The sequence below is a fragment of the Deltaproteobacteria bacterium genome (genome assembly GCA_016874775.1).
Lineage (GTDB): Bacteria > Desulfobacterota > Binatia > Bin18 > Bin18 > VGTJ01.
On record VGTJ01000021.1, the window covers coordinates 1 to 43,881 of the forward strand.

Below are 43,881 nucleotides of genomic sequence, written 5' to 3' on the forward strand. Positions count from 1 at the left end.
TTACCCGCTGTCATCGCTGTCAGAGTATAGAGGAATTAGTCAATTTAGTCTTTGCTTGGCTGCAAAAACGCCGGTCCTTCCCGGTGGAACGTCAGGTGTATGCGCTTCCCCTCGCCGCCTAGCACTTTCCATCGAGTGAGTTTCTATTTAGGGAATGGCCTGGAGCTAGAGAAGCTTGTCCCTTCTTCTGATGCGTCACTGAATCACTCAATCGCATACCGGTCGACACAACAAGCCTGCCCTTGTATGCTTGGCACAGTAGAAACAAAGCGCTGAGTGAGTTGATCTCAACCGCGCATGAAACCTCTTATCACGGAAACGGGACGCCTATGTCGCAACCGATGCAGGACACCACACCGGAGGTTTACTCTCTGAATTTTCAACATCTGATTACCGAGGACGACACCCCTGTGGATAACCTGCCATCCGAAAAGCACCAGCGGTTACTGACCGAACCGTTGTATAGCTCATGGGCTGGCCCTGGTAAGGACCGCCCGGTTCTCGCCGCAGCCAACGTGGGCATTTTTGCCCAGACCCGGAACCCCGCCATTGTCCCAGATATGTTTCTCAGTCTTGACGTACAAGTCGCGGACGATTGGTGGCGTAAGGAACATCGCTCGTATTTTCTCGGCGAGTTTGGCAAACCACCAGATTTGGTGCTAGAAATCGTCTCCAACACTGAAGGCGGCGGGAATACAGCCAAGCTACAAAAGTATGCCTGGATGCGGATTAGTTTCTACGTGATCTTCGACCCACTACGACAGGTTATGGACGATGTCTTAACGATCTATCGGTTGCGAGACCTGGGATACGAACGGCAGGATACGCCACAGTTCCCGCCGTTGAAATTAGGACTGACGCTATGGGAAGGAACATTTGAAGGGAAACACGACACCTGGTTACGTTGGACTGACGAACATGGAGTGATTATCCCTACTGTCAAAGAACGGGCAGACCAAGAACATCAACGTGCGGAACAAGAACGCCAACGTGCTGAGCAAGAACGTCAACGCGGCGACGAGGAGCGCCGCCGCGCAGACCAGGAACACCAACGTGCGGAACAAGAACGCCTGCGCGCCGAACAAGAATATCAACGCGCTGAACGTCTTGCCGCCTTGCTCCGTCAAGCAGGGATAGATCCAAACCAATAGGCTTTTACTCTGCACCTAAATCAGACCCGAGAACATTCGTACACTTTACGCTGCGGCCTTTCGGGCCTGTCATTCTGAGTCCTTCGACTACGCTCAGGATAAACTCCGCGAAGAATCTCTCTGAGAGACCCTTCGTTGCACTCAGGGTGACAGGCTGAGTGTACCAATCTTTCGTGGACTGATTGAGGCAGAAGCTGTGGAGCGGTTTAGAAGCTGTTGATAAACCGTGCTTCGACAAGCTCAGCACGAACGGAAACATCGTGCATTACCAGGCTTTCCTCCGTTCGCCCTGAGCCGGTCGAAGGGTGAACGGAAGATTTTTCAACAGCTTCTTACTTGTCCAATTCCTGCAACAAATCCGCCAGCACTTGCACGCCTTGGCGTAAGCTTGCGAGAGGAATGCGCTCGTTAGTGCCATGTACCCGTCGGGTGTCGTCTTCGGCAAGGGGTAGGCCAGTGAACCCATAACTAACAATCCCTTTGCGGCGGAAGTAATGAGCGTCGGTAAACCCACCCAGCACCGCAGGAACAACGGGCGCTTGTGGATCGTATTTCTCCGCCACCGTGCGAATGGCACGATATAGATCAGTCTCAACTCCTGAGGCGAGTGGTGGGAAATTCAACAGAATAGAAAAGCGCACTTCTGGATCGCCCACAACTTTCTCTAGTATCGTCACAAACTGTTGTGGGTCTTCACCGGGGAGCAAGCGACAATCAAGCTGCGCTCGTGCGTGTGACGGAATGACGTTGGTCTTGTTGCTGCCTTCGAGCACAGTCGGTGAGATCGTATTGCGGACTAGCGCGTTGTGCGCTGGATTCTTGGTAAACTCCTCACGAAAGGTCGGGTCAGCCAGGGATTGCTCAAGATTCCGATACTGTTCTGCTTTAATCGGATCTTCACGCTCAGCCAGGGCAGAGAAGTAGGCCTGGACCGCTGGGGTTACCTTGAGCGGCGTTTCGTGAAGTCGAATTCGTTCGAGTGCACGGATCAAACGAGTCACCGCGGTTTCAGGCAGTGGCATAGAGCCGTGCCCTGCTGCCCCTTGCGCTTCTAGCTGTATCCAACATGGCGCCTTCTCGGCGATATCAATGTTGTATGATCGTTGTCCATTATGGACGCGGATGCCGCCGCCTTCGGTCAGGAGAAATTCCGCATCGGCTATAAGATCAGCATGATTTTCAACAAACCACCCTGCACCGTTCCGTCCACCTGCTTCCTCATCGGCTGTGCCGAGAAAAATGATGTCACGTTTCAACGGCACGCCAAGACGTTTCAGTAATGCCAGCGCCATAAACTGGGTCACGGCAACACCTTTGCAGTCGATCGCACCGCGCCCGTGCACATAACCATCTTTAATCTCCCCAGCGAATGGATCGATCTCCCAGTCAGACTTCACGGCAGGCACAACATCGAGATGGTGCAACAGAATGAGAGCCTTTTTCTCGCCACCGCCTTTGAGACGGGCATACACAATCCCACGGCCAGGTTGGGATTCAAAAACTTGCGCATCTAGCCCCTCTTTGGCCAATACCTCTTTCCAAAAGAGTGCTGCCGCAGTTTCATTTCCCGGCGGATTGGTCGTATCAATACGAACGTAGCGACTGAGCAGCTCACCTGCCTCTTGTTCGACCACCGGCCAGTCGACCTGGAAGGCAAAACTCTGTGGAACAAGAGCAAAGATGACCGAGAAGAAGAGAAGATACTGAAGGACGCGCTTCACGCGACCACAATCCACACCCCACACAAAATCATTCCTCTATTGAATATTCATCACGGCCGAAAGGCCATGCGGTTACTCCGGAGAAGCAAACAACGCTTCGGCTGCGTGTCGGTCAATGACATAGAGTTCACTACAAAACTCACACGTCACAGACACGTTGTCTTCTTTCTCCAGCAGTGTCTGAATCTCTTCCTGTCCTAGAGCTACTAGCGTTCCAAGAACACGTTCTCGGGAGCAGCGGCAGCCAAAGCGGACAGAGGTTTCACCGATAGTGACAGGCGCAAAGCCATCGAGCACGTGGGCAAGAATCTGCTCCGGCGTCGCACCTTCGCGGACCAGTTGGCTGATGGGCGTTGCGCGCGCAACATTGGCCTCAAGCTGAGCAATCGTCTCTTCGCTTGCGCCTGGCATAATTTGCACGACGAATCCACCGGCAGCAGTAACTGTTTCGTCAGGCGTCACAAACACACCCAAGCTGACGGCTGAGGGAATTTGCTCTGAGTTCAAGAGATAATGCGCAATATCAGCACCAATCTCACCAGAGACGATTGGAAGAATACTGCGATACGGATCTTTTCGCCACGGTTGGTCACGGATCACCGTGAGTGTTCCGCTTCCGACCGCACCGCCCACATCCAGTTTGCCTTTTCGCAACGGCAAGTGCGTGCGGGGATAATAGACAAAGCCACGAACTTCACCTTGGGCATTGGCTTCGGCAAAAATCCCTTTCAATGGACCATTGCCAAGGAATTGCAGGGAAAGCCGCTCCTCTTCTTTCATCGTACTACTCAAGAGCAGGCTTGCTGTCAGTGCTCGTCCTAATGCGGCACTCGCTGTCGGTGCGGTTTGATGACGCAGGCGTGCTTCATTAGCCAAATTGGTGGTGATTGCGACGGCGGCACGAATGGTCTTCTCGGCTGCCGTCGCTTTGACAAGCACATCAGATGACATAACTCACTGTTATGCAGAGGCGCGTGACGCCCGTGAGCCTTTCTTCGTTGCTGCTGGTGTATGCTCAGGTTCAATACTATTGAGCGGCACGCATTCGACGATTTCCAAACCATATCCTGGCAAGCTCACGAGACGTCGGGGGTAATTAGTCAACAGACGGATTTTGCGAACACCGATGTCACGCAGAATTTGTGCGCCAATACCGTAATCACGGAAGTCCCGCACTTGAGAACCAGGGTTCGTGCTTGGTCGACGCGGTTCATGGTGCGGACGTTTATGAGAACGATGGTGATCTGGAAATAGGTACGCCCCTTGCCCCTCTTGGCGCAGATACAAGATGACCCCTTTTCCCTCAGCGGCAATGAGTTCCATCGACTGACGCAGCAGTGCACTGGTATTACTCTGGGTGTAACTAAAGACATCCCCAGGAACATATTCGGCATGTGCCCGCACTAACACCGGCTCATCAGGAGAGATGTCTCCTTTCACGAGTACGACATGCTCTTCTTCATCAACGCCACTCGAATACACATGAGCAACAAAATCTCCTCCCCACCGGGTCGGAAGCCGTGCTTCAGCCATACGTTGAATGAGTGAGTCATGCTCCAGGCGGTACTGAATAAGGTCAGCGATCGTGGCGATTTTAATCCCGTGCTTGGCAGAAAATTCTTCGAGATCAGGTAAGCGTGCCATCGTTCCATCGTCACGCATAATCTCACAGATCACTCCAGCAGGTTTCAGATCGGCAAGTCGCGAGAGGTCCACTGCGCCTTCGGTTTGCCCGGTTCGAACCAGCACGCCTCCACGACGTGCGCGAAGTGGGAAGATATGTCCCGGGGTCACAAGATCTTCGGGGCGCACATCCTCGCGTACACACGTCAGGATTGTGGTTGCTCGGTCTTCGGCTGCCACACCATGAGTGACCCCATGCCTCGCATCAATCGACACCGTAAACGCAGTACCAAGCGGCGCTGTGTTCTTGGCGACCATCATCGGCAATCCTAAGCCGTCAATCATCTCTTCAGCCATAGGCAAACAGATAAGGCCGCGCCCGTACGAGGCCATAAAATTAATCGCCTCCGGTGTGACCTTCTCTGCGGCCATGTAGAGATCCCCTTCATTCTCACGGTCCTCGTCATCCATGAGGATGATCATACGACCAGCACGGATCTCTTCGATTGCCTCTTCCGTAGACACTACGTAAGGGCTCTTATGTACAGCAGCGGGGGGGGGTGTAGAAAACATTGCGCGATTCCTCTCAAGCACTACTTGAATTGCGGTTTGCATCGCTTATAGCCGGTCTACAGAGACGATGTAAAGTAGAGTATCAGCAAAGAAAGTCTACTCAGTTTTTCGTGGCTGTCTAGCTTTTGCAGGAAAAAAGGCACGGCCCGCTTCTTCCATCGAGCGCTTCGCCCACAATTCTGCATTTTGTTACTGCTTTAGAAAAATCGCTGCTTGACCACTCGCATAAGGACAGGTAAATGGAAAGGGCATCTTTCTCTGAGAGAAAAACAGAAAAAATGCCTCTGAGAGGAAAGATTCCTAGCAGAGTCGTCGTGTGCGGGAACGACAGAGGATGACACTTTACCTCCCGCTTATGCAAGGAGAGCGTTGATGCCAAACGTCACTATTGAGGGACCTGTTGACCTGCGCCAGATTGTTATCCGTCGACCGGAGATGTTTCTCCGTGATCAAGATGGGATCAAGCGAGTCAGCGAGTACTACATTAACACCGACTGTAGCAAACTCCTTCTCGAAGCTCTCGTGATTGAACCGGGGAAAAAACAGCAGTTTTTCTTTCAGGTCTGCAAAAAAACCGATGGTGCGATCATCCGTCTTGAGCCGATTAGTGAAGCTGAAAAGACCCCAGGAGTGAAGCGCCTCATGGGTCAAGTCGCTTTCGCGATTCGATCCCTGTTTCCAGGCTCTCGTTACGGCAAAACCAATATTTCAGACTTCTTGCCTGATAACGATGGCGCAACAGGTAGTTCGCGTGGTGGGAAAAAACTCCGCGCAGTGGCGTAGCGTATATATCTAGTCTAGCGCTTCTTGGGGAGGCTACTTCTCGTGTAGCCTCTTACTATAGCTATCCAGAATCGCCTTTCAATCTTGCCGTGTTTTTTGTTTTGTGGTGACGTTCGCTCCCTGGTAACGAGAGAACATCTGTACAGCAATAGGCGTCTTACCAAGCTGCCTATTTGTGACCACCCTTCCCATTTCCCCATCCAGAGTCGGCCTTTGGCGTCGGATTCTCGGCTTGGTACCTATCGGATTCTCGTTGCATCCAGTTCAGCCCGAGGTTCAGGTACTGCTCACCGTAGAACGTGTAGAAATACAACCCGCCTGCACCAAAAAGAAACCCAAAGAGAAAATGTCGCCATTTGTGGTTCTTCATACATTTTCTGATCGGAGTTTCCCCAGATTTTTTAAGAGTGCTCTTTACAAAAAACCAAACCATCCTTGGGCCCAAGCTTGAAAGGCAAGTTGCGCTTTGCGCGACGAGGGCAGTGTCACACGTAACCTGAAGACGTTGAATTGCCGCTGAACAAGCGTATCAAGTAACCGACTATAGATCAGACGCATGGCTTCAGCCGCAACTAAAGACCGATGGTCCTCTGGAGCACGATTTCGTAGTGCACGATTGTAATACTCACGCGCACGGTTGCTCTCACAGGTCATAAGACGCACGAAGGCGTCATTGTAAATCTCCTTCTGTAAATCCTGCTCGGTGTAGCCAAACTTCACCAGATCTTCTTCTGGAAGGTAGACACGTCCTCGTTGCGCATCTTCTCCGACATCACGCAGAATATTGGTAAGCTGAAAAGCTATGCCAAGATCAACGGCATAATCTCTCGCGCTCGGGTTGCGGTAGCCAAAAATTTCGATACACGCGAGCCCGACCAACGACGCAACATGATAACAATAGTCGTATAGTTCTTCGAAGGTGCGATAATGAGTACGGCTGAGATCCATTTCGACACCGTCAATAATCCCAGCAAGATGGGCTTGCTGAATCGGAAACCGTTGCACGGTATCAGATAAGGCAAAGGAAATAGGATGTCGCGGATTTCCTGCATAGCAGTAGCGTAACTCTTCACGCCAGGCATTGAGCAAAATCTCTAGTCGCTCTTTCTTCCCCTTCCCCTGCAAAGAGGAATCACCAAGGGTCGGCTGGTCGGCAATATCATCCATAAAGCGACAAAAGGCATACAGCGCGCAGAGCGCATTATGACGCTCTGCAGACAGTAAACGGAAGGCAAAATAAAAGTTTGAAGAACTCTTGCGGGTAATCTGCCGACAGTACGCGTACGCATCGCTCAACGAGCCTAGCGATAGACGTGAAGCATGGGGTGACAATTCGATAGTCTGTTCCACGCCTCCCCCTCCTTCTCCCTTGATTGCTACGCTAACACGACGGTCCGCGATCCTCGTTGCCCCAAGAGGGTTCGTGCTTGTGCCCGTGCCCATTCATCTGCGGCAAGGAGTGCGTCAAGATTACTCACTGGCTGTGCGTTATGTACATCAAGCACGCGATTATTCAAGGCAGAAATGTCGGTAAACCGGACCTGACCGGCGAGAAAGCTTTCAACAGCAATCTCATTACTCGCGTTGAGTACTGCGGGGTACGTATCACCACGGGAGAGGACATCGTAGGCAAGCTGTAAACACGGGAATTTACCAAAATCTGGCGGAAAGAACGTCAATTGCCGCGCCGCCGTCAAATCGAGCGAAGGTAAATGAGCAAGCGGTAATCGCTCTGGGTATGCGAGGATGTACGAAATCGGGATCGTCATGTCAGGAATACCTAACTGGGCAAGCACGGAGCCATCAATGTATTCAACCATTGAATGCACGATACTCTGCGGATGAATGATGACGGAGACCTGTTCCGGCGGCAAATCGAATAACCAGCGTGCTTCAATGACTTCGAGCCCTTTATTCATCAGAGTTGCCGAGTCAATCGTGATTTTATTGCCCATCTTCCAGGTCGGATGTTTGAGCGCTTCCTCAATCCGCACCGTCGCTAGCTCTTCAGCAGGACGGTGTAAGAAGGGTCCTCCAGATGCCGTCAAAATGATACGTTTAACTTGGTCACGACGGTGTCCATGTAGGGCTTGGAAGATCGCATTATGCTCGCTATCGACAGGCAAAATCTGCACGCCGTACTTTTTCGCTTCGCGAGTCATCAACTCGCCAGAGATAACCAACGCTTCTTTATTGGCCAAGGCTATCGTTTTCTTCGCCCGAATCGCTGCAAGCGTTGGAGCAAGACCAGCCGCACCAACCAACGCAGCCATCACCATTTCAGCGTCAGGATGAGTCGCAACGGCGAGCAACCCCTCTGTTCCATAGAGAATCTCTCCACGAAAATCTGGCAGCTGCATTCGCAAATCTTGCGCATCGGCAGCACTACCAACAGAAACGAGTGTCGGTGTAAACTGCAGGATTTGCTCCTTGAGCTTGACAAGATTCTTTCCCGCCGCAAGCGCAACAGCCTGAAACTGCTCAGGAAACTGTTCTACAATCGATAGCGTAGAAACACCGATCGATCCCGTCGAACCCAAGATCGCAAGTTTTTTCATCCCACGTCCCCATTCTGGGGGAGCGCACGACTATTCCCAGTTCCAGGGTCCCACACGTGAAGAACCCGCGAACGTGTAGCCACTCCCTCACCCATGAATTGCATACGTAACGAACGAGGGCGGGGCCCGTCAAGCTCGGCAAAGATAATCCGTTGGAACTGCCCAAGAACTAACCGACCGTCCTCGACTTGGAGCGCCAGGGATCCACCGAGCAGCATGGCGCGCAAGTGTGCAGCAGCATTTTTTCGCTCGCAGTCAGAAAAACGCGCGTCGTTGTGTTTATAGTCGCCATTCTCTCTCGCCAGCTTCTGGAGAAACGTTTCGACATCCTCCCAGAGGGCATCTTGCGTCTCGGTAAAGAACACCGCCGTTGTCGTATGAAGCGTAGAAACAATGCCCATCCCGTTCCACACTTCAGACTCAGCGAGAAATCCCTTGACCTCTTGGGTGATATCGAAAATCTGCACCCTTTGTTTGGTTTCGATCGTGATTGTTTTTGCTTGAATTCTCACAGCGGCATTCCTCCTAATCTCAGTTCGTCAAACCTCTCGTCCAGCCGTTGTGCGCGAGCGCTCGCACGCGGGTACGAAATTGTCCAAGGGCCATCAACGGAAAATAGTGACAGTAGCCGTAGTACCGCAGATAAAAATGCTGCGGAAAACCAGTGCCAGTAAACAACGCTTCAGACCATGATCCAGTCGCCTCTTGATGCGATAGCAGATACGCTATGCCACGCATCACCGCTGGGCTCACTTCTTGTTCTGCAGCTAACAACCCCATCACTGCCCATGCCGTTTGGGAGGGAGTGCTCTCACCCTTTCCTGCCTTGTTGTGATCCCAGTACGAAAGACAGTCTTCTCCCCATCCACCATCGTCGTTCTGTTGCGCCTTGAGCCATTGTGCTGCTCGTCGAACGTACGGCAGGGTCATATTTTCACCGATCGCGCGTAGTCCCATGAGTACAGACCAGGTGCCGTAAATGTAGTTCACCCCCCAACGTCCCCACCAGGAACCATCAGCCTCTTGCTCGTCATGCAAGAACTTGACCGCACGCTGAGCACGGCCAAAGTCTTTGTCGTAGCCAAATGTTCCCATCATTTCCAATAAACGACCGGCAAGATCTGCCGTGGGCGGGTCAATCATTGCCTTCATGTCACCAAACGGCATCTGATTCCACAAATCCAGCACGTTATCCGTATCAAAAGCGCCCCATCCACCGTTACGACTTTGCATACCCAGTGTCCAATTAAGGCCGCGAGCGAGTGCACGATCTTTTTTCTGTTCGTCGAGGCCAGTCACTCGTTTGAGGGTATACAGAATGACCGCTGAATCATCGACATCAGGATACCAATCGTTCGCAAACTCAAAGGCCCAGCCACCTGGCTCTAATTCTGGGTTTTTTACTTGCCAATCACCAGGCTTGAAAATTTGCTGATCGATAATCCAGTCTGCTGCTTTTACCACCGCAGGATGATCAGTGGGAAAAGCGGTGTCCAACAGCGCCTTCGCTGCCCAAACCGTATCCCACACCGGAGAGGCACACGGCTGGAACAAGAGTTGCCCCCCAGTTTCCATAAGAAAGTCCTCAATAGCTTGAATCCCCTTCGCTACGGCCGGGTGATCATCCGGATAACCAAGGCTATGTAACGCCATGACCGAGTTCAACATTGCTGGTTGGATGCCGCCCCATCCACCATTGGTATCTTGATGGTCAAGGACCCAGCGTTCAGCCTTTTTCAACGCTCGATACCGTAACGGTTTTATCGGACTCTTACCGAGAAACTTAAGGATCTGATCAGCAGCAACAAAGAAGCTTTCCCATGACCAGAATTGAGATGGGCGTGGAAAACTCAAATCAGCATGTGCTGGGGGCTCATTCCACAACTCGGCGACCCCTCGTTCTTGAGGAATGGAAATATGCGGTTGGTGAGCGAGAATAATGCTTAGGGGAACAACCGTGCCGCGTGCCCAACTGGACATTTCATAGATATTGATGGGAAACGACGGTGGCAGAAGGTTCAGCTCGACAGGAACTGCGGGCACCCCACTCCAAGGAAATTGGCCAAAATAAGCAAGAAAAATTCGGGTGAATACTTGAGCCTTAGCTAAACCACCTTGAGCTAAAATAAACGCCCGCGCTTTTTCGAGAGCAGGATGATCTGCCGGGTACCCAGTGAGCTTCAGCGCAAAGTACGCTTCGATCGTGTTACCAAGATGCCCAGGGCCTTTGTAGAATAGCGACCAAGCGCCGCTTTCTCCCTGCGTTGCAAGCATATGCTCACAGAGCCGCCTATTCTTCTTCTCGTCCACCCGCCCCATAAAGTGGCTGTAGAAGATATATTCGGCGTCCATGGTGGCATTCGCCTCCAGAGGATAATACCAATAACCATCAGGGGTCTGTTCGCGGAGGAAGTAGTCCTGAGATCTGATGATGGCGTTATTAACGCCTTGCAGAAGTTCTGTATCAGCAGGCGCGACCGAGAACGACAATTGCGCGTGTTCTTCCACTCCCTCAACCTTCCACCCTCGCCACCTTCAATTAACCGATCGGTCAGGCAGCGAGTAAAAAAATAAGAGACCTTTCCTCTTATCTTCTTAGACCTTGAGAGTCCACGATTGTTATACGGCCTGCCCCGAAAGGTGTCAACGGACTCCGCGCTACACCATCAGTAATGGTTTCGTCTGGGAACAAACTTTGTTATCGTCAGGTTTGTTGGTTGGAGGAGACATACATGGGCCAGAAGTTGCTCTACGGGATAGTGCTAGCGATAAGCTGTTTGCTCTCGTCCCCTGCTCACGCAGGGCCGAATCTAATTGCCTATATCGGTGGTGAGGGTGCGCTGTATACCGTGCAGGCCGATGGCAACGGAAAACGAAAGTTAGCCTTTGGCGAACTCTTGCAAACGATCGCTTTTTCTCCGCAACAGGTACAAAGACGGCAAGATTTTTATAGCTGGCCAGTTTGGTCCCCTGATGGGAGTCGACTTGCGTGTTTTCATGTCACAGCCGACAAGGAGGGGCAAACTGCTGGATTTTATATTTTTGATGTCACCAGTGCTCAAGTTCTTAATTCCTACAAAGCCCAAGGACTAGAACCCATCTATGCCTATTGGGCTCCAAATAATAAACAGCTCGCAATTCTCATGGGTGGAGTCGGTCCGTTGTCTCTTGGCTTATGGCCTACGGCTGAGGGGAAGCAACCAAAAGCACTTGCTCAAGGCGTCCCCTTTTATTTCGACTGGCGTGCAGATGCGCAAGCACTGTTAGTACACACTGGAGGCGATAGTGACGCAAAAGAAGGCCATTCCGTCAGTCTCCTTGAGGTCTCCAGCGGTAAGCGCACGACGGTCTCTCGCTCACCGTCCGTCTTTGGCCCTCCATCCTGGTCACGAGACGGTAAATGGCTCGCTTACGGCGATACCGCGAAGGAGCAAGAGAAGACTGCCTTGATGATCGCTGCGGCAGATGGGACCACACCGAAATCGGTTGGCACCTTTCCCGCCAGGATCACGATGGAGTGGTCACCAACCCAATCGCAACTCGCGATTGCCTCTAGCTCATTCCCAGGCGACCCCCTCATAGAAAATCTACAACTGGTTGACATCGACTCAGGAAAAATTCGCCAGCTTGTCAAAGGCAACCTCGCCGCCTATTTTTGGTCACCCGACGGGAAACGTATTTTGTATGCTGGGCGAAAACCGAACAGCGTGTTGTGGACATGGTCCATCGTCGACGTCGAGGACAGCAAAATTCACGAAGTGACGGACTTCATTCCTTCTCGTCCAACACTCCTCGTATTTCAGTACTTTGATCAGTATGCGCTATCACATCGAGTGTGGTCACCTGATAGCAAACATTTCACCTTCGCCGGCAGTGCAGGCACTGAACTCCATCCCGCAGTTGCTGCACAAAATCCGTCGGTGTACGTCGTTGAGGCCAAAGCGAAAGCGACGCCGAAGTCCCTCGCAGATGGCGCAGTGTCATTCTGGTCCCCACAGTAACGCACGTATGGAACTTCACTACGAATATTCTGGGCAGGGGCATCCTCTCGTTATCCTTCATGGATTGTTCGGCTCACTAGAAAACTGGCGTACGCTCAGCAAAGCCTTTGCGCAATCGTTCCAGGTCTTTGCACTCGATCAACGTAACCATGGACGCTCACCGCATAGCGAAGTCTTCGACTATCAGGCGATGCTGGAAGATGTTCACGAGTTCATCTACCAGCACGAACTTCCGACGATTCATCTCTTAGGCCACTCGATGGGTGGGAAAGTTGCCATGCAGTTCGCCCTTACCTATCCAGACCTGGTCGATAAACTTGTCATCGTCGATATTGCACCAAAGGTATATCCACCTGGCCATGACGACGTCTTTGCTGGGCTGTTTGCATGTGATCCGGCGACTATTCGCAGTCGCCAAGAGGCAGATGCGGCGCTTACACCACATCTGCCGGACCTCACGTTGCGCCAGTTTCTTCTTAAGAATCTTGAACGCAACGAAGGTGGCAGCTTCCAATGGCGGATCAACCTCGACGGGATCCACCGCAACTATCATGAAATGTTGAAGACGTTTGCAGCCAACGGCACCTTCGCGAAACCGACGTTGTTCATTCGTGGCGAGAATTCCGGCTACATTCGCGATCACGATCTCGTCACTATCAGAGAGATTTTTCCCGCAGCCCAACTCACGACCATTGCCAACACCGGCCACTGGGTCCACTCTGAAGCGCCGCAAGAGTTTGCCCGCATTGTCATCGACTTCCTCTCTCACTAACCAATGACTCCGGAGGCCCGAAGTTGGGAGATCTCCTTCGCGCTCACTCCCAGTGCAGTCAGAATTTCGTCCGTGTGTTGTCCTAAAGTCGGCGGCGGACTTTGCATTTTTGCGGGGGTATCAGCAAAGCGCCATACGGGTCCAATCGTTTTGAACGTGCCAGCAGTCGGATGGTCCAGCTCTTGGATCATCTTGAGTTCCTGCACTTGAGGGTGTGTCATCAAGGCAGGGTAGTCTAAAAACGCGACAGCATCGCCGTTGAAAGAGTGGATCAGTTTGACCACCTCTTCGCAGGTCATTTCTTTGAATGCCTCTTCCCAGAGCGGTTTTACATCCGGTGCGTAGCGACCAATGCTTGTCGCTTGGCGGCCAAAATCGGCAAAACGTGGATCTCCAAGTTGCTCAGTCATGCCAAGTGTAATCAACAAGCGATCCCAATCCTCGCTGTCGCCTCGACGCAGACCAAAATAGACCCGCCCATCTTTGGTCTTGTACCCGTGGTCTGGTGGCTTAGTGTAGTGATCAAGGTGGAAACCGTACCAGTCATCAGGGTCACTCATCGCCGTCCACATAATCCCGCGCATGTGCAGTAACGTCCCAAGCATACTGACCGACACCCGCTGTCCTTCGCCTTTTCGCATACGATGAAACAAAGCGCCAGTGATTGCTTGAGACGCAAAGATGCCGGTATTCACGCTGGCGACATCAGTGCCCACCCTCACAGGTGGTTCGCCAATGCGACCCAGCGAGTTGGTGTAGTCTGCCATCGCTTGAATGACGAGTTCAGCCCCAGGTAAATTGCGCAGTGGTCCTTCTTCACCAAACGCGCTAATGGCACAGTACACCAGTTTCGCGTTGATCTTTTGCAGCTCAGCATAGCCGAGACCAAGTTTCTCTGCCTCACCCGGCCCCAGGTCTTCGAGCAACACCTCAGCTTTCGCCACTAGCCTTCGCACGAGATCCTGCCCTTCGGGCTTATGAATATCGAGCGCAAGGCTCTTCTTGTTACGATTCACGCTGAGAAAGACCGCACTCTCGTCACCAATAAACGGCGGTCCCATCGTGCGAGCCGAATCACCCCGCAACGGTTCGATCTTAAGGACCTCCGCACCAGCGTCCCCAAGTCGCATCGCTCCGAATGGACCACATAGGCCTTGGGTTAGATCAATGACAGTAAATCCAGAAAGTGCTCCGCTCATGAAAACCTCAACAGCTCTTAGCTATTAGCCGTTAGCTTTTAGCCTGAGGGGAATTCTCCACTCTAGCCTTTTGCCTAAAGAATACCCAGTTCGCGCAACACCGCCTCGGTATGCTCCCCCTTGAGCCCGCCAGGACGAATCGGACCAGCTGGAGTTTTTTCAAACTTCCACGGCAAGCCATCGACAGCGAGAGTTCCCCAGTGTGGCGTCTCAAGATTCACAATCTGTTCGTTCTGTGTCACTTGCGGATGATAGCGAAGAGAGTCGTAATCACCGATGCGACTATTTGGCACCGCTTCTTTCGTCAAACGAATGACCCACCACGCCACAGGTTTGGTGCGAAACTGCTCTTCAAGCAGTGGAAGCAGTACGGCGCGGTTTTCAACTCGCTGGGGATTGGTAGCAAAACGCGGATCATCGCGGAGCGCCTCTACCTTCAGCGCCCGACAAAAGCGTGGCCATTGGTCCTCTTCCACTACCCCAACCGCAATGTATTTTTGGTCCTCACAAAGAAACGCTTGATGCGGCACTGTGGTCGGAACCGCACTGCCCATCGGTTGCGGTTGCTGATTGGTCGCAAAGTATTCAGCCAATCGCGTACTTTGCAGAGATAATGCGGCAGACAGCATTTCGATTTCGATCTTCTGCCCTTTGCCAGTGCGTTCGCGCGCTAACAAGGCTTGCAGCACAGCTTCAACGATCATCGTACTCGTGGAGATATCCAAGTGCGCTAAGTGCCGAAACATCTCACCTTGACCGCCGGGTTGGCCAGTAATACTACACCAGCCGCAGAGCGCTTGTAGATTCGGATCAATGCCTGCCTCTTTTGCCATCGGTCCAGTGCGACCATACGCCGATGATGCCACATAGACGACGCGTGGATTGACTTGTGACACGACATCATAGCCAAGCCCAAGGCGCTCAACTGCTCCAGGCCGCATGTTCTGAATGAACACATCGCTTTTTTCGATAATCTTCAATGCGGTCGCACGGTCACCTTCTTGCTTGAGGTCGAGCACGATATTGCGCTTATTGAAGTTCGCCGAGATGTAGAGCACTGCCGTCCCTTTGATCGGTGGCGGAATAACGTGCGAGAGTTCTCCTTCTGGAGCTTCAACTTTTATGACATCAGCTCCCATCTCACCTAAAAGTTTTGACGCCCACGGACCAACCGCCGCAATCGTCAAATCAAATACGCGAATACCGTCGAGAATACCTGGCATGAGACCTCCAAAAGCGTGATACGTAATCCGTAAAACGGAATGCGTAAAACGTAAAGGGAATGATAAAATGATTACTCGTTACGTTTTACGTTTTACGCATTCCGGCTGGCCGAAACTTCGCCAACGTTACATCCTCGGTAACATCATCGAACACGACTTCCACTGGCATACCAATTTCAATGTCTGCGCTCTCGATTCCGACAAGATTGGTCAGTAACCGCGGACCTTCATCGAGTTCGACTTCAGCAACATTGTAGGGAATCTCATCTTTCACCGAAGAAAAATATGCTTGGTGAAAAATCACCCAAGAGTTCACTTTCCCCCGACCACTCAGTTTCTCCCACGTACAGCTGCGCGACCAGCAATCTGGGCAGAACGGTCCGGGAGGATACCACAATTTGTGACAAGCGTTACACCGCTGCAAGGTTACCTCACGTCGCTTGAGTCCATCCCAATACGGAGCGTTCAACGACGAAATCGCCGGCAAAGGTTTCTTGTATTCAGCCACGATTATCCCCTCCGATAGATCAGCGAATCGCCATAGGCATTCGCCCATTGAACGACTTCAGCGTTGGCGACTTGTCGCGGACCACACTCGCCGCGTAGCTGGCGCACGATCTCCACGTGATGGTTCCATCCCATCACGTGAGCCTCGGAAATCAAACCACCATTGGTGTTGATGGGCAGTTCACCACCTAATTCGATTCGTCCATTCTGCGTGAACGCCGCAGCTTCGCCAGGCTTACAGAACCCCCAGCGTTCAAGCGCAGACCACACCAGAATCGAAAAGGCATCATACGTAAAAAAGGCATCGATATCTTTGTGCGTCACGTCCGCCATTTGGTACACGGGCTGGACTCCCGCTTGATAATCGAACACCTCTTGCTGCGAGGTACCAAACCCTGGATGCGTCCAAATGAACTCATGTCGTCCAGCCGGAAGTCCCTGCATCCCACTGATATACACTGGCCGTCTTTTTAAGTCGCGGGCTCGCTCACTACTCGACACAATGACACACGCCGCACCATCGTTGATTTGACAATAGTCGAGCAAATGCAGCGGTTCACACACAAAGCGTGAGTTTTGATGATCCTCAACGGTAATCGGATTGCGCATGATGGCAGCGGGGTTCAGCGACGCATGCTTCCGTTCAGCGATTGCCACCGCCGCAAGTTGGCGGCTAGTGGCACCGTACTTGGCAAAGTACTTCTGCGCGACAAGTGCTGCTCCAGCGCCCGGCGACGTCATACCATAGACGGGATCTTCACCATGCCCGCCGCCACCTTCACGTGCGCCTTCGGAATCTCCGGCGCCACCCATCATCGGCTTGCGAAAGCCAGAGAAACTGATCGACGCTAAGCACGCCACATGGTTCGCGAGACCAGCACTGACTGCCATCGCCGCATTCTGAATACACGTGGCAGTAAATCGCCCATGTGCCCAGGTTTGATTATACATTCTTAACTTCAAACCGAGCGCGTACGCGAGCGTGTCAGCATCCGCTCCGATCGGCGTACCAAAACTCACAATGAGTCCATCAAGATCATCACGCGCCAGACCTGCGTCGTCTAATGCGTTGCGAATGGCCTCACCAGCTAGATCAATCGTACTGCGGTTCAGTCGCTTGCCATACGGCGAATGACCAACACCAGACACCGCAGCTTTATCTTTGAGTTCCCATGCAGGCATAGCCTGTTCCTCCCTGCGCCGTACAGTAGGCTAGAGTACGGTTGGCTGTCAACCAAAACCCCTACTCGCTCCGGTCCCATTGCACTTGAGAATTCTGCTTCCTTGTGTAGCTCAGTGCGCGCCTATTGGAGGTCATTAGAATTCTACCTTTTGGAGGATTGCTGTAAATGGGCAAATCCTGTTGAGTATCCCTGCCTGGGGACTTCTTAGAATTGTTCATTTTTCCGTGACTCAATCACCCAACTCGGCTGAGGAACACCGGTGCGAATCCTCCCTGAATGAGATGAGCATGGAGAGGTGAATGCATGTTTATGAAATAACACTCTCTGTGATGTTCTACACACATTACGCCAACAACAGCGTGATGCGTGAAGGACCGTTTCATGTTCGTGGTGGAAGACAATGGTCCGACAGAATGTAAACGAAGGCTTGGATCAGGAATAAAGAAACGCTGGCCATACTTATATAGCAGCGGTCGTGCGTGCCGACTCTTTTCTCTTTCTGTTGCACGACAACACGGCAACAGCTGAGGCAGTGTGTGATTCTCTCTATTGGGATTTTTCTCTTTAGCATTTTCGCCTTCTTCGGATGTGGCACCACGTCACGTGTGTCCTTGCAGGAAGGAGCAGCGTCTGCTTCGCCGTCTGCCCAGATGCCTCATACTGCTGCAGTACAGTTCGAACCAACGCACTCTCCTCTCTCACTCCAATCCCCACCCAACTCAGATACAGAACGCTTACAACAGCTGTGGCAAAAACGACGTGCAGAAACAGCACTTGCCGACTACCCCGTGAGCCCTGGGGATGTCCTGGAGATCACCGTCCCCGCCATGGAGGAGATCGTTAACCGGACAGTCCGTGTCTCTGGGGACGGAACGATTGAACTTCCGTTTATTGGCATCATGCAAGCAGCAGGCCTCGCTGAGGAATAACTCAGAGCAGCCCTTCGTCAGCGTCTGCAGGCCTACATGCATCACCCACGGGTTACACTCTTTATTCGTGAATATCGCAGTCGACAAGTTGCGGTGTTAGGGGCCGTCGAAAAACCTGGACTCTATATGCTCGCCAGTGGTAGCGACACGATCCTTGATATGCTCTCGTTGGCCGGTGGTGTAAAGGAAGGAGCAGCTCCACGGCTGTATTTGATTCCCGCAGAGCCCTTGCAAAGTCATCAGGCCCGCTCGCTCGCGGCCACATTGCCAGCGCAGCTCGTGAACCACAATGCCACTCCTCTTATTCTGAAAAGTGCAGACCCGATTGAGATTAGTTTGCAAAGCCTTGAGAAAGGCAGTACCTCTGCACCGCTCACCTTACCAGCTCGTCCTGGCGACGTCGTGATCGTGCCAGGTGGCGGTGAGGTTCTCGTTCAGGGCTGGGTTGAAAAACCTGCAGCCTACAAAATCACCCCAGGCCTAACGCTCCTTGGAGCTGTTGCTGCAGCAGGAGGACCGCATTTTGCCGCCAATACTAGTTCTGTCCGCATATTACGTACCGGCAGAACCGACGAGAAAATGCTCCTCATAGCTGACTTAGAAAAAGTGAAGCTGGGAGAAAGTCCGGATATTACCGTTCAGGACGGAGATGTTGTTGAAGTATCTTCTTCTTCCTCCAAGTTAATTCCGTACGGCATCTATAGTTTCATGACGTCAGTGTTGCATGTGGGAGCAACGTTCCGCAGCTATTAACAGCGTGCGTCAATACGTAGTGCGGTATGAAAGATCACCTTTCCTCTTACGTTCGCCAGGCTCCTATCGCTTCACAGTCTGGGGTACCACGCCTCCAGAGCCGCGAGTGGGAAGAAGAAGCAACGCACCTGCGCGACTACTGGCAGCTCATCAGAAAACGCATTGGTGTAGTGACCACTCTTCTACTTGCGACGGTCGGTACTACCGTAATCTATCTGGCTACGACGACGCCCACCTTTGTTGCAGAGACGACCTTGTTAATTGAGCCGCAGATCCCAAATGTCCTTAATCTTCGCGATGTGTTAGCCCAACCTTTGGGACCAGAGGAGTACGACTACTACAAGACCCAGTACGAGATTCTGCGCAGTCAGACGCTTGCTGGCCGTGTCATCCGCGAACACGGTCTCGATGAGCAGCGTATTGCGCAAACCAAAGAGCGCTGGGTTTCGGTGCGAGCGGTGCTGGCACAACTCAAAGCGTTGATCTCGCCTTCACGCCTGGTCGAGGAAGAAACATCACAACAAGTTCTCTATCGTACTGTAGACACCTATCTGCAGCGATTGGAGATTCACCCAGTGACCGGCACTCGCTTAACAAAGATCGCCTTCAGCTCACCAGATCCACGACTTGCTGCCCAGGTCGCGAATGCGCACGCCAATGCCTATATTCGCCAGGGAGTAGAACTGCGCACGCAAGCCGACGAACAAGTCAGCCGGTTTCTCGAAGAAAAGTTAGGCGATTTGAAAGAACGGATCGAGCAGTCTGAGTCCGCGTTAAATGCCTACCGGAGAGAGCAGCAAATTATTTCTCTCGACGATAAAGAGAACATTGTCGTGAACCGCCTGGTAGATCTGAACAAAATTCTCACCGAAGCTGAGGCAGATCGGGTCGCACTTGAAGCGCAAGTGCAATTTTTGCTCTCTGGGTCCTACGAACATGTTTCTCCTGTTACTACAAACCCACTCATGTAAGGGTTGAAGGAGCAGCTCGCACGAGCGCAAGCAGAGTACGCCGCATTAGCCGTTGAGTTCAAACCTGGGTATCCACGACTTGATAAGCTTAAAGCTCAAGTAGCGGAAGCACAGTATCGACTGAACGAAGAGGCGCGTAAAATCAGCAAAGGGCTTGAGACCGCTTACCGCACGGCAAAAGCAAAGGAAACCGAACTGCGGCGAAAAGTCGATGAGCAAAAAGAAGCCGCGCTCAAACTGAAAGATGCCTCGGTTACCTATTCGATTCTCGCGCGCGAAGTTGATACCAACCGTCAACTCTATGAGAGTGTGCTCCGACGTCTGGCGGAGATGGGAGTGACCACACACGTACAGACGTCGAATACCTCAGTGGTCGATCCCGCTATTCCCCCGCAAAAGCCTGCGAAGCCACAAGCCGCGCTTGCCCTGTTGCTCAGTACACTCGTCGGCCTTGTCGGTGGCGTAGGCGCAGCTTTCTTCTTTGCCTACTGCGACAATACCCTGAAAACCCCAACAGAAGTCGAACGACATCTCCAGTTACCTACGCTCGCGTTAGTCCCCGGCTTCACGCCCACACCGTTACCTACGCTTCCCACACTCGGACATCCCGCTCCCCAGCCTTCCCTGAGTAGTCCGCAGTCGTCGCTTCGTCCTTCTCTTCCTGCTCGCCCACCGCTTGTTGCGCTTGAAGCCTATCGTAAGCTCCGCACAGCATTGCTTCTCTCTCGTCCAGTCGGACCACCTCGGACCATCTTGTTCACCAGTGCTACGAGCGGCGAAGGGAAAACAGTGACCGCAGTGCACACCGCAATCGCTTTAGCGGAAATGGGAGCGCGGGTATTGCTTATCGATGCCGACCTCCGCAGTCCAAACTGTCATACGATGTTGAAAGCGCAAAATGATACTGGGCTCACTGAGTTTCTCGTGGGACAGTTGGAGTTGGCGAGGGTCATCCAACCAACCGCTACTGAGCGATTATTCTTTCTCGCCAGTGGTTCGTTTCCCCCAAGCCCCTCCGATCTCCTCAGTTCAAAAAAGATGCACGCAGCTCTGATGTTTTTGCGCAGTTTTTACGATTACCTGGTGATCGATACTCCTCCAGTCCTCCCCGTAAGTGACGCAGAAATTCTTTCAACCATGGTGGATGGAGTTGTGTTGGTTGTCGATAGTGAGCAGACCGCCTACCCAAAGGTCAAAGAGGCACAGCTGCGCTTGTCCTATCCACAAGCACAGCTGCTCGGGGTGGTATTGAACAAAGTACGGCTGCAACCAGAAGAAGCTACGCCTTACTACCAGGCGTATCGGGAGAGCCGCCAACGAGCAAAAGAACCAGCGCAAAGGCCAACACTCTTGCGTCAATGGGGAAGAAATAATGTCCCTGATGTACAGATGTCAAAGGAGACAATCCAAGAGAAGGAAGAAGTTACGAAATAAAGCGGCTTGAAGGCAGCAACGGGGTGTCGCGTTTTCTGTACGCCGTCGAACATTTGGCGATGGTCCGGAGTACAGAGAAGTCTGGATACTACAGCAATCTGCTGGCGTGAACTTACCAGCATGTCCTGGTGAAGTACGTCCACCCCCTTGCTTTTTTCAGGCTATACCCGAGCAGGGAGAGAGTCAACTGTAAAGGATGAGCAGGGATGAGGTTCAGAATAAATCCGATCTGAATCTCCGCCCATGAACGTGGATGGAGGAACAAAAGCGATGGAAATCTGAAGCAGCCAGCCGCTCACAGGGCGATGGGCGGAATCTTTCCTTCCTTGCCCAAGAGCAGGGCAACACTCTTTCTATTGTCTCTGCAAACGGCTCTTCGACATACTCTTCGCTGCCATGCTGATCCTCTTCCTCTTGCCCTTGATGCTCCTCATTGCGGTCCTCATCAAGTTCGACAGCCCAGGTCCGGTGTTGTTTATCCAAGAGCGGGTCGGGGCGCGGCGGTGCGTTCACAACGGTCGCATGCAATGGGAAGTCGTCACGTTTCCATTCTACAAGTTCCGCTCGATGGTTCATGGTGCAGATCAATCAATGCATCAGGCGCAAGTGGCAGCCTTCGTTGATGGACATCTCGAGGAGACAAAGGAAAACACCGTTAAGCTCGTCAACGACCCCCGCGTCACTCGTGTTGGACACATACTACGAAAAACCAGCCTCGACGAACTGCCGCAACTCTTCAATGTCTTGAAAGGAGACATGAGTCTGGTTGGCCCACGTCCTGTACCCACATACGAAGCAGCACGGTACGAGCCGCGCCACTGGCAACGCCTCACCGCCTTACCTGGCATCACTGGCTGGTGGCAAGTCTACGGTCGTGGGCAGGTTCCGTTTGAGACCATGGTCACAATGGACCTTGAATACATTCGCTCGCAATCCTTGTGGCTTGATCTGAAACTCCTGACGCTGACAATTCCGGCGATCCTCTCTCAACGTGGAGCGAATTAGTGTTTTTTCTCATTGTCAATCTATCAGTGAAGGTATGAATCATGGAAGAAAAAGTTGGTGTCGCGCTTATTGGTTGCGGGTATTGGGGGATCAATTACCTGCGGGTTTTTAACGAACTGCCACAATCACACGCAGTCGTGGTCTGCGACGCACGGCAGGAACGACTTCAGGAAATTCACCGTCGGTTTCCCGATATTCAGTGCACGACTGATATCGATACTGCCCTGCAAACCAAAGGGGTGACGGCTGCGGTCATTTGCACTCCAGCAACTACGCATTACGCAGTTGCGCAACGTTGCATCGCCGCGCGTAAGCATATCTTAGTAGAAAAACCGATTACCACAGAAGTCAGTGATGCCGAAGAGCTGATCACCTTAGCGCAGCGCCACCGACTGCAGCTGATGGTTGGCCATATTTTCCTCTTCAACCCGGCCATTGAGAAAGTCAAAGAATACATCACTCGCGGAGACGTCGGCAAAGTGTACTACCTCTATGCACGACGGACGAACATGGGGCCGATCCGCCAAGATGTGAATGCGCTGTGGGATCTCGCCCCCCACGATGTCTCTATTTTCAACTACTTGCTCGACGCCACACCATCCTGGGTGAGTGCGGTCGGGGCGCGCGTCTTAGGCAATCAGCGCGAAGACGTGGGATTCATTTCACTCGGCTACAAAGCGGATACCGTGTGCCACATCCATGTGAGTTGGGCCGATGCTGACAAAGTACGCGAAGTTGTCGTGGTGGGAAGTAACAAACGCGTCGTCTTCAACGACTTCAACCCGTTGGAACGCGTTCGCGTGTTTGACAAAGGGGTCTCGTTAATCGAGCCCGAGACCGCAACGTTTGGCGAGTATCAGCTGCAGGTGCGCGATGGCGACATCATCAGCCCGCGAGTCGATGTCAGTGAACCGTTGAAGAATCAGTGTGCCCATTTCATTGAATGCATACAAACCGGGCGGTCCCCGCGTACCGATGCCTGGGCTGGTCGAGATGTGGTTCGGGTCATGACCGCAATCGATCGCTCACTGCGAGACTACGGTACCCCAGTCGTTGTACAGGAGGAGGAGAAATTCGATGTCCGTTCAGACAGCTTTACCGCAAGTGCCCTTCGTTGATCTTCGCGCGCAGTATCACACACTCGAGGCTGAAGTCTCTCTCGCCATGAGCAAGGTCCTACAGCAGACCGACTTCATCCTAGGGCGCGATGTCGCACAATTCGAAGAAGAATTTGCCGCGTATTGTGAAACCCGTTACGCGATTGGGGTGGATTCTGGGACCTCTGCGCTCGAACTGGCCCTCCGCGCCTATGATATTGGGCCGGGCGATGAGGTCATCACTGTCGCCAATACGTTCATCGCCACGGCACTTGCAATCTCCTACAGCGGCGCAACGCCGGTGCTCGTCGATGCCGATCCGCAAACGTATACACTCGATGTGATGCAGCTTGAGCAAAACATCTAGCCGCGCACCAAAGCGATTGTTCCCGTGCACCTCTACGGACGGCCCGCAGATATGGATGTCGTTATGGCCGTTGCGCGACGCCATCATCTCGTCGTTATCGAAGACGCCTGCCAAGCCCATGGGGCACGGTATAAAGGCCGTCGTGCGGGGTCACTTGGACACGCAGCCGCCTTTAGCTTCTATCCTGCCAAAAACTTGGGCGCCTATGGCGATGGTGGAATCGTCGTCACGAGTGATGAACGAACGAATACCACCATTCGTATGCTGCGCGATTACGGGCAGCAAAAAAAGTATCACCACACGATGCAAGGCTTTAACCGGCGTCTCGATACCCTCCAAGCCGCGGTGCTGCGGGTCAAACTGAAACACTTGGATGGCTGGAATGCGGCCCGGCGCCACCATGCGGAGCAATATTCACAGTTGCTGGTCGGCAGTGGACTCGTCCTCCCGAAGGTGCCACTCCATGCGGAGCCGGTCTGGCATCTGTATGTCGTGCGTAGCCCTGAACGAGAGCACCTCCAATCGCATCTCACGACTTGTGGCGTCAGTACTGGAATTCACTATCCCGTACCGATCCACTTGCAGGAAGCATATCAAAACCTTGGGTACCACATGGGAGATTTTCCCGTGACCGAGCAGTATGCGGCTGAGATCCTCTCGTTACCAATGTATCCAGAACTCACCGATAGTGCTATTCGACGCGTCACCGGCGCCATCGGCATGTACCAGCAGGCCGCATAACCCGTTTATAGGAAGACGTGCTCATGCCCGAACTTTCAGTCGTCCTCATTAGCAAAAACCAGGCGTGGAATGTGAAGCGCTTGATTGAATCGGTCCTGCGTGAGACGACTCGTGTGTCATCACGCGAGGTTATCTTGGTTGACTCCGCATCGACTGATGACACCGTGGCACAAGCAAGCGCGTATGCCATCACCATTCTCCGCTTGCGATCAGACCAGCATCTTTCTCCTGCGGCAGGGCGTTACGTCGGCTATCAACATACGACTGGTAACTTCGTGTTATTCCTGGACGGAGATATGGAACTCTGCTCCGGATGGCTAGAGCAGGCATTCCACATTTTGGCAACCTCTCCTGAGGTTGCGGTCGTCACTGGTCAGACGCTCGACCTCTTGCCGACAGCGCAAGCATACGAGAAGCCGCCACTGCCACCTGAGACGGGAGCAGCCAGCACTATTCCCGCCTGTGCCGGAGCAGCGTTGTATCGACGGTCGGTCTTAGCTGAAGTTGGTCCGTTTAACCCATATCTGCGTTCGGAAGAAGAACCAGAGCTGTGTTTGCGCATTCGCCACGCTGGCTACCGAATCGTGGACCTGCATTATCCCATTGCCTATCATTACTCGAATCCAGAAGGTGCACTCTCTACGCTGATCGCTCGCTGGCGGCGCAATCTCTATTTGGGTGATGGGCAGGTCCTCCGCTACCACTTGGGCAGTACGCTGCTGTGGACGTACATCAAAGAGCGCGGCTATGTCTGTCTTCCGCTTGTCGGCCTCGCCGTTGGCCTCGGTAGCTTCTTGTGGTCGTACTGGCATCGCCAGTGGATATGGTTTGGCCTCTGGTTGCTCCTCTGTGCTGTCACCATTGTTGGCGATGCGCTGCGTAAACGGAGCCTGTATCGCATGCTTTTTAGCGTGGTGCACCGTCTGATCATCGTTGATGGCACCCTTCGCGGGTTTTTCTTACAACCAGTCAGTCCGACTCAGTATCCGAATCGCTTCGATGTCATTCAACGCGCTTCCCCTTCTCAACCATCATCTGCCCTGCACGAGCGCACGGTATGGATGTAACAAACGTTCCTCTCAAAGAGTGAATTTTCGTATCGGTTACGAATCGAGGTTTCATGCGTATTGCCGCTATTGCTTCCATGAAGAAAGGCTTAGAGCATTTCATTTATCGTGAGCTGTGCCTCCTCAGTGCACAAGGGGTCTCGATTCGCCTCTTTCCCACCAAGTATGGAAAAGGTCTGTACACCGCGAGAGACGAACGGGACCTCCAACGCTGGAATCTGTTTGCCGTGCTCCTGTGGCAACCCTACTTTCTCGTACACTCTCCCTTCCGTTACATGTCATTACTATGGGAAGCGGTGGCGGTCGGTGCAGTCATAGACTTTGCGCTGGCGTGGTACTTCTCGCGGACGATGGCTGACATCGACCTGATCTATGCCACCTTTGGCGACCGGAAATTCTTCGTCGGCTATTTCTGCAAACGCATCCTCCACAAACCCCTCGCCGTGACCATCCATGCCTATGAACTCTATGACAATCCCAATCCACGACTCTTTGAGCGAGCGTTAGCCGTCTGTGATCAGGTTATTGTCCCGACGGAGTACAACCGTGAATACCTCGCGACCCACTACCAGGTCGCACCGACACGCGTCGAAGTCGTCCGCTATAGCGTTGATATCGAAGACTACCGTCCGAACAAGAAGTTTGTCATTCTCATCGTCGGCTTTTTCGTCGAACGCAAGGGACATGAGGTACTGTTCAAGGCTCTCACACACGTAAACCAGGAAGACATCGAGGTCTGGGTCGTTGGTGGAGAAGGCGCAGAGGCTCCAGTTGACGTGCGTGCACTAGCGACACAGCTCGGTATTGATCGACACGTCGCGTTCTTCGGCCCTTTGAGCGGCAATGCGCTCAAGGCAGTGTATCGCGCATGTGACGTGTTCTGCCTCCCGTGTCGTACGGAGAAGAGTGGCGTCGCGGAAGGCTTCCCTAACGTCCTTATTGAAGCAATGGCCTTTGGCAAGCCCGTCATTACCACCCGGCACGTCGAGATCCCGCGTATTATCAAAGATATCGTCGTCGACGAGAATGATGTCGAAGGACTCGCGCAGGCGATCCGACAGGCCTATCAATCGGCCTCACTACGAGAGCGGTTAGGAAAGACTAACCGCCAGATAGCGGAAGAGGTGTTTTCTCCACGTAATGTGGCACGGACCGCACAGATTCTGTCCAGGCTGGCCAATCCCCATCAATCCCAAACTGCAGCCTATCACGAGACACTTCCTGCCGTAACAACTGTGCAAGAACAGAAAATGTCGACCAACTAGAAAGCAACACAGGATCAGATCATGTGTGGAATCGCTGGAATGTACAACTATCGCGGACACCCTACCGATACGCAATCCCTGCAGGCGATGCTCTCGGCGATCCACCATCGTGGACCGGACGATCAAGGCATCCATAGTACGGCAACGCTGGCGATGGGAATGCAGCGGCTCAGCATTATTGATCTGAGTACTGGCCAGCAACCGATCTTCAACGAAGATAAAAGTGTCGTCGTCGTCTTTAACGGGGAAATCTACAATTATCGCCAACTGAGCGAGCGACTGCTCCAGCGCGGCCATACGCTCGCGACGAACAGCGATACCGAAGTCATCGTGCATCTCTATGAAGACTTCGGCGAAGATTGCGTGCACCACCTGCGGGGGATGTTCGCGTTCGCGGTATGGGATGCGCGTCGTCAGCGCGTATTGTTGGCGCGGGATCGTCTCGGTATCAAGCCACTCTACTACACCCAACCGATGGGAGAAATCGTCTTTGCCTCTGAGGTCAAAGCGCTATTGCAGCATCCCCGTGTCCATGCACGACTCCAGCTTGACGCACTCAACAACTTTCTCACTTTGAAATACGTCCCCGCCCCGCAGACCATGTTTGCCGGCATTCGTGCGCTTCCTCCTGGCCACTTGCTCCTGTGCGACGCCGCTGGCGTCACTGAACGTCGGTATTGGGATGTCCAATTTCCTGCCAATGGCAATGGGCACCAGAGTGAAGACGTCTACGCTGAGCAACTGAGCGAACTGCTCCGCGAATGCGTGCAGTCACATCTGATGAGTGATGTTCCCTTTGGCGCATTTCTCAGCGGTGGGCTCGATTCCAGCACCATTGTGGCATTAATGAGCCAACTGCTGAACCAACCAGTGAAAACCTTCTCCGTGGGTTTTACTCGCGAGGGGAGCACTGAAAGTGAACTACCGTACGCCCGGATGGTAGCAAAGCAATTTCACACCGACCATCACGAAGTGATGATCAACCCACACCATCTCATCGACCTCAGCAAAAAGGTCGTGTGGCACCTCGACCAGCCTATCGCAGATGAAGCAACACTCGCCAACTACATGGTCGCCGAGCTGGCCTCCCACCATGTCAAGATGGTGTTGACTGGGGAAGGCGGAGACGAACTCTTCGCCGGCTATGCCCGTTACGCTGGCGAACGATTTTCCCCGTTGTGCCAGGTTCTCCCACGACCGGCACGAGCAATGGCTTTGTCAATCAGCAATCAACTGCCAGGACTGAGGCGGCCGAAGTTGGCTCTCCAAGCACTGTGCCAATCCGAAGAGTCTTCACGTCTAGTGAGATGGTTTCCCCTATGTCCAGCAGAAACGAAGGCTGCATTGCTCACGCCAGAACTCCAACACACGTTACAACAACACTCCGCAGAGGAGGTCTTCGCCTACCATCTCGCCCAAACCGCGGCACCCGATCCGCTGAGCCGGATGCTGTACGTCGACACCAAACTCTGGCTGCCTGACGATCTCTTGGCACGTGGTGACAAGACCAGTATGGCGGTGTCGGTCGAGGCCCGGGTTCCCCTCCTCGATCACAAATTGGTAGAGTTTGCTGCCACCCTCCCCTCTCACCTCAAACTCAATCGCTTGACACGGAAGTACTTGTTGAAAAAAGTCAGTCGCCAGTGGCTCCCACCTGCCATCATTGACCGCAAGAAGCAAGGATTTCCGGTTCCGTTTGCGCAATGGTTTCGCACGACCGCACGTCCATTTGTTCATGACCTGCTTGCCTCTGGCACGGTCAAACGACGCGGGCTGTTTCAACCCCAAGCCGTCGAGCAGGTCTTAGTCGAACATGACAGTGGTATGGCCGATCACGGAACGCTGATTTGGGCGCTCGTGAACGTTGAACTCTGGCACCAATTGTTTCTCGACACGTGAGTAAGACATGTACCGAGCATCTCGTCCACACATTTTAATGTTATTGGAAAACCATCCATATCCACAAGACAGCCGCGTTCGCCAGGAAGCACAAGCGCTCGTGGCTGAAGGGTATACAGTATCGGTCATCTCTCCAGCAGGCTCAGGACAGTCGTGGTGCGAAACCGTCCATGGCGTTCGTGTCTATCGTTTCCCGATGCCCCCAGGAGCCAATGGCCTCTTGGGGTATGTACTCGAATACGGCTGTGCCATGACGGCAGCGTTGTTGATTTCCTTGTGGGTTTTTCTGCGGCACGGATTCGATGTTATTCACGCCCATAACCCGCCAGATACGTTCGTCTTCATTGCCGCCCTTTACAAACTGTTTGGTAGGCGGTTCGTCTTCGATCATCACGACCTGTCACCGGAAATGTACGATGCCCGATTTCCAGGCGAGGGGAAGCCTCTGTTACGAAAGCTGTTGTTTGCATGTGAACGACTCTCCTATCGCTTGGCGGACCACACCATTGCTACCAACGAATCGTATAAAGCCTTAGCAGTGCAGCGGCACCAGATTCCAGTCGCGCGCATCACAGTCGTCCGTAATGGCCCCGCCCTCAACCGCCTGCAACCAACCGCACCCATTAGTGAACTGCGCCAGAAAGCCCCAATCATTATCGGCTATGCCGGAACGATGGGAGTGCAGGATGGTGTCGACTACCTCTTCCGTGCGCTCTCCCACCTGGTAACCACTCTTGGGCGCCGCGACTTTTTCTGTGTCTTGGTCGGCAACGGTGATGCGCTCACCGAGTTACAGTCGCTTGCCGCGCAATTACAGCTCACCGAATACGTGCACTTTACCGGCTGGGTCGAGCCCGGTGAAGTTCCGCGCTATCTCTCAACCGCAGATATTTGTGTCGCACCGGAACCGTCGAATCCGTATAACGATCGCTCAACCATGATCAAGATCATGGAATATATGGCGATGGCCAAACCAATCGTTGCGTTTGATCTGCCCGAGCATCGCGCGAGTGCCCAAGATGCAGCAATCTACGTTCCCGGTAATGATGAACTCGCATTTGCGCGTGCGCTGGCACATCTGATGGATGACCCGGCGCGTTGTCACCAGCTGGGCACCGCGGGGCATAATCGGGTTGAGAACGCTCTAGCCTGGAAACATTCGATTCCTCCCCTCCTGGCGGTCTATGGCGCCCTCTTCCCTCGGCTGGAGGTCTCGTCTCCAGCAACACCGGTAGTCGTAAGAGAAAACTGAGAGGCATGTGTACGCTATGAAGAGTTCTGTCTCTGATGATTTTTGCTTTGCCAGTGACAATGGCAAAACGCAGTCTGTAACATCGAACCACGCACTCCACCTTGTGACTATTGATCCATGCACTGCCCCCCGGTGGCAACAGCTCGTTGAGCGCCAGCAGAGCAGCGTGTTTCACGCACCAGCGTGGCTGCACGTGCTCGCCGATACCTATGGTTGGGACATCGGTGCTCATGTCGTACTTGATAGCCGTGAGCAGGCGATTGCAGGGATTCCTTTTGTTGGCATTACCGACATGACTGGGAAACGCATTGTGACTCTCCCCTTTTCCGATTTATGTGATCCCATCACTCCCGACAGTGAAACCTGGCATAGTTTGAGTACCCACTTACTTCGTGAGCAATGCCCAGTGCTGGTCCGTTGCTTACACAATATGGTGCCGCTGACGGATACGCGGTTTACCGTGGCCAAACAGGCACGCTGGCATGGATTGGATCTCCGCCCTGATAGCGAAGCGCAATTGCGGCGACTGCCGAACTCCTGCCGATGGCGAATTCGCCGGGCACAGCGTGAAGGGGTTACCATTCGTCGGGCAGAGCGAGAAGAAGAGATGCGGGAATTCTTCACCTTGCATCGAGGTATCCGCAAGCAGAAATATCGCCTCCTGGCACAGCCATACGGGTTTTTCGCCAACATTTGGCGCCACTTTCTCGCGTTGTCACAGGGAGTGTTATTTCTCGCCTACTACCAAGAGAAGATCATTGGCAGCGTGGTATTCCTGGTGTGGAAAGATACGCTCTACTACAAGTTCAGCGCCACGGATCCGGCCTATCTCCACCTTGGCATGAGCGAACTCCTGATTTGGGAAGGCATACAATACGGGAAAGCCGCGGGATTGACGGCTCTCGATTTCGGCCTCAGCGATTGGGATCAGGAAGGGTTGATCAGCTTCAAACGAAAATTCGCTACCGAAGAGAAAACCATCTCCTTTCTTCGCCATGTCCCCGAACACCTACCGTTGCCGTATGAACAACAGGCGCGCAGCCTGCTCCCGCAACTGACCGAACTTTTTACCGACACGACAGTTCCGGATCATATCACCGACCGTGCGGGAGAGGTTCTCTATCGGTTCTTTGCATAGGATCATGGGAACAACGATGAGGATCGCCATGCTGCAACAGAGGCTCAGCCTTCAACTCCGCTGGGAATCGCTCTCGTCGTTGCTGGTTGTGGGCGGGCTCGGCGTCGCTCTCGGATACTGCACGGTTGCAGCCCTGTCCTTACCACGGGCTTGGACTCCGCTCGTCATCGCAGCAATGCTCGCTCCATTTATCGCCATGATCGCTGGGACCGTGCGGAAACTGTTGCTCATTGTCATCATGCTGGACTTGCCGCTGCGCTTAGATATCGAGCTTGGTCACCAGCCAGAATTCGGAGCGATGGGAATTCTCACTGGCTGGTCAGTGTCCGCCACCACCCTCGCCCTTATCGGTTTGTACAGCCTGTGGCTCACTGAGGCGGTTACGCGCCAACGCTACGCGTCGCAGGTACACGATCATGTCAGTCGCCCGGCGCTCGCCTATCTCATGTGCATAGGACTCTCAGTGATAGGCGCGTCTCGCCCCATATTCACCGCCTATGAGTTGTTCCTCCTCCTCCAGATGTTTTTCTTGTTCCGCTATCTAGTCGGGACGGTGCACACCCGCCAGGAGGTTTTCTTTATCGTGACGGCACTGCTGGTCGGGTTGACCTGCGAGAGCGTGATCATGATCGTAACCAAGATCGTAGGGCACGGGTTCTCATTTGCTGGCATTAGCTCGAACTATCCAGATTTAGAAGCAGGCCAACGGACTGGTGGAACGCTTGGACATCCCAACATTGCGGCAACCTATATGGTGTTGATCATCCCAGCCGCCCTGAGTACCCTGTGGACACGGGCGGGCGTCGCGGTCAAAGGCTTAGCTTTCCTTGGCGCCGGGCTAGGGACGGTGGCGCTCCTGTTCACATTATCGCGCGGAGGTTGGCTCGCTCTCCTCATCGCCACCTTTCTTTTGCTTCGGGCGCTCTGGCAGCGTGGATGGCTGCCCCCACCACTCCTTATCATTCTTACGGGGGTAGCACTTGTTGTTATCGCAGCCTCGTCTAGCGTTATTCTCGCCCGCTTCACCGCAGACGATCATGGTTCCTCCTATTCACGTATCCCACTCATTCAGGTGGCCTTACGCATCATCCTGGAGCATCCTGTCTTTGGCGTTGGCGCTAACAACTCCCCGCTTCTGATGTCGCAGTATATCCCTTGGTATCTTACCGATATGTGGGTGGCCAGAATTCACAATAAGTATCTGCTAGTTGGAGCTGAGACTGGACTCCTCGGCTTGGGAACGTTTCTCTGGTTCCTGCTCGCCACCATCCGCCGCGGCTGGCATACGTGGAAGCGCAATGAGGATCGTTTTCTGGCGCTTACTGCCCTTGGGCTTTCGACCGCCTTAATTGGGGTTATGTTCCAGATGCTTGTCGAGCCGTTCTCCAGCAATACCCGTCCTTCTATACAGATGGTGTGGTTGATTGCTGGGTTGCTCACCGCGGTCAGTCGCATACAGGACTCACACGTAGCGAGAAAGAGACACGTTCCCACAATGCCGGGCAAAGCAACTCCACCGCACGTTTCCGTATGGAGTAGTCCAGGCCCACGAACAATACCTGCGTACTGAGAGGGATGACATATAGGCAGCCATTGCAAATGTAGATGAACGAACTGTACCCCTGTGGCGGAAAGACGCCCGGCGGGGCGTCTTTACCGAGCCATTGTCGATGTGCGGAATAATTCATTGAGGAAACGTATATATGCGGTGCAGCTTTTCTTTTTTCCTTCGTTCACGTGCGGTTGTCCTGCTCCTGCTCTGTGGTCTGTGCGGCCTGCTCGTTCCTGCCTGTGGTGACGCCGCCGACTCTGCTCATACTCCTCGCGTCCTGTGGCGAGCTGACCACGAAAAAGGAGATTTATCGCAGTGGGAAAGCGGGGGACACAACGGCATCTGGATTAGCTCGACTGCCCACGCTCGCATCACCAACAGCCTCAGTCATTCGGGCCGTTACAGCGTAGCACTCTCGATTACCAATGCGGACGGCACCAAGAACCCGGAACCAGGAGTGAGAATGGCAAGAGTAAGCACTGCTACCACTCCGACAACGCTTCCTGATGCTGCGTATTACAGTGTGTGGTTTTACTTTCCTCAGGTCGTGCGCCCAGTCATCTACTGGAACCTTTTTCAATGGAAACGAGCCTTTATTCGCCAAGATGGTGTTCCCTGGAGCGACCCGCTCTACTCTGTCAACGTCGGTAACCGTGCAGACGGAACCATGTATTTCTACTTGTATAGTTACGTTGGCAGTGACGGAGGATACATGACGAAGGGCAATGGTGTCGCCGCTCAAGCCTTGACCAACATCCCGCTCAAGCGATGGATTCACTTAGAGTGCTATTACGGCTGGTCCCGGCAAAAGACCGGACGCGTCGCGTGTTGGCAAGACGGTCACCGGATCTTGAATGTGGCTGACGTCGTGACCGAATACGGCTACCCAAATGTTGAATACCCCAGACAATGGACGGTCAACAACTACTCAGGCCACACCGATCCGCCGACACATACGATCTACATCGATGATGCAATCGTGAGTGACTCACGTATCGGTATCGACTGAAGAGAGGGACTATGATCAGCGTTACCACTATCGGCAATGCCACCATGGTCGTACGAGACAACAGCGTTGTTCTCGTCACTGACCCGTGGATGGGAGAAGAGGATCACGCTTACTTCGGCAGTTGGAATCTCTCTCACGTCATCCCCGCTGACATCAAACACGACATTTTTTCTACCAAATACGTCTGGTTTTCACATGGCCACCCGGACCATCTGAATGCCTACAGTCTTCCTCGCTTCAAGGGAAAGACCATCCTTTTGCCTGATCATGTGGGCAGCCGGATGCAGCAGGATTTGACGACTATGGGGTATGACGTGTTCGTGCTCCCAGATCGCCAATGGATCACCCTCTCTGACCACGTGCGCGTGTTCTGCATCACCACGATCATCCAGGATGCGGTTTTGTTGGTTGAGGCGTACGGACGCCTGTTCGTCAATTGCAACGATGCGGGGAGTCGTGGGTGTACCCGTCTCATCCGTCGGATCGCTGCGCAATATCCGCACTCGTATCTTTTGAGCATCATGGGCTACGGCGATGCCGACATGATTAATTTCTATGGTGAAGATGGCAAGTTTGTACCGACGTTGTCAGCCGATGAGTTTCTCCTCGGTGATCAGTTATCGTTGATGGCCAAGTCGCTCCGCATCAATCACGTCATTCCTTTTAGCTCATTCCATCAATATCAACGTGAGGATTCGTTGTGGGCAAGCCAATATGTGACGCCCTTGTCTGCATATCGCGAAGGATTCCATCCTGATCTCGCATTCATTCCACCCTTTGTCACGATTGATTGTCGCAGCGGGGAAGTCACGGAGGTGAATCCGGCTCTCAACGTTGTCGACGTGCACCCGCCTGAATTTTACGGTGATAGTTGGAGTGAAGAACTGAGTACAGAAGATACCACGAAACTCGATACCTACTTCACGCGTAAGGATGGCATTCGTCACTTCCTCTCATTCCTCAATTTCCATGTCGGAGGCAAAGATCACTACATTCCACTCGGCGGCACGCAGCACAAAGGGATCACCTTCGCGGTCCCGCGCCAGAGCTTGATGACAGCGATCGAATATGAAGCGTTTGACGACTTGCTCATCGGCAATTTTATGAAGACCACACTGCACAATATGGACTCGTTGTACGAAGGAGAGTTCAACTTCTATGTCACCAAGTACGGCGATAACGGCAGGGCCCAGTCAGCCGTAGAACTCGACCACTATTTTCAAGCGTATCGTCACCGCATCGGGCGAGAGTACATGTACGAGGCTGCCACCAACACCCTCATGCAATTCGCCAAACGCTGCTTCGCACGGACACGTGGGTCAACGTTCTACACCACTGCCAAGCGCGCCTATTACACAATTGTCAAGTAAACCATCACCAACACCTGTAAGGAGATATTGAACGTGACCTTTCCGCAAGACACTGGCGTCGAACCGGGAGCCCTCCCAGCCCCTTCCGTGTTTTTCTGGGACCAATTTCGTGACACCAGCATGGGGCGCTATCACTTTCAGCACGAGTATGCCTTCATCTCCGATTTTCTCGCGACCCCCACTTCCCCACGCCGTATTCTTGACGTTGGCTGTGGGAGTGGACGCATGACGTTGCCGTTGTCGCGCCTGGGCTTCCGTATGATGGGACTCGATATCGAGCCAGTCGCGGTCACAGCCTTCCAACAACAACTGCCGGGAACACCACTCGTCCGTGGCGATGTCGCCGACCTCCCCTTCGCGGCTGATAGCTTCGATTGTGTCGTAGCGTTACAAGCTGCGGAATACGTCGACCATAAAAGACTCCTGACGGAATGCTATCGCGTGTTGCGTCCAGGGGGCGCAGTGATTTTCGACGCGCAAAACCTGCACAGCTACAAATGGGGACTTAAGCGGGTATGGGACCCAAATAGTTCCCTGGTCTCGACCATTGTCAGTTGTCGAAAGCTCCTACAATCGCTTCCTGAACATAGATTCACCATCCACGCGATACGGAGATACAATTGGATTCCGTTTTCACGCAAAAGCAACAGTCCCCTCATCCGCATCGCGGCCTCACTCGAACAGATGTTACACCTCGATCGCTTCCACTCTATCAGTCCGAAAGTTCTCTTGGCGGCGCGAAAGGACATCGCCCAGCTCACCTTGACTCTGTGCTCAGCCCTCAATTTCCTCGGTCTCTAACCGGTACAGCTATGAACGAGTCACAAAAAGTTGCTAGGAATACGGCGGTCCTCGCGGTAGCGACGTTGGTGGAGCGAGCAGGGGCAATCGTGTTGGTCTTTGTGCTTTCACGCACCGTGCATGCACACGGGCTCGGTATCCATGCAGCCGTTCTCGCACTGTACGGGTTGTTGGCGTTGCTTGCGGAAGTCGGTGTGTCAAGCTTTATCGTTCGTGAGGTCGCCAAAGACCGCAGCAAGACGCAACAATATGTCCTGCACTTGAGTGCGGTCGCGATCGTTGCTGGCCTTGTTGTCATGAGTGCGGCAGCGCTGATCTTGCCGTATCTCGGCTACTCGCCGGAACTGCGCGCCGGTTCGTATCTTGTGCTGCTCGCGGTGATTCCCGGCACGTTGAATGTCATTCACGAAGCCGTCTACGTGGCCCATCAACGGGTCGCATTTCAGACGTATACGACGCTTATCGTCACGGTGGGGAGTCTCACGGCAAGCATTGTGCTCCTCTTGCTAGGATACGGTGTCGTGAGCGTCATTGCCGCGTTTGTCGCGAGCAGGTACGTGATGATGTTTTGTTACCTCCTACTCACGTCTTGTTACATTGCACCGCTGCGCGGTTCGTTTCAGCTCTCCTTCGGCGTGGCATTGCTTCGCGAGATTCGTTTGTTCGCTGCATCCTCGTTTCTGGCCGGGTTCTTTTCCCGTCCGGAAATTCTTTTACTCTCAGTGTTCAGCAATGAAACGCACATTGGCTTCTATAGCGCGGCGTTGAAGTTGGTTGATCTGTGGCAAGTCATCCCTGAAACGTTTCTGACCAACGTGTTTCCGGTCATGTCTCGTTTCTATCACCAGGCTGATCAGCACGCCCAACTCCTGCAGGAACGGTCAGTGAAATACCTCTTTGCCCTTTCCTTACCCATTGCGGTGGGTTTGACGGTTGCAGCCGAACCGATAATCCGGCTGGTCTTTGGTCAGGAATTTCTTCCTGCTGTACTCGTGCTACAAATTCTCGCCTGGAATCTTCCCGTGTCCTGTTTGAATAGTATGCTGTGGCGGATTCTCGTCGCCCGTGATCAACAAAACCGCAATGTGCAAGTACAGCTGGTGACCGCATGCACGCGCATCGTCAGCGGCTGCCTGGTGATCTTTCTGCTTGGACCCCTTGGTGCGGCGCTTACGACGATTGGCAATCTGTTTCTGCATAACCGCATGTTAGCGTATTTCCTCCAACGTGACGGCATTCGCTTAGACGTGTGGCGTTTGACGTGGCGGTTCGCTGTTGCCGCCGCAGGTATGGGAGTGATCGTGTGGCTCCTGCTGAACTCTCACACCGATTTGTGGATGGTCGTGCCAGTCGCTGCTGGGTGTTACGGTATATGGCTTTTTGTCCTGAGGGCATTTTCCGCTGATGAGATTACTGTGATGTCCTCACTCTTGCCAGCAAGAGTAGGAGGGAAGTGAGAGTTCTCGTGTGTTTCTTTCGAGCGGCGAGCTCAGTCAGTCCACACGACATGAGTACAGCACGGGCAACAAATCCCCTCGCGCTGCGCGCGGCCCCTTTTGCCAAAGGGGGCATTTTTCAGTCCCCCCTTTGCAAAGGGGGGCTAGGGGGTATTTCATCATGCGTGGGAAGTGTACGAATCTTCTGTGGCTCGATTGAGGTCAATAGATAACGCAAAGGCATGACCAACATGTACACGCTAATCAGACACGTTCTCTTTTGTCTCTCACTCACTGTTTTCTCTCTCTCGATCCTCGCGTCGGTATTTTTCTTGAGCAAAGTTCGAGAACACAATTTCTATATTCGCAACCTCATCTACGCTGCAGTGTGGCGAAAGCACCTGACGCAAACAGATGAGATTGCCCTCTCGTTGGACAAGGAGGTGTATAGAAGAACGAATCGGGCCCTCCAGAAACAGGACGTCGATTGGTACGCGCAAGTGGAAAGCTTTTCTTTTTTCAACGTCACCCCCGCCGTGGCACTACGCTATGGAACATATGGATTTCTCGGACAGCACAAAGAGGGGCCGTGTGGCACTATGACCAGGATTGTCCTGAATGCCTTGTGGGAACTCGGTATTCCGGCGCGGAAGTTGCAGCTCGATGGCAAGGTCGCGGAGCAAGAGAGCCTCTCGTGGGTTGAATCTTATCAAGATGCGATTCGGGTGTATCACCGCGCAAAACAGTTTCCTAACGATGGCCACACCATGGTGGAGTTCTATCATGATGGTGCGTGGCGCGTGACTTCTCCTGCCGATCATGCGTTCGCCTGGCATACGGACGAGGGGAAAATAGCGACGGCAGACGATATTCAGAATGACCCAAGAATCTACGCCCAGATTTATCAGCTGTGGCCGGATTATCCCTATAGCGATTACCCCTATACGTTTGTCGGCCACTCCAACATCAATTGGGAAAAACTTCCTCGTGAGATGAGGGTGGCAATCAAGGCGGTGATGGGAGAGCAATGGTTTGCGGCTGCCCAAACACCGCGGTTATATGATCAGCCACGGACGTTGCTCTTTCTTGTGAGCCTCGGCGCCTCCTCCGTGTCTGGCGTTTTAGCTTACGTATGCTATGCACCTCCGCCTTGAACGCAGGACGAACGGGCCATCGCAAAAACGCCAATAGCTCCGCCATTCACCGTGAGCTGGTCAAATCCTATCCTGCGCGTGTCGAAGGGCGAACACGCTTCTACGCTGCCGTTGCCAGCATCTTGCTATGCACCTGTGCCACCGACATCTTGACCCACTACAGAAGACTAGCTACTACCAGCTCATGAACACACAGTGGCCATTACGCTTCGGCGTTTTCCTCCCACCTATGCATCCCGTAGGGCAGAATCCAACCTTAACCTTGCAACGTGATATCGAATTGATCGAACACCTTGACCGCCTGGGCTTTGATGAAGCCTGGATTGGCGAGCATCACTCGGCTGGTTATGAAACTATCGCCTCGCCGGAAGTGTTTATCGGTGTCGTCTCACAGCGGACACGGCACATTAAGCTTGGGACCGGCGTTATTTCTCTTCCTTATCACCACCCGTTACTTGTGGCTGACAACCTCGTGTTGCTCGACCACTTGACACGTGGGCGGGTGATGTTCGGGGTCGGACCTGGCCAACTGACATCCGACGCCATCATGCTTGGGATCGCACCTGACAACCAACGTCGGATGATGCAGGAAAGCTTTGAAGTGATCATGGCGTTGCTCAACGGCGAGACCGTTACGCGCAAAACCGATTGGTTCACCATCAATGAGGGCGTCTTACAGTTACGTCCGTACTCTTATCCACGCTTCGATATTGCCGTAGCGGCCTCGATCTCCCCTGCCGGAGCGACGCTGGCTGGCCGCTTTGGTGTGGGCCTTCTTTCCCTGGCCGCGACCAACCCGCTGGGCTTTCAAATGCTGCACGATCACTGGCAAGTCGCCGAAGAGCAGGCGGCCAAGAATGGCCAAACAGTCGACCGACGCAACTGGCGTATGGTAGGGCCAATGCATATCGCCGAGACGAAGGAGCAGGCATTAGCAGATTGTCGCTTCGGCTTTCTCAATGTCATGACCTATCTTTCCCATATTCTTCCGATGGGACAGTCGAGTGCCACAACCTACGAAGATATTGTCAAAGAGATGAACGAGACCGGCGCTGGCGTCATCGGCACACCAGACATGGCCATTGCGCAGATCAAGCGCATTCAGAAACAATCTGGAGGATTCGGGTGCTATCTCACCATCGGTGCTGACTTCGCCGACTGGCAAGCGACCCTGCGATCGTATGAACTCATCTCACAGTACGTCATGCCGCATTTCAAAGGGCAAAGCGCACCACCCCAAGCCTCGTACGACCGGATCATCAAAGCTGGAGGCAAATACGTCTCGGCCACCGCTCACGCGATCGAGAAAGCGATCAAAGAGTATGATGCGGGACAGGGGAAAGGGAAGAAGTAGCCACTCGCGACAATCGTTGGGGCGCAGCACACTGCGCCCTCCTTCGCTATCGCACTTCAATCACGTTCGACATGATCTGATCTGGCATGGTGGCAAACTGTTTGTCACAAAACCGCAACTGCAGTTGAATTCGCCCTTCTGGTGGAAGATCATCAGGTACATGCCACACAAAAGCTCGCTCGTTGGCGTCGCGCACCGACACACACGCACCGTTTTTCCCTGCAAAAGCAAATTCACGCGGCGCTCCACCATTGCCATGAACTGAGAATGTCGGCACCACACTCACGGGATAGGCCGTAATGCGCGCCAGCTTCACCTCGACTTTCTCACCTGGCAGGTAAATATCTTGGTCTGTACGGACCATGATGCTCTTGTTGTCTTCGGAGATGTTGGTGCGAACTTTGGAGGTCGCTTGGGTCCAGTAGCGCGCCGGGCCGGTATCGATATGCACCGAGTCCCCACCGTAGAAACCAATACCGCAACATCCCATGTCTTTGACAATGCCCCAGATTTTCGCGGCGAGATTCTTGCGCACCTTTATATCTGCGGCCATCCCTTCGATATGGAGGCTCGCCTTCGCTGCGCCACCGCCTTTCGCACGCAGGTTGTCGTTGTACTCCTGACTGCGATACCCAGAAATCAATACGATCGGCAAATGAAAGCGATCTTCAATAAAATCGAGAGCTGAAATCAATCGTAACGAGATATGATTTTCATCGTCAGCAGTGACACCAAACAAGCGATCAATCTGCTGTCGTGCTTCTGCCGGATACGTTCCGTCTGAGGCACGATAACGCACCTGTGCTGAGCTATTGGTTTTCGCATTGGTCAATGACACCGTACCATCACCGCTAAGGAAATAACGGTCAGTGACATTGCCCGTCTCTGCCGCCAGGACCAGCGCTGGCGTGAGTAATACCATCAGATACCACAGTATTTGCATTGTCTTCTGCTCCTCTTCTTCTCATCCCACATCACAGACAACACCGTGTCACACCTACTTCTTCAATCCCATCGTCTCCAACTTCTCGCGCACCAACGGCACCCGGTCATGCCCCCAAAACATCTCGCCTGCAACAATGAAAAGTGGCACGCCAAATACCTCGTCTTTATCCGCACGTTGCTGTATCGCTGCCAGTTCGCGTGGCCCCTCTTCATCAAGATATCTCAGAAAGCCGTCAGGACTCCCACCGACCTCGCCTAACACCGTCACAATCGCGTGCTGATCTTCAATATCCAGTTCGCGGCGCCAAAAGCACTCGTAGACACGATCATGATAGGCGCGAAATGTTCCTTGTTTCTGGGCGTATAACGCCCCGATCGCCGCAATCGACGAATCGAAAATTTTCTGTGGTCCGCGAATCACCAGTCCCTTCTTGTTCGCCCAGCGACGTACATCCATGTAGGAATAGCGGATCTTCCGCCATTGCTGCTCGGTGCGTGTCTGGAGATCCCCGAGCGCCTCCGGGATATTGAGGATGTAGGGAAGCCAGTCGATCCTTACTCGATACTCATCCTCTAGTTTGTAGGCTTCATCCTTGGCGAGATAGGCAAATGGACTTTTGTAATCAAAGTAGAGTGAGATGACCGCTGGTTCCATCGTAGTCTCCTTGGCGCACGATCATAGGAGCGGTGCCCACAGGGGTCAACGACTGAACGGCGTCAATTCTATTTGGCATCGTCGCTAGCACCCTACTCACGTTAGACTTTTTCCTTTCATAGCAGCCGCAGCTTCACTGTGATGTCAGTTATTCTTATTCCAGTGGCGTTATCGAAAGCATTTTTGATGGTCCATCCGTAGACGTGAACTGAAACCTAAGATCGAGTTGCTCGACAAAGATCAGGAACACCGGTGTTGTCCAGAAGGCCAAAAGTCAGCGTCAGAATAACAACCCCTTTTGTCTACATCAGACCTGAGAACATTCGTACACGTTACACTACAGACTCCAAACCGTGTCATTCTGAGCGGAGCGAAGAATCTCCCAGAGCGACCCTTCGTTGCACTCAGGGTGACAGCACTCGTATACCAATCTTTCACGGTCCGATTTAGTATCGTGTCTCATCACTTCGTGAGCAGTTGTCGGGCGTGCGCAGCACGCCAACTGACTGGCGCGTGGTACGCGCCCTACGATTCCACCGCTCATGAACTTGCGAGACACGGTACGAGGCTTGCCACTGACGTGCGAATCGATAGCGTGTGGCGTCAACGTCCCCGACGCAGTCTCCCCGATGCTCAAACCTGGCTATTTCTCAGGCCATCCCCTATAGTCGCAAAGGCAGCAAAATGAACAGTCTGCGTTTGCCCGAAGTGCTACATCGGACCACGGAACATTCGTACAGTTGGGGTAGCATGCGGTGTGCGCTCGATGCGCGTGCCAGCGTTGATTCCCGTGCGCATGGCGCACGCTACGGTCTCTCTGGTGACGACCCAAAGTGTACCAACCTCGGGTGGTTTGATTTAGACCAGAGAGGTGGGATACCGTCTTCAGAAGACGATAAAACCAATGGTCACAACCGATTACTCCATTCTTCATATCGTGCTGCTTATCGCCAGTGGGTTAGCTGCTGGCTTCATCAACGCCGTGTCTGGTGGCGGTTCGATGCTGACACTGCCAGCATTGATTTTCATTGGCATCCCACCGGGGATTGCCAACGGCACCAATCGCGTGGCGGTGGTCGTGCAAAACATCGCCGCGCTTGCGACCTATCATCAACTCAAAGTGACGAATCACCGTCTGGCATTTTCCTTGGCGATCCCAACGATCGTCGGGTCTTTTCTTGGAGCCCTCGTTTCGATTCGGCTCGATGATACCCAGTTCCGCACTATCCTTGGTATCGTCCTACTCCTCTTGATCGGGCCAGTCCTTGCCGAACGGCAACTCAATGCGAGATTTGCCAATCGTCAGCACACATTCCGTGAGAGCTGGGGTTTGTGGGCAGTGTTCTTTTTCATTGGTGTCTACAGCGGGTTTTTACAAGTTGCGGCTGGATTATTTTTCTTGCTGGTCCTCAACCTGTTTGGCGGTATGAACCTGGTGCTCGCCAATAGCGTTAAAGTTACGGCCATGCTCTGCACGACAGCGATAGCACTACTTGTATTTGTCGCTGACAATAAAGTCGTCTGGGGAACTGGGTTATTGCTCGCTGCTGCGAATGCCTGTGGCGCCTGGCTTGGTGCGCGCTGGGGCGTCAAGAAAGGCGAGGCCTGGATACGGATAGTACTGATCACTACCGTGGTTGGCATGTCCCTGCAGCTACTGGGTGGATTCGCCTGGGTCAGTCGAGTTGTGTCAGCACTCAAAGAGTGATTCGCTCATCCATCCAATGGGTGACTGTGCCATTTGCACGTGCTCTTATATTTCCTATATCCTGCCAAGAGGGCAAGTTATGAAGGGGAAAGAGGAGACCACCATGTGCTGGGGCATGAACTGGCCGTTCGGGAGAACGCAGGGGATTGCTGTTTCTCTCTTGCTGCTTACCGCTCTCGTGCATGGCTGTGCAAGTCTATCTGTCAATCGCTTGTTCTTACAGCAATCAACCAACGCCCGTGAACTGTATTGCGAATCCGGGTTTCGTTGGGAATCCTTGGAAGAAGGAGGAATTACGTTTTTAGCTGCCCGCGTGAACACCGGCCAAGAAACGTATGGCCCTTCTCTTATTCAAGGCTTGGTTGACTCAATGCAAGCCAATTTACCGAGCGAGAAGATCGTTCACCCGAACCTGGCAGTCAATCGCGTCAGCAAAGCAGGTCTGACCCACGCGTATTCTTCCATGCTCGCCCAGCATGAAGAAACCAATATTTTGCCGCGAGACACATTGCGTAAAGTCGGGAAAGCCGTTCAGGCTCGGTACTTCGCTCTCCCGGCGTTAGGCATGGGCAAGAATTAAGTTACCGATTAAGAGCGAGGAAGAAGCGTATAGTTCCAATCGCCATGAAACTTACCGGGTTTGATATTGAGCGCTTGAAACTCATCGTCGGAGACCTGTAGGCC

General features: G+C 53.2%; 38 protein-coding genes and 1 pseudogene. 25 read left to right on the top strand and 14 right to left on the bottom strand.

All coding sequences use genetic code 11. The features are described 5' to 3' along the window. Positions 1 to 329: 329 nt before the first annotated feature. Complete coding sequence (locus FJ147_05485) at positions 330 to 1,151, top strand: Uma2 family endonuclease (GenBank protein MBM4255333.1); 822 nt, start codon at positions 330 to 332, stop codon at positions 1,149 to 1,151. 332 nt (positions 1,152 to 1,483) lie between these two features. On the opposite strand, the gene FJ147_05490 is transcribed toward FJ147_05485, so the two are convergent. The 3 genes from FJ147_05490 to ribB are packed head-to-tail and all read right to left on the bottom strand — an operon-like array spanning position 1,484 to position 5,068. Then, positions 1,484 to 2,896, bottom strand: coding sequence for a M20/M25/M40 family metallo-hydrolase (locus FJ147_05490; protein MBM4255334.1), 1,413 nt, complete (start codon positions 2,894 to 2,896; stop codon positions 1,484 to 1,486). A 48-nt stretch (positions 2,897 to 2,944) separates the two neighbouring features. Next, positions 2,945 to 3,823 carry an Hsp33 family molecular chaperone HslO gene (locus FJ147_05495; protein ID MBM4255335.1) on the bottom strand — a complete coding sequence of 293 codons (879 nt, stop codon included), beginning with the start codon at positions 3,821 to 3,823 and terminating at the stop codon, positions 2,945 to 2,947. 9 nt (positions 3,824 to 3,832) lie between these two features. Then, positions 3,833 to 5,068, bottom strand: coding sequence for a 3,4-dihydroxy-2-butanone-4-phosphate synthase (gene ribB, locus FJ147_05500; protein ID MBM4255336.1), 1,236 nt, complete (start codon positions 5,066 to 5,068; stop codon positions 3,833 to 3,835). 372 nt (positions 5,069 to 5,440) lie between these two features. On the opposite strand from ribB, the gene FJ147_05505 reads away from it, so the two are divergent. Further along, positions 5,441 to 5,851, top strand: a complete 411-nt coding sequence (locus FJ147_05505) for a hypothetical protein (protein MBM4255337.1) — start codon at positions 5,441 to 5,443, stop codon at positions 5,849 to 5,851. A gap of 169 nt (positions 5,852 to 6,020) precedes the next feature. Here the strand turns inward: FJ147_05505 and FJ147_05510 are convergent, their stop codons facing one another. The 5 genes from FJ147_05510 to shc are packed head-to-tail and all read right to left on the bottom strand — an operon-like array spanning position 6,021 to position 10,917. Beyond that, positions 6,021 to 6,221, bottom strand: a complete 201-nt coding sequence (locus FJ147_05510; protein MBM4255338.1) for a hypothetical protein — start codon at positions 6,219 to 6,221, stop codon at positions 6,021 to 6,023. Positions 6,222 to 6,265: 44 nt separating this feature from the next. Beyond that, the gene (gene hpnD, locus FJ147_05515; GenBank protein MBM4255339.1) at positions 6,266 to 7,294 is read right to left on the bottom strand and encodes a presqualene diphosphate synthase HpnD; all 1,029 of its coding nucleotides are present in this window, start codon (positions 7,292 to 7,294) and stop codon (positions 6,266 to 6,268) included. Beyond that, on the bottom strand, positions 7,228 to 8,409 hold the full coding sequence (locus tag FJ147_05520) for a 1-deoxy-D-xylulose-5-phosphate reductoisomerase (protein MBM4255340.1): 1,182 nt from the start codon (positions 8,407 to 8,409) through the stop codon (positions 7,228 to 7,230). Before FJ147_05520 ends, hpnD begins: the two co-directional genes overlap by 67 nt. Continuing rightward, positions 8,406 to 8,939: a YjbQ family protein gene (locus FJ147_05525; GenBank protein MBM4255341.1), complete on the bottom strand. Its 534-nt coding sequence runs from the start codon at positions 8,937 to 8,939 to the stop codon at positions 8,406 to 8,408. Before FJ147_05525 ends, FJ147_05520 begins: the two co-directional genes overlap by 4 nt. A 1-nt stretch (position 8,940) precedes the next feature. Beyond that, positions 8,941 to 10,917, bottom strand: coding sequence for a squalene--hopene cyclase (gene shc, locus FJ147_05530; protein MBM4255342.1), 1,977 nt, complete (start codon positions 10,915 to 10,917; stop codon positions 8,941 to 8,943). 164 nt (positions 10,918 to 11,081) lie between these two features. Here shc and FJ147_05535 point away from each other — a divergent pair, with 164 nt between their 5' ends. Next, positions 11,082 to 12,410, top strand: a complete 1,329-nt coding sequence (locus FJ147_05535) for a hypothetical protein (GenBank protein MBM4255343.1) — start codon at positions 11,082 to 11,084, stop codon at positions 12,408 to 12,410. A gap of 7 nt (positions 12,411 to 12,417) precedes the next feature. Further along, a complete protein-coding gene (locus FJ147_05540) occupies positions 12,418 to 13,182 on the top strand; it encodes an alpha/beta fold hydrolase (protein MBM4255344.1) in 765 nt (254 codons plus the stop codon). Here the strand turns inward: FJ147_05540 and FJ147_05545 are convergent. The 4 genes from FJ147_05545 to FJ147_05560 all read right to left on the bottom strand — a co-directional run bounded on the left by FJ147_05545 (position 13,179) and on the right by FJ147_05560 (position 17,293). Continuing rightward, entirely contained in the window at positions 13,179 to 14,381 is a 1,203-nt protein-coding gene (locus FJ147_05545; protein ID MBM4255345.1) for a CoA transferase, read from the bottom strand. The two genes, FJ147_05540 and FJ147_05545, sit on opposite strands and share 4 nt — an antisense overlap. Positions 14,382 to 14,455: 74 nt before the next feature. After that, complete coding sequence (locus FJ147_05550) at positions 14,456 to 15,604, bottom strand: CoA transferase (protein MBM4255346.1); 1,149 nt, start codon at positions 15,602 to 15,604, stop codon at positions 14,456 to 14,458. A gap of 85 nt (positions 15,605 to 15,689) precedes the next feature. Continuing rightward, positions 15,690 to 16,160 (bottom strand): Zn-ribbon domain-containing OB-fold protein, encoded by a 471-nt coding sequence (locus FJ147_05555; GenBank protein ID MBM4255347.1) that lies wholly within the window; start codon positions 16,158 to 16,160, stop codon positions 15,690 to 15,692. Next, positions 16,115 to 17,293 (bottom strand): thiolase family protein, encoded by a 1,179-nt coding sequence (locus FJ147_05560; GenBank protein MBM4255348.1) that lies wholly within the window; start codon positions 17,291 to 17,293, stop codon positions 16,115 to 16,117. Before FJ147_05560 ends, FJ147_05555 begins: the two co-directional genes overlap by 46 nt. A 538-nt stretch (positions 17,294 to 17,831) precedes the next feature. On the opposite strand from FJ147_05560, the gene FJ147_05565 reads away from it, so the two are divergent. The 19 genes and pseudogenes from FJ147_05565 (at position 17,832) to FJ147_05655 (ending at position 39,889) form a co-directional block, all read left to right on the top strand. After that, positions 17,832 to 18,224, top strand: a complete 393-nt coding sequence (locus FJ147_05565) for a hypothetical protein (GenBank protein ID MBM4255349.1) — start codon at positions 17,832 to 17,834, stop codon at positions 18,222 to 18,224. A 36-nt stretch (positions 18,225 to 18,260) separates the two neighbouring features. Beyond that, the gene (locus FJ147_05570) at positions 18,261 to 18,977 is read left to right on the top strand and encodes a hypothetical protein (protein MBM4255350.1); all 717 of its coding nucleotides are present in this window, start codon (positions 18,261 to 18,263) and stop codon (positions 18,975 to 18,977) included. A gap of 26 nt (positions 18,978 to 19,003) precedes the next feature. After that, positions 19,004 to 19,948, top strand: coding sequence for a hypothetical protein (locus tag FJ147_05575; protein ID MBM4255351.1), 945 nt, complete (start codon positions 19,004 to 19,006; stop codon positions 19,946 to 19,948). A gap of 3 nt (positions 19,949 to 19,951) precedes the next feature. Continuing rightward, positions 19,952 to 21,382: a polysaccharide biosynthesis tyrosine autokinase gene (locus FJ147_05580; GenBank protein ID MBM4255352.1), complete on the top strand. Its 1,431-nt coding sequence runs from the start codon at positions 19,952 to 19,954 to the stop codon at positions 21,380 to 21,382. 396 nt (positions 21,383 to 21,778) lie between these two features. Continuing rightward, complete coding sequence (locus FJ147_05585) at positions 21,779 to 22,387, top strand: sugar transferase (GenBank protein MBM4255353.1); 609 nt, start codon at positions 21,779 to 21,781, stop codon at positions 22,385 to 22,387. Positions 22,388 to 22,428: 41 nt separating this feature from the next. After that, positions 22,429 to 23,505 (top strand): Gfo/Idh/MocA family oxidoreductase, encoded by a 1,077-nt coding sequence (locus FJ147_05590; GenBank protein MBM4255354.1) that lies wholly within the window; start codon positions 22,429 to 22,431, stop codon positions 23,503 to 23,505. Beyond that, positions 23,465 to 24,592 (top strand): annotated as a pseudogene (locus tag FJ147_05595) (DegT/DnrJ/EryC1/StrS family aminotransferase). The gene FJ147_05590 and the pseudogene FJ147_05595 overlap by 41 nt, the downstream one beginning before the upstream one ends. A gap of 23 nt (positions 24,593 to 24,615) precedes the next feature. Next, positions 24,616 to 25,659 carry a glycosyltransferase gene (locus FJ147_05600; protein ID MBM4255355.1) on the top strand — a complete coding sequence of 348 codons (1,044 nt, stop codon included), beginning with the start codon at positions 24,616 to 24,618 and terminating at the stop codon, positions 25,657 to 25,659. Between the two features lie 53 nt (positions 25,660 to 25,712). Beyond that, on the top strand, positions 25,713 to 26,924 hold the full coding sequence (locus FJ147_05605; protein MBM4255356.1) for a glycosyltransferase family 4 protein: 1,212 nt from the start codon (positions 25,713 to 25,715) through the stop codon (positions 26,922 to 26,924). Between the two features lie 21 nt (positions 26,925 to 26,945). Continuing rightward, positions 26,946 to 28,823 carry an asparagine synthase (glutamine-hydrolyzing) gene (asnB, locus tag FJ147_05610; protein MBM4255357.1) on the top strand — a complete coding sequence of 626 codons (1,878 nt, stop codon included), beginning with the start codon at positions 26,946 to 26,948 and terminating at the stop codon, positions 28,821 to 28,823. Between the two features lie 7 nt (positions 28,824 to 28,830). Next, the gene (locus FJ147_05615) at positions 28,831 to 30,075 is read left to right on the top strand and encodes a glycosyltransferase family 4 protein (GenBank protein ID MBM4255358.1); all 1,245 of its coding nucleotides are present in this window, start codon (positions 28,831 to 28,833) and stop codon (positions 30,073 to 30,075) included. 16 nt (positions 30,076 to 30,091) lie between these two features. Beyond that, the gene (locus FJ147_05620; protein MBM4255359.1) at positions 30,092 to 31,213 is read left to right on the top strand and encodes a GNAT family N-acetyltransferase; all 1,122 of its coding nucleotides are present in this window, start codon (positions 30,092 to 30,094) and stop codon (positions 31,211 to 31,213) included. 4 nt (positions 31,214 to 31,217) lie between these two features. Continuing rightward, positions 31,218 to 32,783: a hypothetical protein gene (locus FJ147_05625; protein MBM4255360.1), complete on the top strand. Its 1,566-nt coding sequence runs from the start codon at positions 31,218 to 31,220 to the stop codon at positions 32,781 to 32,783. Positions 32,784 to 32,916: 133 nt separating this feature from the next. Then, the gene (locus FJ147_05630; GenBank protein ID MBM4255361.1) at positions 32,917 to 33,774 is read left to right on the top strand and encodes a hypothetical protein; all 858 of its coding nucleotides are present in this window, start codon (positions 32,917 to 32,919) and stop codon (positions 33,772 to 33,774) included. Positions 33,775 to 33,785: 11 nt separating this feature from the next. Further along, positions 33,786 to 35,144: an MBL fold metallo-hydrolase gene (locus FJ147_05635; protein ID MBM4255362.1), complete on the top strand. Its 1,359-nt coding sequence runs from the start codon at positions 33,786 to 33,788 to the stop codon at positions 35,142 to 35,144. Between the two features lie 33 nt (positions 35,145 to 35,177). Next, positions 35,178 to 35,945 carry a class I SAM-dependent methyltransferase gene (locus tag FJ147_05640; protein MBM4255363.1) on the top strand — a complete coding sequence of 256 codons (768 nt, stop codon included), beginning with the start codon at positions 35,178 to 35,180 and terminating at the stop codon, positions 35,943 to 35,945. 11 nt (positions 35,946 to 35,956) lie between these two features. Then, complete coding sequence (locus tag FJ147_05645) at positions 35,957 to 37,402, top strand: flippase (protein ID MBM4255364.1); 1,446 nt, start codon at positions 35,957 to 35,959, stop codon at positions 37,400 to 37,402. A 311-nt stretch (positions 37,403 to 37,713) separates the two neighbouring features. Further along, a complete protein-coding gene (locus FJ147_05650; protein ID MBM4255365.1) occupies positions 37,714 to 38,535 on the top strand; it encodes a hypothetical protein in 822 nt (273 codons plus the stop codon). Positions 38,536 to 38,719: 184 nt separating this feature from the next. Further along, the gene (locus tag FJ147_05655) at positions 38,720 to 39,889 is read left to right on the top strand and encodes an LLM class flavin-dependent oxidoreductase (GenBank protein MBM4255366.1); all 1,170 of its coding nucleotides are present in this window, start codon (positions 38,720 to 38,722) and stop codon (positions 39,887 to 39,889) included. 46 nt (positions 39,890 to 39,935) lie between these two features. On the opposite strand, the gene FJ147_05660 is transcribed toward FJ147_05655, so the two are convergent. Both FJ147_05660 and FJ147_05665 read right to left on the bottom strand, forming a co-directional pair. After that, positions 39,936 to 40,832, bottom strand: a complete 897-nt coding sequence (locus tag FJ147_05660) for a DUF882 domain-containing protein (GenBank protein MBM4255367.1) — start codon at positions 40,830 to 40,832, stop codon at positions 39,936 to 39,938. A gap of 54 nt (positions 40,833 to 40,886) precedes the next feature. Continuing rightward, positions 40,887 to 41,489 carry a disulfide bond formation protein DsbA gene (locus tag FJ147_05665; GenBank protein MBM4255368.1) on the bottom strand — a complete coding sequence of 201 codons (603 nt, stop codon included), beginning with the start codon at positions 41,487 to 41,489 and terminating at the stop codon, positions 40,887 to 40,889. 904 nt (positions 41,490 to 42,393) lie between these two features. On the opposite strand from FJ147_05665, the gene FJ147_05670 reads away from it, so the two are divergent. Both FJ147_05670 and FJ147_05675 read left to right on the top strand, forming a co-directional pair. Continuing rightward, positions 42,394 to 43,197, top strand: a complete 804-nt coding sequence (locus FJ147_05670; protein MBM4255369.1) for a sulfite exporter TauE/SafE family protein — start codon at positions 42,394 to 42,396, stop codon at positions 43,195 to 43,197. Positions 43,198 to 43,276: 79 nt separating this feature from the next. Beyond that, a complete protein-coding gene (locus tag FJ147_05675; GenBank protein ID MBM4255370.1) occupies positions 43,277 to 43,777 on the top strand; it encodes a hypothetical protein in 501 nt (166 codons plus the stop codon). Positions 43,778 to 43,881 lie beyond the last annotated feature (104 nt).

Bases quoted from the DNA above. Each gene is read 5' to 3' on its own strand.
- FJ147_05625 (MBM4255360.1), top strand. From the start codon at position 31,218: ATGGGAACAACGATGAGGATCGCCATGCTGCAACAGAGGCTCAGCCTT.
- hpnD (MBM4255339.1), bottom strand. From the start codon at position 7,294: ATGGGCACGGGCACAAGCACGAACCCTCTTGGGGCAACGAGGATCGCG.
- FJ147_05585 (MBM4255353.1), top strand. From the start codon at position 21,779: ATGCTGATCCTCTTCCTCTTGCCCTTGATGCTCCTCATTGCGGTCCTC.
- FJ147_05550 (MBM4255346.1), bottom strand. From the start codon at position 15,604: ATGCCAGGTATTCTCGACGGTATTCGCGTATTTGATTTGACGATTGCG.
- FJ147_05485 (MBM4255333.1), top strand. From the start codon at position 330: ATGTCGCAACCGATGCAGGACACCACACCGGAGGTTTACTCTCTGAAT.
- FJ147_05560 (MBM4255348.1), bottom strand. From the start codon at position 17,293: ATGCCTGCATGGGAACTCAAAGATAAAGCTGCGGTGTCTGGTGTTGGT.
- FJ147_05555 (MBM4255347.1), bottom strand. From the start codon at position 16,160: ATGGGCGAATGCCTATGGCGATTCGCTGATCTATCGGAGGGGATAATC.
- FJ147_05505 (MBM4255337.1), top strand. From the start codon at position 5,441: ATGCCAAACGTCACTATTGAGGGACCTGTTGACCTGCGCCAGATTGTT.
- FJ147_05655 (MBM4255366.1), top strand. From the start codon at position 38,720: ATGAACACACAGTGGCCATTACGCTTCGGCGTTTTCCTCCCACCTATG.
- FJ147_05630 (MBM4255361.1), top strand. From the start codon at position 32,917: ATGCGGTGCAGCTTTTCTTTTTTCCTTCGTTCACGTGCGGTTGTCCTG.
- FJ147_05675 (MBM4255370.1), top strand. From the start codon at position 43,277: ATGAAGGGGAAAGAGGAGACCACCATGTGCTGGGGCATGAACTGGCCG.
- FJ147_05645 (MBM4255364.1), top strand. From the start codon at position 35,957: ATGAACGAGTCACAAAAAGTTGCTAGGAATACGGCGGTCCTCGCGGTA.
- FJ147_05665 (MBM4255368.1), bottom strand. From the start codon at position 41,489: ATGGAACCAGCGGTCATCTCACTCTACTTTGATTACAAAAGTCCATTT.
- FJ147_05540 (MBM4255344.1), top strand. From the start codon at position 12,418: ATGGAACTTCACTACGAATATTCTGGGCAGGGGCATCCTCTCGTTATC.
- FJ147_05495 (MBM4255335.1), bottom strand. From the start codon at position 3,823: ATGTCATCTGATGTGCTTGTCAAAGCGACGGCAGCCGAGAAGACCATT.
- ribB (MBM4255336.1), bottom strand. From the start codon at position 5,068: ATGTTTTCTACACCCCCCCCCGCTGCTGTACATAAGAGCCCTTACGTA.
- FJ147_05520 (MBM4255340.1), bottom strand. From the start codon at position 8,409: ATGAAAAAACTTGCGATCTTGGGTTCGACGGGATCGATCGGTGTTTCT.
- FJ147_05615 (MBM4255358.1), top strand. From the start codon at position 28,831: ATGTACCGAGCATCTCGTCCACACATTTTAATGTTATTGGAAAACCAT.
- FJ147_05620 (MBM4255359.1), top strand. From the start codon at position 30,092: ATGAAGAGTTCTGTCTCTGATGATTTTTGCTTTGCCAGTGACAATGGC.
- FJ147_05590 (MBM4255354.1), top strand. From the start codon at position 22,429: ATGGAAGAAAAAGTTGGTGTCGCGCTTATTGGTTGCGGGTATTGGGGG.
- FJ147_05570 (MBM4255350.1), top strand. From the start codon at position 18,261: ATGCATCACCCACGGGTTACACTCTTTATTCGTGAATATCGCAGTCGA.
- FJ147_05575 (MBM4255351.1), top strand. From the start codon at position 19,004: ATGAAAGATCACCTTTCCTCTTACGTTCGCCAGGCTCCTATCGCTTCA.
- FJ147_05605 (MBM4255356.1), top strand. From the start codon at position 25,713: ATGCGTATTGCCGCTATTGCTTCCATGAAGAAAGGCTTAGAGCATTTC.
- FJ147_05660 (MBM4255367.1), bottom strand. From the start codon at position 40,832: ATGCAAATACTGTGGTATCTGATGGTATTACTCACGCCAGCGCTGGTC.
- FJ147_05510 (MBM4255338.1), bottom strand. From the start codon at position 6,221: ATGAAGAACCACAAATGGCGACATTTTCTCTTTGGGTTTCTTTTTGGT.
- FJ147_05670 (MBM4255369.1), top strand. From the start codon at position 42,394: ATGGTCACAACCGATTACTCCATTCTTCATATCGTGCTGCTTATCGCC.
- asnB (MBM4255357.1), top strand. From the start codon at position 26,946: ATGTGTGGAATCGCTGGAATGTACAACTATCGCGGACACCCTACCGAT.
- FJ147_05535 (MBM4255343.1), top strand. From the start codon at position 11,082: ATGGTTTCGTCTGGGAACAAACTTTGTTATCGTCAGGTTTGTTGGTTG.
- FJ147_05635 (MBM4255362.1), top strand. From the start codon at position 33,786: ATGATCAGCGTTACCACTATCGGCAATGCCACCATGGTCGTACGAGAC.
- FJ147_05600 (MBM4255355.1), top strand. From the start codon at position 24,616: ATGCCCGAACTTTCAGTCGTCCTCATTAGCAAAAACCAGGCGTGGAAT.
- FJ147_05545 (MBM4255345.1), bottom strand. From the start codon at position 14,381: ATGAGCGGAGCACTTTCTGGATTTACTGTCATTGATCTAACCCAAGGC.